Below are 57671 nucleotides of genomic sequence, written 5' to 3'. Positions count from 1 at the left end.
CGAGGTCGGGGCGACCCTGCTCGGGATTGAACTCGCCGAAGTCCTGCTGGCCCGCGGGGCCGCCGACATCGCGGACCTGGCCGCATCCTGAAGCGCGGACTCCGGTTACTTATGGGACGTCGTAGAGCCCAAAACCCCGGTGCCCAAAGCGTGGGTGCCCAAAACCCCGGTGCCCTAGAGGCGATGGACATATTGGCCCCCGGCGGACCGGACGGGCAGCAGGGGATAAGGGTGCCGGAGGGCGCCCGGGTCCTCGTCGCCCGCAGCCCCGACCGGGCCGGTGAGCTGGTCACCGCCCTGCGCAGCGCCGGTGCCGAGCCCCTGCTGCTGCCACTGATCGACTTCGAACTCGCCAGCGACCAGCACTCCCTCGATGTGGCCTTCGATGCGCTGGGCGCCGGGGCCTACAACTGGCTGGTGGTCAGCAGCGTCACCACGGTCCAGGCCCTCGAGGCCAAAGCCGCCGAGCGGGGAACGACGCTCAGCCACTGGCTCCCGGGCAGCCTTCTCGTTGCCACGATCGGGCCAGCGACCCGCCATTTCCTCGAATCCCGGGGAGTCGACGTCGACCTGGCGCCGACCGGGCAGCAGTCCGGAGCGGGGCTGACCGAAATCTGGCCCGAGCACCAGGGCAGTGTGCTCCTGCCGCAGGCGGACATCGCGGATCCCCGGCTGCGCCGCGGACTGGAAGCCCGGGGCGCCTCCGTCCAGGCCGTCACCGCCTACCGCACTGTGGACTACCCGGCCAACCCGGGCCGGAGCCTTGCCGCGTGCCAGCCCGCTACGACGGGTCCCGGATCATCACGGGACCACGGAGCCGCCGTGCTCACCCCGGCGCAGGCGAAAGCCGAGATCGGCGCCGGCCGGCTCGACGCCGTCGTCGCCGCTTCCCCCAGCGCTGCCCGGCGCATCCACGAGGACCTTGCCCCGCTGGGCGGCTGCCGTTTCGTCGCGATCGGACGGTCGACCGCCGCCGAGGCGGATTCACTCGGCCTCGCCGTCGCCGCGGTCGCCGATAAACCCACCGCCTCCGGCCTGGTCGACGCCGTTATCCGTTCCCTGGCCAGCCGGCCGTCCCCACCTCATCAGCCAATTGCAGAGCCCACAGTAAAGGACACCTTATGAGCTTCCCGACCCACCGCCCACGCCGGCTACGCACCACCCCGGCCATGCGGCGGCTGACGGCCGAACACCGTCTTTCGGCCTCGGAGCTCATCCTGCCCGCCTTCATCCGTGAAGGCCTGACCGAGCCGAACCCGATTGCGTCGATGCCCGGGGTGCAGCAGCACACCACCGACACCCTGAAGCGCGCCGCAGCGGACGCCGTCAAGCTCGGCGTCGGCGGCATGATGCTCTTCGGCATCCCCGCCGTCCGCGACGCCACCGGCACCGCGTCGCTCGACCCCGACGGCGTCCTGAACAAAGCGATCCGCGACGTCCGAGCCGAGGTCGGCGACGAGCTGGTCATCATGAGCGACGTCTGCCTGGACGAATTCACCGACCACGGGCACTGCGGCGTCCTCGACGCCAACGGATACGTCGACAACGACGCCACCCTGGAGATCTACGGCCGGATGGCCGTGGCCCAGGCCGACGCCGGCGCCCACGTGCTGGGCCCGTCCGGCATGATGGACGGACAGATCGCCGTGATCCGCCAGGCCCTCGAGGCAGCAGGCCACACCAACACGGCAGTCGTCGCCTACGCCGCGAAATACGCCTCCGCGTTCTACGGACCGTTCCGTGAGGCCGTCGACTCACAGCTCACCGGCGACCGCCGCACCTACCAGATGGACGCCGCAAACCGCCGCGAAGCGATCCTCGAAGTGGAACTGGACCTCGAGGAAGGCGCAGACATGGTGATGGTCAAGCCCGCCATGAGCTACCTCGACATCCTCGCCGACGTCGCCGCCATGAGCCCGGTCCCGGTCGCGGCATACCAGATTTCCGGCGAGTACTCGATGATCGAGGCCGCCGCCGCGAACGGCTGGATCGACCGCCGGGCCGCGATCACCGAATCCGTGCTGGGCATCAAACGGGCCGGGGCCAACATGGTGCTGACCTACTGGGCGAGCGAACTCGCCGGCTGGCTGAAGGAGTCCTGATGAACACGTCGACTGACCCGCTGCCGGGGACGAACCCCACGGACCCCGTAGGCCCGGGACGCATCCTGCTGGGCCTGAACACCTTCGGCGACGTCGGAGTCTTCCCCGACGGGCACCCGGTCCCGCACGCCCAGGTGCTGCGCCAACTCCTGGAACAGGCCGAACTCGCGGACGAAGTGGGGCTCCATGCCTTCGGCGTGGGGGAGCACCACCGCCGCGACTTTGCCGTCTCCGCCCCCGAGGTGTTCCTCGCCGCGGCGGCCGCCCGGACCCGGCGCATCCGGCTCGGCTCCGCCGTTACGGTGCTGAGCTCCGATGACCCCCTCCGCGTCTTCCAGCGCTTCTCCACCGTGGACGCCCTTTCCAACGGCCGGGCCGAGGTCATGCTGGGCCGCGGCTCCTTCGTCGAGTCCTTTCCGCTCTTCGGCCTCGACCTGGCCGACTACGAGGTCCTGTTTGAGGAAAAGCTCGAGCTCTTCGACAAGGCCCGCGCCCAGGAGCCGATCCGCTGGGAGGGCCGCACCCGGCCGGCCATCAACGGGCTCAGCGTCTACCCGCCGCTGGAACACCACCTGCTTCCCACCTGGATCGGCGTCGGCGGGACCCCGGAGTCGGTGCTGCGCTGCGCCGAATACGGCTACCCGATCATCTTTGCCATCATCGGCGGACAGCCCCGGTCCTTCGCCCCGCTGGCGAACCTCTACCGCGAGGCGATGGCCAAATACGGCCACCCGATGCAGCAGGTTGCCACGCATTCACCCGGCCACGTTGCCGAAACCGACGACGAGGCGCGGGAGGAGTTCTTCCCGCGCTGGCTCGGCCAACGCAACCTGATCGGCGCCGAGCGCGGCTGGGGGCCGGGCAACCGCGCCGAGTTCGACGCGATGTGCGCCCCCGAGGGCGCCCTGTACGTCGGTTCGCCGGACACGGTCGCTGCGAAGATCGCCCTGCTGAAAAAGAACCTGGCCGTGGACCGCTTCGACCTCAAGTACAGCAACGGCACGCTGCCGCACAAGGCGATGATGCGCTCGATCGAACTGTTCGGCACCGAGGTGGCGCCCCGGGTGGCCACCCTGCTGGCCGCGGCTGCGCCACTCCATTGAAAGCGACTGAAAGAATAACAACCATGACTTCCAGCCACCCCCGCAACGAGGAACTCTTCGAACGCGCCCGCCAGCTGATGCCGGGCGGCGTCAACTCCCCGGTCCGCGCGTTCGGCTCCGTCGGCGGGACCCCACGTTTTATGGTCTCCGCGAAAGGACCCTACCTGACCGATGCCGACGGCGACGAGTACGTGGACCTGGTCTGTTCCTGGGGGCCGGCCCTGCTGGGGCATGCCCACCCGGCGGTCCTCGCGGCCGTCCATGCCGCCGTCGACCGCGGGCTGTCCTTCGGCGCCTCGACGCCGGACGAGGCCAACCTCGCGGCGATCGTCCAGGAACGGGTCTCCGCCGCCGAACGTGTCCGGATGGTCTCCACCGGCACCGAAGCGACCATGACCGCCGTCCGGCTGGCCCGTGGCTTCACCGGCCGTGACCTGATCATCAAGTTCGCCGGCTGCTACCACGGCCACCTCGACGGGCTGCTCGCCGCGGCCGGCTCCGGCGTGGCCACACTGGCCCTGCCGGGCTCCGCCGGCGTCACCGCCGCCACCGCCGCCGAGACCCTGGTGCTGCCCTACAACGACCTCGCCGCCGTCGAAGCCGCCTTCGCCAAGCACGGCGGGAACATTGCGGCCGTGATCACCGAGGCCGCGCCGGCCAACATGGGCGTCGTCACCCCGGCTGACGGCTTCAACGCCGGCCTGTCCCGGATCACACGGGAAAACGGTGCCCTGCTGATCCTCGACGAGGTCCTCACCGGTTTCCGGACCGGGTACTCCGGCTACTGGGGACTCACCGGCGGGGCGGCCGACGCTGCCCAGCCGTGGACCCCGGACCTGCTGACCTTCGGCAAGGTCATCGGCGGCGGGATGCCGGCGGCGGCACTCGCCGGCCGGGCCGAGGTCATGGACTACCTTGCACCGCTGGGACCGGTCTACCAGGCCGGCACGCTGTCCGGGAACCCGGTGGCGATGGCCGCCGGCGTCGCCACCCTGACCCATGCCACCCCCGAGGTCTACTCCTTCGTGGATGCCCGCTCGCTGGAGCTCTCCGCGGCACTGTCATCGGCACTGGAGACGGCGGGCGTGGACCACTCGATCCAGCGCGCCGGGAACCTGTTCTCGGTAGCGTTCGGCACGTCCGCCCGGGGCGTGCACAACTACGACGACGCCCAGGGCCAGGAAGTGTTCCGCTACGCACCGTTCTTCCACTCGATGCTGGATTCAGGCGTCTACCTGCCGCCCTCGGTCTTCGAGGCCTGGTTCCTGTCCGCCGCGCACGACGACGCCGCCATGAACCGGATCTTCGATGCCCTGCCGGCTGCTGCCAAAGCCGCGGCCGCCGCGAAGGCCTAGCGCCGTCGTCGAACGCGGCAACGGTTAAACAACTCAGGGCACCCGCCGTGGCGGGTGCCCTGAGTTGTTTAGCTGTTTTGCATTCCGGGACTAGAACGCCACGGTCACGTCGCCGTTCGGCCATTCCTTCTCGATGAAGGCCTTGACCTCGGGGGAGTGCAGGAGTTCGTCGAGCTTCTTGATGCGCACGTCATCCTTGGAGTCCTCGCGCCAGGCCAGGAAGTTCGCGTAGGGGTTGTTCTCCACGGATTCCACCGCCAGGGCGTCCTTGGTGCTCAGACCGGCCTTGAGGATGAAGTTGCCGTTGATCAGGGCCAGGTCAACCGACGGGTCCTTGAGGTCATTGATCAGCAGTTCCGGCTGGTTCTCGGAGAACTTCAGCTTCTTCGGGTTCTGCTCATCGGTCAGGGTCAGGACCGACGTGTCATCCTTGATGTCCTTGACCAGACCTGCGACCTGGAGCACCTTGAGGGCGCGGACCTGGTTGGAGGGGTCATTGGTGATGGCGACCTTGGCGCCGTCCTGCAGCTCGCCGATGTCCTTGACCTTCTCGGAGAACGCGGCGTACGGCTCAATGTGGACGCCCTCGCCGTGCCCGAACTTGTAGCCCTTGGTCTTCACCTGGTCCTCGTACCACGGCAGGTGCTGGTAGTAGTTGGCGTCCAGTGAACCGTCGCTCAGCGCGGTGTTGGGCGTCTGGTAATCCTCAATTTCCTTGATGTCCAGCTTCAGGCCTGCCTTCGGGGCAAGGTCCTGGTTGATGAACTCGAGGATCTTTGCCTGCGGCACGGGGCTGGCGCCGACCGTGAGCGTGGCGGGCTTCGCCGGGTCGAGGGCCGTGCTCTGGGCGCTGGGGGTGGACGAACCACCGCAAGCCGTCAGCGCCAGGGCGGTGACGATGCCGGTGGCCAAGAGGGTGAGTGACTTACGCATTGGATGCGTTCCTTTCGAAATAGCTGGATTCACGGCGTTGGCCGTGATCCGCGCAGATGCAGAGGGCGGCTACCCGCTGCAGGTGGGATGGTAGGGGGTTACCCGCAGTCCGGCCGGGGTCAGGCCGTACTGCCCGGGTCAGGGGCCGCTGGAACCGGGGCTGTCAGCGGTGGTCGAGGCTGCGGGAGATCCGTTCGCCGACCAGCTGGATGACCTGGACCAGGACGATGATCAGCACGATGGTGACGAGCATGACCGTGACGTCGAAGCGCTGGAAGCCGTAGTTGTAGGCGAGCTTGCCGAGGCCGCCGCCGCCGACAAGCCCGGCCATGGCGGAATAGCCCACGAGGGTGACCACCGTGGTGGTGGCAGCCGCGACGAGGGCGGGAAGGGATTCGCGCAGCATCACCTTGTTGATGACCTGCATGTTCGTGGACCCCATCACCTGGGCGGCGTCGATCTTGCCGTGGTGCACATCGCGCAGGCAGTTTTCCACCAGCCGGGCGAAAAACGGGATGGTGCCGATCGAGAGGGACACCGACGCGGCGACCGGGCCGAGGCTGGTGCCGGTCAGGGCGCGTGCCACCGGGATGAGGGCGACCATCAGGATGGCGAACGGGATGGACCGGGTGATGTTGACGATCACATCGCTGAGGATCCGGTTGATCACCGGCATGGGACGCAGGCCGCCCGGTGCCGAGACGTGCAGGAAAACGCCCAGCGGCAGGCCGATCAGCACCGTGAAGAAGGACGAGATGCCGACCATCTGCAGTGTTTCGATGATGGCTTCTGGCAGGGCCTTGACCAGGACGGGATTGCTGAAGATGTCGTTCATGAGTTACCTCCCTGGTCCCCGGCGGGGGGGACAGAGGTTGGGAGCGCAGACGGGGCAAGGTCGGGCTCCGGTGCTGCGGCGGCGGCCGAGGGGGCGGAACGCTTCGCGGCGATGCCGCGCTCGTGCAGGTAGGCAAGGACGGCGTCGAGGTCGGCGGTTTCCGCCAGCTGGACGCGCAGGTGGCCGAACTGCTGGCCGCCGAGGGTTTCGACGCTGCCGGCCAGGACGTTGATGTCGATGTCGAAATGCCGGGCGACGCCGGTGAGGACGGGTTCCTTGGCGCTGTCGCCGGAGAAGAGGATCTCCAGCACCGGCCCGCGCTGCAGGGCACCGGGCAGGGGCTCGGATGCCGGCAGCGGCAGCAGCGCCCGGGCCAGCTGGCTGTCCAGGTCGCCGGCCACATCCTGTAGGGCCCCGTGCTCGACGATGCGGCCGCGGGAGAGCAGGGACACGGAATCGCAGACACGCTTCACGACGTTCATCTCGTGCGTGATGATCAGCACGGTGAGCTGGAGGCGCCGGGTGAGGTCCTGGATCAGGTCCAGGATTTCATCCGTGGTGGCCGGGTCCAGGGCCGAGGTGGGCTCGTCGCACAGAAGGACGTCGGGGTCCGACGCCAGGGCCCGGGCAATGCCAACGCGCTGGCGCTGGCCGCCGGAAAGCTGCGAGGGGTAGGCGTTCTCGAACCCCTCGAGTCCCACGAGCTTCAGGAGTTCGGCAACCCGGGCCCGGATTTGGTCCTTCGGGGTTTTCACGAGTTCCAGCGGGTGGGCCACGTTTCCGGCTGCCGTCCGGGAGTCCATCAGATTCGCGTGCTGGAAGACCATGCCGACCCGCCGGCGTGCGGCACGGATCTCCGAGTCCTTGACCGAGCTGAGCTCGGTGCCGCCGATGCTGACGGATCCGGACGTGGGACGGTCCAGCAGGGTGAGGCAGCGCACCAGCGTTGACTTGCCGGCGCCCGAATGGCCGATGATGCCGTGGATCGAGCCTTTCGGCACGGAGAGCGTCACGCCGTCGAGGGCCACCACTTCCTTTTTGCCCTGCTGGTAGACCTTGCGCAGGTCGGTAACTGTGATCATTGATCCCTTGGCGGTTGGGTGTGCGGGCGGCATAACACACGTCCCGTTCTGAACTAAATTATGTCAGCGCCATCAATTGGCGGCCAGTCGCGCACGATGTTCGTAACATAGCCAGCTGTGGCGTGGAAAATTCGTGAAATGCGACTGCGGTCCGGGAGCGACGCGGGGAGGCAGCCCCCGGCGGAATCCCCGCCGGTCACAGCCGGCGGGCGCGGGCAGGCCGGGAGTGTGATTTCCCTCCCAAAGAGGCCGCAGGGGGGCTCTCCTGCGGTAACTCCCTTCCTGCCGTATGGGGTAGGAGGCAGCGGGCTGCGGCTGCCGTTGGCTAGAAGTCGCCGCGGCTGGCGTCCTCGGGCGGCAGCACCGGCCAGTCGCCCTCAATCACGGCGGCGGGTTTCGTCTTGCGCAGGTAGCTCTGGAAGTCGGAGGCCTGGGCCGTGGCCCATTCGATCTGCAGCTGGTGCAGGTGGCTGGCCGGCATCCGAAGCTTCGGAAACTTCCCCGCCATCGCGTCGAGCATACGGAGGGTGGCGAGGGCATCGGCGGCCGAGGTGTGGGCGTGGTCCAGGTCCACGCCGTATTCCTCGCACAGGGCGGTCAGGGTGCGCTTGCCCTTACGGTACCGGTCCACCTGCTTGTTCATAATGTACGGATCCAGCACCGGGAACCGGCTCAGCTGCGGCACGCCGTACCGGGCAGACTCTGCGGCGAGCACGGTGAAGTCATAGCTGGCGTTGAAGGCAATGACCGGCACACCGGTATCGAAGAGCTCCTGCAGCACCGCCGCGACCTCCCGCGTGACATCGGCGGCAGGCCGGCCCTCGCTGCGGGCCCGCTCAGTCGTGACGCCATGGATGTCACTGGCCTCCGTCGGAATCTCGACTCCCGGATCGGCCAGCCATTCGTGTTCCTTGATGATCCCGCCGTCGGCGTCGACCACGGTGATGGACGCCGTGACGATCCGCGCGGCACGGGAGTTCCGTCCGGTGGTTTCCAGGTCGAAGGCTGCGCGGGGGAGGGTGTTCCAAGTGCTCATGCGTCAACGCTACCTGCTGGCACCGACGGTAATGCGCCACCACTCCGGGGCCCCGGCACGCGGCGCAGGAACTGCCCGGCAGCGGCCGGGCGGCGCTGACGGCGGCCCGTGACAGCACCCCGGACGCTAGGCTGGTGACATGCGGATGGAGTATGTGGAGGCGGTGCTGGACCTGGTGGCACTGATCCCCGCAGGTGCCGCGGTGGCCTACGGTGACGTCGCCGAACTTCTCGGTTCCGGTGGTGCCCGGCAGGTCGGCAGCGTCATGAGCCACCACGGCAGTGCAGTGCCCTGGTGGCGGGTGCTGAAGGCCAGCGGGGACGCGCCCCCGGGGCACGAACGTGATGCCCTCGCCAGGTACATCCTGGAAGGAACCCCGCTGCTGGGTAACTATGCGCAATACCTCCGCGGCGGCGAGGGACGATGGCGAGTGGACCTGATGGCCGCACGCTGGGCACCGAGCGACGGCGAATTCGATCGGATTGACGCCGTGGCTGAGCGGCTGGAACGCACCCTGCGCAAACTGTCGGCCCCCGATGATGAAATGACCGTGTGAGCATTCCCAGCAAGAACCCAACGTCCGTCCCGCCCACATCAGCACTTCCCACAGCACCGCCCGCATCACCACGGCCCGCCGCGACCCGACCCGTTTCAGGCGGGCCCGGAAAGGGCAGGCAGCGTCCCGCCGGCCCACGCACTGCCGGATCCGGCCTCCGCCTGTTGCCGCCCCGCAAGCTGCACAGCGCGGTCCCCGTGCTGTCGGCGGACCAGTTCGCCGCCGTCGACGTGCCGCACGGCTCCGGCCCGGTGCTGATTCCCGGAGCGCCGGGCACCGGCAAATCGACCGTGCTCGTCGAGGCCGCCGTCCGGCGTGCGCAGCGGGACGGCCTGGATCCGGAACGGATGCTCATCCTCGCCCCCGGACGCCTCGCCGCCGATTCACTCCGGGACCGCTTCACCGCACGGCTGGACCGCAGCCTGAGTACGACGCCGGCCCGCACCTGGGCCTCGTACGCGTTCGACCTGATCCGGCGCGCCAAGGCGGAAGGGATCCTGCCGCTGCCCCGCCCGCCGAAACTGCTGTCCGGCCCGGAGCAGGACCTGATCATTAAGGAACTGCTCGAAGGCCACGCGCAGCCCGGACTGGAGCTGCCCTGGCCCGCGGACCTCGGTGCGGCGCTGCAGACCCGCGGCTTCCGGCAGGAAGTCCGACAGCTCTTCGACCGGATCATCGAATCCGGGCGAACCGCCGAGGACCTGGTGGTCCTCGCCCGGCGCTGCCACCGGCCGGACTGGGTCGCCGCCGCCGCACTCTACGCGGAGTACCGCGACGTGCTGGACCTGCGCATGCCGGAGTCCTTCGACCCGGCCGGCATCATCACGGCCGCCCGCCAGATCTTCCAGGACGAGCCCGACTTCCTGGCCGCCGAACGGGACAGGCTCCAGCTGGTCCTGGTGGACGACATGCAGGAAGCCAACCCCGCGGTGTTCGAACTGCTCGCGGATATCGCCGCCGGCAAGGATGCCCTCATCACGTTCTCGCCGGACACCGTGGTCCAGGGCTTCCGCGGCGCCCGTCCGGACCTCGTGGCCGAGCTTCCGCGGCTGCTGGCTCGCGCCGGGACAGTCCTGGAGCGCCCGCTCCGGACCGCCCACCGCCATACTCCGGCAGTCGCGGACGCCTGGCTCTCCGTCGCCGGCCGGATCTCACAGCGCGCCGGCGGGCAGTCCGCGCGCCGGCTCGAACAGCCCCAGGTTCCCGCGCCGCCGCACGGTGCCCCTGCCGACGGCAGGGTGGAGGCGCACCTGCTGCCGTCCCCGGTCCACGAACTGCGCTACGTCGCCCAGCGGATCCTGGAAGCCCAGCTCAAGGACGGCCGTGAACTCGGTGACATCGCCGTGATCGTGCGCAACGGCGGCCAGCTCAGCCAGCTGCAGCGCTACCTCGCAGGCCAGGGCATCCCGGTCCGGATCCCGGTGGCCGAATCCGCCGTCCGCGACGAGGTCGCCGTCCGGCCGTTGCTGGACGCCTACGCCGTGGTCCTGGACCCCGCAGTGCTGAGCCCCGAGGCGGCCGTGGGTCTGCTGAGCTCACGGATCGGCGGAGCCACCGCGATCGAGCTGCGGCGCCTGCGCCAGTCCCTGCGCCGGGAGGAGCTGCTCGGCGGCAGCGGCCGCACGAGCGACGTGCTCCTCGTCGAGGCCCTGCTGGAACCCGGCGCGCTCGCGACCCTCGGCATCGAGGGGCACTCCGCCCGCCGGATTGCGCGGATGATCCAGGCCGGCCGGGACGCCGCCCAGGCTCCCGGCGGCAACGCCGAAACCGTGCTGTGGGCGCTCTGGAACTCCACCGGCCTCGCCGCGCGCTGGACCGAGGCGGCGCTGGCCGGCGGAGCAGCCGGGGCCCGGGCGGACCGCGACCTCGATGCCATGATGGCCCTGTTCCACACCGCCGAGCGCTATGTGGACCAGCTGCCCGGCTCCGGACCCGAGCAGTTCCTTGAGTACCTGCTCAGCCAGGAACTTCCAATGGACACCCTCGCCGCGCGGGCCCAGCTGGAGGACGCCGTGGAACTGATGACCCCGGCCAGCGCCGCCGGCCGGGAGTGGCCGGTAGTCATCGTGCCCGGCCTGCAGGAGGGCGTGTGGCCCAACACCAGGCTCCGCGGCGAACTGCTCGGCAGCACACTGTTCGCGGACGCCGTCGAGCACGGGGTGGACTACGCGCTGCAACTTGATCCCCTGAGCCGGCTGCGCGAAATCCGCTACGACGAGCTGCGCAGCTTCTCCACCGCGGTGTCGCGGGCCCAGCAGGTGCTGATCTGCACGGCCGTTTCCTCGGCGGACGAACAGCCTTCCTCGTTCCTGGATTACGTGGCGCCGCTGGGCCCGGACCAGGACCGGCGCGGTTTCACCCCGGTGGAGCGTCCGCTCACGCTGCGGGCACTCGTGGCCGAGCTGCGCCAGTACGCCCAGCTCGACGCCGGGACCCCCGAAGCGCTGCATGCCAGCACCGTTCTCGGTGCCCTGGCAGCCGCCGAGCCGTCCGTGCCCGGGGCGCACCCCGCGACCTGGTGGGGCCTCGCCCCGCTGTCCACCGAGGTGCCTGTCGTTCCGCCGGGCGGCACCGTCTACGTCTCGCCCTCGAAGGTGGAGACGGTGCAGAAATCCCCGCTGGACTGGTTTGTCCAGGCCGCCGGCGGGGAGGCGGCCACGGACTTTGCCCGCAGCCTGGGCACGCTCGTCCATGCCATCGCGCAGGACCTTCCGGATGCCTCCGGCAGCGAATACCTGGCCGAGCTTGTCCGCCGCTGGCCGGCGCTGGGGATGAAGGACAACTGGGAGGGCAAGCTGGACTTCCAGCGCGCCGAAACCATGGTCCGCAAGCTCGCCCAGTACGTGCTGGTGATGCGCAGCGAGGGCCGGTCCCTGGTCGGCGTCGAGCAGGACTTCGAAGTGAAACTCGCTGACGTGCCCGCCCCGGCCGGCACCGACACCACCACCGAGCCCTGGCCGGCCCGCCCGGCCGTGCTGCGCGGCCAGGTCGACCGGCTGGAGATCGACGCCGAGGGCCGGCTCGTCGTCGTGGACCTCAAGACCGGCAAACGGCAGCCGGGCAAAGCCGACCTGGCGAGGCATCCCCAGCTGGGGGCATACCAGGCCGCAGTGCTTGCCGGCGGCTTCGCCGGATCCGGCGACGGCCCGCCCCCGCTGCCGGGCGGGGCCGTCCTCGCCCAGCTCGGTACGGGCACCAAGAGCCCGGGCATCCAGGCCCAGGCGCCGCTGGAGCCGGCCGACAACTGGGCCCTCGACATGGTCGGGGATGCCGCCCGGGTGATGTCCGGGAACACCTTCGAGGCCCGCCACGATCCGTCCAAGGGCGGCCACGGCGGCCATGGCTGCCGCCTTCCCGAAGTCTGCCCGCTGTGCCTGCGGGGAAAGCAGGTCACCGAATGAGCACCGACACGACGATTCCCGCTGCCGTTCCCCGGGCCCTTCCCGCAGCGCGGTTCAGCCCGGAGGAACTCTCCGCGATGCTCGGGGAGAAAAACAGCCCCACCGCAGAACAGTCGCACATCATTTCCTCCCCCCTCTCGCCCCGACTTGTGATTGCCGGTGCCGGCTCGGGCAAGACCGCCACGATGGCCGACCGCGTGGTGTGGCTCGTGGCCAACGGCTGGGTGCGGCCGGAGGAAGTGCTCGGGGTGACCTTCACCCGGAAGGCCGCCGGGGAGCTCGCCACCCGGATCCGCGCCAAGCTGGCCGCCCTGCAGCGCATCGCCGGGGCCGACACCCGGAACCAGGTGTTCCCGGCCGGGCTCCTCAGCACCGACGCGCTCGAACCCAAGGTCTCCACCTACCACTCCTATGCCAGCGGCATCGTCTCCGACTACGGTCTCCGGCTCGGCGTGGAACGCGACGTGGTGCTGCTCGGCGGCGCCCAGTCCTTCCAGCTCGCGAGCGAGGTGGTGGAGGCGTTCGACGGCGACTACGAACACTTCCGCTCGGCCAAGTCCACCCTGGTCAAGGCGGTCATCCAACTCGCCGGTGAATGCGCCGAACATCTCCAGGACCCTGCCGGGGTGCGCAGCTGGCTGCTGGGGCGGGTGGCCGAGTTCGAGGCGCTGCCCTACCTCGCCACTGCCAAAAAGAACCCCAGCCAGGCCGTGGGCGAACTCAGCGGGCTGCTTCGCACCCGGGCCAGCGTCGCGGAGATGGTCGGACGCTACACGGACGCCAAACGGGCCCGCGGGGCCCTCGACTTCGGCGACCTCGTGGCCCTCGCCGCCCGGGTCGCCAACGAGGTCCCGGTCGCCGCGGCAACCGAACGCCAGCGCTACAAGGTGGTGCTGCTGGACGAATTCCAGGACACCTCCCACGCCCAGCTCGTCCTCTTCTCCAGGCTGTTCGGCGACGGGCACGCGGTCACCGCGGTCGGGGACCCAAACCAGTCCATCTACGGCTTCCGCGGCGCCTCCGCCGGCCAGCTCTTCCACTTCGTTCGCGAATTCCCGGTCCGGCTTGGGGTCGACGGCGCCGCTGCAGCCACTAACCACACAGCCGGCGCTGACAACACTGAAGCCTCTGCCGGCACTGCTGACACGGACACCACCGAGCGCTTCGCCGTCGCCCCGACGTCGTACCTCACCACCGCGTGGCGCAACGGCCGGAACATCCTCGCGGCGGCCAACGTCATCTCAGCACCCCTCAGCAGAGCCGCAGCCACCACCGGCCCCGCCGGCGAGCGGGACACCGCCGGGAGCGTTGAGGTTCCCCCGCTGCAGCCCAGCCCGGCCGCGGTCCAGGGCCGCGTGGTGATGGGCCGCTTTGGCACCGATGAAGACGAGGCCTCGGCGATCGCGGGCGACGTGTTGAAATTCCGGGTGACCGACTTCGACGGGTCGGCAGCGGAGCCCGAACCTCCGGCCATGGCGGTGCTGTGTCGCCGGCGCGCCCAGATGGAAGTCATCCGCCGTGAATTCGAGGTGCGCGGGATCCCCTACGAGATCGTCGGACTCGGCGGTCTCCTGGACACCCCCGAGATCGTGGACCTCGTCGCAACCCTCCGCGTGCTGGCCGATCCGGGCCGCTCGGATTCACTGATGCGCCTGCTGGCCGGGGCGCGCTGGCGGATCGGGCCCGCGGACCTGATGGCACTGCGGGACTGGTCCAGCTTCCTTGCCCGGCGCCGCGGCCGCCCCGGCGCCCTGGACGACGACGCCGACGACGGCGCGGATCCCGCGGTGATCGAGGGCGACCTCACCGACGCCGCCAGCCTGGTCGAGGCTCTCGACTGGCTGCCGCGCGAAGGCTGGACCTCCGCGCACGGCCGCCAGCTGAGCCCGGAGGGACTGGACCGGCTTCACCGGCTCGCCGCCGAACTCCGTCAGCTGCGCGGCTACATGGGTGACGACCTCACCACCTTGCTCGGCGAAGTGGAGCGGGCCATGCTTCTCGACATCGAGGTCGCCGCACGGCCAGGCACCAGCATTCACCAGGCCCGCCGGAACCTGGACGCATTCCAGGACGCCGCCGCGGGGTTCCTGCACACCTCCCAGCGGGTGGACGTCCTGGCCTTCCTGGCCTGGCTGGAAGCCGCGGCCGCCGAGGAAAACGGCCTTGATGCCGCCGCGCCGGACGTGAACCACGAAGCCGTGCAGCTCCTCACCGTGCACGCCTCCAAGGGCCTGGAATGGGATGTGGTATTCGTTCCCGGACTCAACGCGGGCGCCTTCCCCAGCAGCCGGGATTCACGCTGGAGCAGCGGCAGCGCCGCGCTTCCCTGGCCGCTGCGCGGGGACCGCGCGGACCTGCCGCAATGGGATCTCGACCAGCCGGACCAAAAAGGCTGGCTCGACGCCGAGAAGGAATTCAAGACCGCCGTCCAGGTCCACGGCGAGGCCGAGGAACGCCGGCTCGCCTATGTGGCCTACACCCGGGCCAAACACGTGCTCTGGGTTTCCAGCGCCGCCTGGGTGGGATCGCGCGCCGGTCTGGCTGACATGTCGCCTTTCCTGGCCGAACTCGAGGCGCTTGTTGCCGGCGGCGCCGCCAGTATCCACCCATTGTCCGTCGGGGAGGAAGCACTGCCGGAGGAGAGCCCACTGACCTCGGACCTGGAGGTCGCCGGATGGCCGTACGACCCGCTCGAGGGGCCAATCGATCCGCGCACCGGACACCGGCTCCGGCTGGTTCCGGGCCGGCGGGCGGCCATGCAGTCCGCCGCGGCACGGGTGCTGCAGTCTTTGGGCTCGGAGGTGCTGCTGGAGGTGGCCGCGACGGATTCCGCCGCCGGGATGGACGCCGCTGCTGTCGCCGCCGCTGGCGGCGGCGCGCCCCAACCGGCCCCGCGCCGGCCCTTGCGCGGCCCGGCCGGAGGGTGGGCCCACGAGGCCGCGACCTTGCTGGAACGCCGCTCCCGCCGGACCGCGGTCCACGACGTGCACCTGCCGGGCCACATCTCCGCGTCGACCCTGGTGGATCTGGAGGATGACGCCGGCTCGGTCGTCGCCCGGCTGCGGCGCCCGGTCCCGCGGGAACCGGGGATGTCCGCCCGCAAGGGCACCGCATTCCACGCGTGGGTGGAGGAGTACTTCGGCGCGGCCGGCATGCTGGACCTCGGCGAGGCGGCGGGCTCCGATGACCACATCGACGCAGCCTACGGTCTGGACACCATGGTGGAAACGTTCCGCCGGTCCGAGTGGGCCAACCGCGCCCCTGCCCACGTTGAGGTACCGGTGGAAACCCGGATCGGCGACGTAGTGGTCCGCGGCCGGATCGATGCCGTCTTCCGCGATGCCGACGGCGGCTGGGACCTGGTTGACTGGAAGACCGGCCGCCGCCCGTCCGCCGCGCAACTGAAGACCAAGGCTGTCCAGCTGGCCGTCTACCGGCTGGCCTGGGCCCGGCTCAAGGGCGTCCCGGTGGATCGGGTCCGGGCGGCGTTCTACTACGTGGCCGACGATGCCGTGGTCCGACCGCACGACCTGGGCTCAGCGGAACGGCTCGAGCAGATTGTCGCCGCGGCCCTCGCGAACGGCTAGCGCGGTTGCGCCTCGACCACCGTGAGGGCGGTCGTTGAGGTGTCTTCCGCCGGCGGGTCAGCCGGGGAACCGGCGTTGGTACCAGCGCCTGTGGCGGGGCCCGCAGCGGCTGCCGTGTCGGCCTGGATCACGGTGATCGACTGGGTTGCGGTGTCGTCGCCGGGAGCATCCTCGGTGGCCGGTTCGTCGTCAGGGATCGCCGTCACCGAAACACCGGACACCTTGTTGCCGCCGGTCCTGGTGCGCCCGGCGTCCACCACACCGTCGTCACTCCCTGCCCGGTCGGCGTCACCCCGAACCGCTTCGAGCGGGATCGGCGCTACCTGTACTGCCGGGATTACGGGGCCGGCGGCAACGCCGGGGTTCCCGGTGACCGGATCGACCGACGGGCCGGACGCAGGACTGGCCGCGGGGCCGGCAACCGGGGCCGGCTGAGGGAGCGGCTCCACGCTGATCGGCTGCCCCCCGTGTTCGGCAACATCCTCGGCAAGGGCGGTGAGCATGGACTCGGCCTCGTCGATCATGTCCTGGTTAGCGGCCGCGAGACCCTTGACGAGGTACTGCGCCAGGGCGAATTCGGCGGACAGCGCGGCACGCCTCAGCAGATGGGCGTCGGGCACATCGCGCCGTGACGCGGTGTAGTGCGCCAGGACGGCGTCCACGAAGTCCTGGTCGTTGGACGCGACCAGCCAGGCCATGTCGTCCGCCGGGTCGCCGATGCGCAGGTCGGTCCAACCGGTCACGGCCGTCACCCGGTCGCCGTCGACCAGCAGGTTGTCCTCGTGCAGGTCCCCGTGGACCACACACGGGTTGAAGCGCCACAGCGAGACGTCCTCGAGGGCGTGTTCCCAGCGGCGGAGCAGCAACGGCGGAATCTTGCCAGTGGTCGCGGCCTGGTCCAGTTCGTTGAGGCGGCGCTGGCGGAACTCATTGGGGGTGTAGCTCGGCAGGTCCGCATTGCTGACCAGTGAGTGGGGCAGGTCATGGATGGCGGCGAGGGCCGCACCGATCTCGCGGGCCACGCCGGGGGATGCCGCGCCAAGTTCCTCGACGGACCTGGTCGAGCCGGCCAGGTGGGAGTACACAAACGTGCTCAGTGCGCCCTGCCGGACGGTGCCGGCCACCGTGGGCATCAGGAAGGGAAGTTCGGCCCGGATGCCCGGGACGAAGGCGCGCAGCACCAGGAATTCGGTTTCCAGCCGGGCGCTGGCCTCGGGGTGGCGCGGCGAGCGGACACGCCAGCGCTTGCCTTCGGAGTCCAGGAGGAGTGCCGAATCGAAGTCTGCCGGATCGTCGGGCGCAGAGCTGACGGCTGTCGGGGTCAGTCCGGGGACTGCCGCGGTTGCCACAGCTGCCAGTTCGATTGGTTTTCTTCTCACCGTTCCACGGTAGGTTGAGCGGCGCCCAAGACAGCGATGCACCACGGCGAGTCTGAAATATCAGCAATAATTTCCGCCCGGATGCCGATCCCGGAGCTGCCCGCGGAGCGCCACGCCGGCCGCCCGCCGGACACGTGCGGATGCCCACATATGCCGGCGGAAAATGTCAATTGTCGGCGGGAGTCAGTACGGTGGGTACATGAGTCTTGCGGAGTCGACGGCACCCAAAAGCCCAGCCCAAAAAAATCAAGCGCAGGAAAGTCACGCCCAGGAAAGCCCAGCCCGGGAAATCCCGGACCGGACCCAGTCGAACCAGGGCGCGCCGATCCCTTCGCCCGGCAGCCCGGCGGCCAACCTGCTGACGGATACCGTTCTTCCGGTACGGCCGGCGCTGATTGACCGCGGATCCGCGGCACGGCTGAAGCCCGGAATGCTCGCCGGGCTCCTGGAGTCCGGCACTGCCCGGGCGATGGTGCTGTCCGGCCGGCAGGCACTCATTAATGGCACCGGCCTGGTCCTGCTGGATGCGGCCGAACTCGGGCGGCACCTGAAGGACACCCCCTACGCCCCGGACCAGCTGATCTACCTGGGCTCGGCCCTGCCCGGCTCGGACCTGGAGGCCGGCACCCCCTTGGTCCTCTTCCTCCTGCCACAGCAGTTCGAAGTCCGGGCCGAGGAGTTCGAAGCCCACATCGCCGGCATCCCCGAGGGTGCGCAGTGGGCGGGGTTCCGCGACGTCGCGGCCACGCTGAGCCCCACCGACACCGCCGTCTTCATCGAGGCCAGCGCCATCGCCAACTGGCACGCCACCCACACCCATTGCCCGCGCTGCGGGACCGCCACCGAGCCGGAAGCGGGAGGCTGGGTCCGCCGCTGCCCCTCGGACGGATCAGAGCACTACCCGCGCACCGATCCTGCCATCATTGTCACGGTCGTGGGCCCGGACGGCCGGCTGCTGCTCGGCGGCGGCGGCCCGCTCGACGCCCGGAACTATTCAACCCTCGCGGGCTTCGTCGAACCGGGGGAGTCCCTGGAGCAGGCCGTGGTCCGGGAAATCGGCGAGGAGGTCGGTGTGCGCGTTACCGCCTGCCAGTACCTCGGGTCCCAGTCCTGGCCCTTTCCCGCCTCGCTGATGCTCGGTTTCACGGCCACAACCGCGGACACCGACGCCACGCCCGACGGCGTCGAGGTCACCCGGGCGCGCTGGTTCAGCCGGAGTGAGCTGCAGGAAGCGGTGCTCAGCGGCGAGATCGTCATCTCCAGCAGGCTATCCATCGCCCGGGCCCTGATCGAGCACTGGTACGGCGGCCGCATCGAGGACCGCGTAGACAGCGCATGAGACCTCAGTGACATCACGCAGCGGCAGCGACACCACCCAGCTGCACCCGCGGTTCCACCACCGCGGAGCATCCACCGGACACCCTCAAACGACTGAGCAGCACTCGTGAACACAGATCTCTTCCAGCCCAGCGCTTTCCCGCCCGCCCAGTCCAATGACGGCCTCCCGGAGGCCGAACCCCCGGCGCCGGACAACCGCTCCCTCGAGGAGCGAATCCTCGGCGGTCTCGACGCCGAACAGCGCGAAGTTGCCAGCACCCTGCAGGGGCCGATCTGCGTGCTTGCCGGCGCCGGTACCGGCAAGACCCGAGCCATCACCCACCGCATCGCCTATGGGGTGCACTCCGGCGTGTACAACCCGCAACGGCTGCTGGCCGTCACCTTCACGTCGCGGGCTGCGGCCGAAATGCGCAGCCGCCTGCGCGACCTCGGCGTTGGCAACGTCCAGGCCCGCACCTTCCACGCCGCCGCGCTGCGCCAGCTCCAGTACTTCTGGCCGATGGCCGTCGGGGGAGTCCTGCCCAACCTGCTGGACCACAAGGCCCAGATGATCGCCGAGGCGGCCCGGCGGCTGCGGCTCAGTACTGACCGCGCCTCGATCCGCGACCTGGCCTCCGAAATCGAATGGGCCAAGGTGTCCATGCTGACCCCGGCCAACTACCTCGAAAAGGCCCAGAACCGCGGCACCCCGGGCGGTTTCGACCTGACCGCTGTCGCCCGCGTCTTCCAGTCCTACGAGGACGTCAAGACCGACCGGAACGTGATCGACTTCGAGGACGTGCTGCTGATCACCGTCGGCATCCTTCAGGAGGACCCGAAGGTCGCCGCCACCGTCCGCGAGCAGTACCGCCACTTCGTCGTCGACGAGTACCAGGACGTTTCGCCGCTGCAGCAGCGGCTGCTGGAACTCTGGCTCGGCGGCCGCGATGAGCTCTGCGTCGTCGGTGACGCCAGCCAGACCATCTACTCGTTCACCGGCGCCTCGCCGAAGCACCTGCTCGGCTTCAAGGCCCAGTACCCCGACGCGACCGTGGTGAAGCTGATCCGCGACTACCGCTCCACCCCGCAGGTGGTGAGGCTCGCGAACGAGCTGCTGGCCGGCCGGCGCAGCGGGGGTCCCGTCGCTGACGCCGCCTGGGCTAAGCCGCTGCAACTTGTGGCGCAGCGTCCCGCCGGACCGGCGCCGCAGTTCACCGAATGCTCCGACGACGAGGCCGAAGCCGCCACCGTGGCAGTCAAGGTGCGCGGGCTCCTCGACGCCGGCACTCCGGCCAGCCAGATCGCCGTGCTGTTCCGCACCAACGGCCAGTCCGAGGCCTACGAACAGGCCCTGGCCTCGGCGGGGATCGGCTACCAGCTGCGCGGCGGGGAACGGTTCTTTGCCCGCAAGGAAGTCCGCGACGCCATCCTGCAGCTGCGGGCCGCCACCCGGGCCGTCGCCGAGGACGCCAGCCCCCAGCCGCTGGGGCAGGTGGTCCGCGACATCGTCGCCTCGCTGGGCTACACGGAAGCCGCACCGCACAGCGGCGGCGCGCTCCGGGAACGCTGGGAATCCCTCGCGGCGCTCGTCGCGCTTGCCGACGAACTCGCGATCAGCCGCGGCAGCCACTTCACCCTCTCGGACTTCGTCAACGAACTCCAGGAACGTTCTCTGGCCCAGCACGCTCCGACCGTCCAGGGCGTCACCCTCGCCTCGCTGCACGCCGCCAAGGGCCTGGAATGGGACGCCGTCTTCCTGGTCGGGCTCAGCGAGGGGCTAATGCCGATCTCGTTCGCCGACAGCCCCGAGTCCGTGGACGAGGAACGCCGGCTGCTGTACGTCGGAATCACCCGGGCCCGGGAGCACCTGTTCCTGTCCTGGTCCACGGCACGGACGCCGGGCGGGCGCGCCAACAGGAAGCCCTCACGCTTCCTGGACGGGCTGCGCCCCGACTCGGTGGCGAGCTCCTCGGTCCGCGGCAAAGGGGCGGCGCCGCGCCGTAAGGCTGCCGGGCCGGCCACCTGCCGGGTCTGCGGCACCATGCTCTCCTCCGGCGCCGAACGCAAGGTGGGCCGCTGCAACCAGTGCCCGCCCAGCTACGAGGAGCAGACCTTCGACGCGCTGCGGCAGTGGCGCAAGGACATAGCGCTGGAAGCCGACGTTCCCGCGTTTGTGGTCTTCACCGACGCCACCTTGACCGCCATCGCCGAAGCCCGGCCCGAATCCCTCGAACAGCTCGCCACCCTTCCCGGGGTGGGACCATCCAAACTGGAGAAGTACGGCGAAGCGGTGCTGGCAGTGCTGGTCGAAAGCACCACCCTCTGATGGCCGGCAATCCGGCATCACCGGCAGGAACCCCGCTGACCACTGCCGACGGCGCACCGGTGGAAGTGCGGCGCTCTGCCCGCCGCCGCCGGACCGTTGCCGCCTTCTGGGAAAACGGCACCGCCGTCGTCGCCATCCCTGCCTCCTTCAGCCGGGCCCAGGAACACGAGTGGGTGCACCGGATGCTCGAGAAGCTGCGGCGGCAGGGGGAAGGGGGCAGCCGGGGCGCCGGACGGCGCCGTCCGCGCAGCGACACCGCCCTGGCCGCCCACGCCAGCGAGCTTTCCGCAAAGTACTTCGGCGGCCGGGCGGTACCGTCCTCGGTCCGCTGGGTGGGGAACCAGAACTCCCGTTGGGGGTCCGCAACGCCGTCGGACGGGTCCATCCGGCTGTCGGACAAGCTTCAGCCCATGCCGCAGTGGGTGATCGACTATGTACTGCTCCACGAACTCGCGCACCTCCTCGTGGCCGGGCACAACGCCGCGTTCTGGCGGCTCCTCGAGGCCTACCCGGACACCGCCCGGGCCAAGGCCTTCCTTGAGGGCGTTTCCTTCGCGACCTCCCGCGGCATCACGCCGGACGGCGACGGCGATGACGTGGTCGGCGTCGACGGTGCGGACCCCGACTGAGCCGGTATCCCGGACTAAGACCCCCCCGCTGATGCCGGATCCGCGCACGGCTCCGAACAGCTACTCACGGCTCCAACCGGCATCCATGGCCGCCGGGACGGCGGCACGGAAAAGCCCCGGACGGATCCGATCATCCGGCCGGGGCTTTCCCATGATTCGCCTAAGTCGCTAGGACCTTGGGCTGTCGCCTTCTCCGGGAGTGCCCTGGTCAGTCCCGGCCCCGTCAGTGCCGTCCCCGTCCGTTCCCGCTTCGGCAGTCCCGGCGTCGCCAGAAATGGCATCGCCTTCCCCGCCGGGTTCCCCGGTGTCTTCCGCTGCCTGCGTCCCTTCCGGCTCGTCGAATCCGCCGCTCAGCAGCTTCTGCAGGGCGTCGTCAACCTCGGTGTCGCTGGCCTCGGCCAGCTTGCGGCGCTGGCTGAAACCCTTCGGGTCTTCCAGATCTTCGGCTGTGGGCAGCAGGTCAGGGTGCTGCCAGATCGCGTCACGGCCTTCGGTGCCGCGTTCGTCCTTGAGTGAGGCCCACAGTGCGGCGGCTTCCCGGAGCAGGCGCGGACGCAGCTCCAGTCCCACGAGGGAGGAGAAGGCGTGTTCTGCCGGTCCTCCGGTGGCGCGGCGGCGCCGTACCGTCTCACGAAGTGCCGCCGCCGAGGGCAGCATCTTTTCGGTGGCGGCCCAGCTCAGTTCATCGACCCAGCCTTCCACCAGCGCGAGGGCAGTCTCAAGCTTCTCCAGCGCCTGTTCCTGGGCAGGGGTGCGCTGGGGCATGAAGACACCCTGGGAAAGGGCCTCCTGGATGCCCTCCGGGTTGCCCGGATCCAGCTCGCGGGCGAGTTCCTCGATCTTCGAGGTGTCAATGTGGATGCCGCGGGCGTACGCTTCGATCGCGCCGAGGAGATGGCCGCGGAGCCAGGGAACCTGGACAAACAGCCGGGCGTGGGCGGCCTCCCGGACGGCCAGGAACAAACGGATATCGTTCTCCGGGAGACTGAGGCCTTCGCCGAACTTCGCCACGTTGGAGGGCAACAGCGCCATTTCAAGGTCGGCGAGGGGGACGCCGATGTCCGTCGAGCTGACCACCTCGGCCGACAGCGCACCGATGGCCTGGCCCAGCTGCATGCCGAAGATCGCGCCGCCCATGTTCTGAAGCATGGAGGACGCGCCGCCCATCATGGCCTTCATTTCCTCCGGCATCTGTTCGGTCATGGCGGTGGACAGCGCATTGGCGATGCTGTTGGCGACCGGCTCGGTCAATCGTTTCCAGGTGCCGAGCGTTTCCTCAACCCACTCGGCCCGGGACCAGGCCCGGCCGATCAGCCCGGTGGCCGGCAGGCCCGTGACCTGGTCAAGCCACAGTTCGGCGAGCCGCAGGGCCTCGTCGACCTCGCGCGACTGCTGCGCCGTGACGGACGGGTCGGAGCCGCTTGCCGCCACGCGCCGGGCGTTTTCATGCGCCAGCTGCCAGTTGACCGGGCCCTCCGAGGTGGCACTCATCATGGCCTGGACCTGGGAGAACATCTGGGCAAGGAGATTCGGATCGTCCGGAAGCCCTGCGGCCTTAGCCAGCTCCGCAGGGTCGATGTTCCCCATGCCCTTGCCGCCCATCAGGTTCTTCAGCATTTCTGCCAGCGGATCCTGGGGTTCCTCGTCGCCATTGGACGGATTAAGTGGGTTGGACGTCATGATCCCGCCGATCGTCGGTGTGGGTGCTTCTCACGTTCACGGTACCGCGCGGCCAGCGGGCTGTCTGCTGAAACCCCGCCACGTTCGCTGTCGGCAAAGAGCCCAGCCGGCAGCCGAGCGCGTAGTGTTGGAAACTGGAATATTTGCAGGCGGCAGCCGCGGCGGAGGCTGCGGACGCGGTGCGCTGATCAGGGGGTCCGCAGGGTCCCCGGCGCCGGCACGGAGAGGTCCTTCATTGACGATTACGCAGGGCGGGCAGCCCGCCAGCGAGCCGGCCGCCGGCCAGCTCCGGGGCCGCCGGGCGCTCCTCGCCGGACCGCGTTCCGGGGGGAAACGGGACAACCGGTCATCAGGGATGGTCGTGTCGGGGCTGCTGGCACTCGCGCTCGGGTTCACCGCCCTGAGCCTGCCGGTCCCGTACGTCGTGGAATCACCCGGTCCCACCTTCAACACGCTGGGCACTGACAACGGCAAACCGGTCATCAGCGTCACCGGCCATGAAACGTTCCCCGCGAAGGGCAGCCTGGACCTCACCACCGTCTACGTTGACGGCGGCCCGAACGGGCCGGTCACGGTCATGGAGGCGTTCTCAGCCTGGCTCGACGGGGCCAAAGCCGTCTACCCCGAGGAACTGATCTTCCCCACCGGGGTGACAAAGGAGCAGTCCCAGCAGGAGAGCGCGGTCGCGATGACGACCTCACAGGAGAACGCCGTGGCCGCTGCCCTCAAGGACCTGGGTATCCCGTTCGAGCAGAAGTTGCAGATCGCCGGTGTTCCGGAAGGCTCGGCGTCCACCGGAAAGCTCCAGGAAAACGACGTGCTCCTGACGGTCAACGGCAAGCCGGCGACCGCGCTGGGCGTCGTCCAGGACGAACTGGCGGCCGGCAAGGGCGCCCCGGTGGAGGTCGTTGCCGACCGCGACGGCGGCAACGTGGCCACGAGCATCACGCCGGCCAAGACCGAAACCGGGCGGTTCATTCTCGGGGTACTGCTGCAGTACCAGTTCAAGTTCCCCTTCGACGTCAAGATCTCCCTGGACCAGGTGGGCGGCCCGAGCGCAGGAATGATGTTTGCCCTGGGCATCATGGACACCGTCACCGCCGGCGACCTCACGGGCGGTGAGCACGTCGCCGGAACCGGGACCATCACCCCGGACGGCGCCGTGGGCCCGATCGGCGGCATCAGCCAAAAGATGCACGGCGCCCGGGCCGGCGGCGCCACGCTGTTCCTCGCCCCGGCCGCCAACTGCGACGACGTCGTCGGGCATATTCCGGACGGATTGCAGGTGGTTCGGGTCGAGAAGCTGGCCGATGCACGGCAGGCCGTGGAACTGGCCGCGTCAGGGGCCGACACATCGGGCCTTCCGGCTTGCTCCAGCCACTAGACTGGCCGCGGAACTAAGATCCGCCGCCACTCGTGGCACCTATGACGGCTTCGCCGCCCAGCTGGGGTGAGGCCGAGAGTCGCTTCACGGCAGCAACTTCGAGTTCCGGCCAGGAAGCGCCGCACTGACAACTAAAAACCAGTTACTGTCGACCAGCTATGAGGTACCGAGTTTGTCCCGTCCAGCCAGCCCAGTCCCGCCCGGAAGACCCCAGCAACGACGAGGCGCACTGACGCCGACGTTGATTGTTGTCGCCTTGATCGTGGTCGGCTTCATCTTCTTCGCAAATGTCTGGACGGACGTCCTCTGGTACCAGCAGCTGGGCTTCTTCGAAGTCTTCCTGACCGAGAACCTGGCACGGATCGCCATCTTCCTGATCGGCTTTGCGCTGATGTTTACGGCCGTCTTCTTCGCCATCAGGATCGCCTACCACGCCCGCCCGGTCTACGCGCCGGACTCGGACATCCGGGACAACCTTAACCGCTACCAGGTCCAGCTGGAACCGGTCCGCCGCGTCGTCATGATCGGCCTGCCCATCCTCTTCGGGCTGTTCGCCGGAAGCGCCGCGGCCAGCCAGTGGCAGAAGGTACTCCTGTTCCTCAACCAGGAATCCTTCGGCCAGCAAGATCCGCAGTTCAATCTGGACATCAGCTTCTACCTGATGACCCTGCCGTTCCTGGGCTTCGTTACCGGATTCCTGATCAGCGTCGTCATCGTCGCCGGCATCGCGGGCATCCTGACCCATTACCTGTACGGCAGCATCCGGATCATGGAGCGCGGCATCTTCACCAGCCGCGCAGCGCAGATTCATCTCGCCGTGTCCGGTGCCGCTTTCCTGTTGCTGCTGGCCGTCAACTTCTGGCTGGACCGCTACTCCTCCGTGCAGAACAGCGGCGGCCGCTGGGCCGGTGCGCTGTACACGGACGTCAACGCCGTCATCCCCACCAAATCCATCCTGGCCGTGGCTGCGGCCCTTGTCGCGGTGCTGTTCATTGTCGCTGCCGTGATCGGCAAGTGGCGGCTGCCTGTCATCGGGACCGCCATGCTGGTCATCACCTCGATCCTGGCGGGCGGCGTCTACCCCTGGGTGATCCAGCAGTTCCAGGTCCGTCCTTCCGAGCAGACACTGGAGAAGAAGTACATCGAGCGAAACATCGCCATGACCCGCTCGGCGTACGGTCTGGATAAAATCCAGGAGACCCGGTACAACGCCACAACGAACGCCACCACCGGCGCCCTGGCTCCCGATGCGCAGACCACCGCCAACATCCGGCTGCTGGATCCGAACCTGATCTCGGACGCGTTTTCCCAGCTCGAGCAGTACCGGCCGTACTACCAGTTCCCCAGCGCTTTGAACGTGGACCGCTACGAGATTGACGGCAAGATCCAGGACACTGTCATCGCCGTCCGCGAGCTCAACCCGGACGGGCTGAGCGCCAACCAACAGTCCTGGCTGAACCGCCACGTCGTCTACACCCACGGCTACGGCGTCGTCGCCGCTAAGGGCAACAAGTTCACCGTCGACGGCAAACCCGATTTCCTGCAGTCCGGAATCCCGTCCACCGGCGTGCTCGGCAATGATTCGACTTACCAGCCACGGGTCTACTTCGGCGAGAACTCGCCGGACTACTCGATCGTCGGAGCCCCTGAGGGCGCGGTCAACCGTGAGCAGGACCGGCCCGCCGCCAAGGAAGGCGACGGCGAAACGCAGTACACCTTCACCGGCGACGGCGGCCCGAACGTGGGCAGCTTCTTCAACAAGGTCCTCTACGCCATCAAGTTCCAGTCCTCGGACCTGCTGCTCTCTGACGGTGTAAACCCCGAATCCCAGGTCCTCTACGACCGCAATCCCCGGGAACGCGTCGAAAAGGTTGCCCCGTACCTTACCGTGGACGGCAACGCGTACCCCGCCGTCGTCGACGGTCGGGTGAAGTGGATCGTGGACGGCTACACCACCAGCCAGTACTACCCCTACTCCCAGCAGGAGCAGCTCTCCGAGGCCACGGCAGACTCGCAGACCACCGCAGGGCGGACGGCCACCCTGCCGAACACCTCCGTCAACTACATCCGGAACTCGGTCAAAGCCACCGTGGATGCCTACGACGGGAAGGTGACGCTCTACGCGTGGGACGACCAGGACCCGATACTGAAGGCCTGGCAGAACATCTTCCCGTCTTCGCTGAAGCCGTTCTCGGAGATGTCCGGGGCGGTCATGAGCCACGTGCGCTACCCGGAAGACCTGTTCAAGGTCCAGCGGGAACTCCTGGGCCGGTACCACGTCACCCAGGCGGACAACTTCTACACCAACAATGACGCCTGGAGCGTCCCGAACGACCCGACCGTCCAGGACGACGTCAAGCAGCCGCCGTACTACATGTCGCTGAAGATGCCCGACCAGGACAAGCCGGCCTTCCAGCTGACGTCTTCCTTTATTCCGCAGGTAGTCAACGGAAACGCCCGCAACGTGCTGTACGGCTTCCTGGCCGCGGACTCCGATGCGGGAAACGAGAAGGGCGTGAAGGCCGAGAGCTACGGCCAGCTCAGACTCCTGCAGATCCCGCCGGAAGCCAACGTCCCCGGCCCCGGCCAGGCGCAGAACAAGTTCAACTCTGACCCCACTGTGTCGCAGGCGCTGAACCTGCTGCGCCAGGGTGCTTCGGCGGTCCTCAACGGCAACCTGCTGACGCTTCCGGTCGGTGGGGGCATGGTCTACGTGCAGCCCGTCTACCTCCGGTCCACCGGTGAGACGTCCTACCCCACACTGCAGCGGGTCCTCGTGGCGTTCGGCGATAAGATCGGATTCGCACCGACCCTGGACGAGGCCCTGAACCAGCTGTTCGGTGGTGAGTCGGGAGCCAGTGCCGGCGACTCCGCCAACAACGGCCAGACGCCGGCAACACCGGGCACGCCGGCCGCTCCGGGCGGCACCGACGCGAAGGCAGAGCTGAAGGCGGCCCTGGAGGAAGCCAACGCTGCTATCAAGGCCGGCCAGGAGGCCCTCGCGAAGGGCGACTTCGCCGCGTACGGCGAGCAGCAGAAGAAGCTCTCCGCGGCCCTGCAGCGTGCGATCGATGCGGAAGCCAGGATCGCCGCGACACCGGCATCGTCGGACACCCCGACGCCCGGGGCCACGACGCCGGCGCCGGGGGCCACCACCCCGGCGGCAACCCCGGCGCCCACGCCGAGCAGTTGACGCCCGGCCTGTCCCTGCGGGTCTAACAGATGCACGGCCGAAGGCCGGGTACGCCGCTCACTGGAGCGCGTGCCCGGCCTTTCCCGTGGATCCCGCAGCCGGCTGTGTGCGCGCCCGGCGGCGCCGGGAGACCCACATCACGCCCCCTCGATTTGGCCCCAAGTTCACCGGCAGGTAGAGTTGATCTTGCGACGCGGGGTGGAGCAGTTCGGTAGCTCGCTGGGCTCATAACCCAGAGGTCACAGGTTCAAATCCTGTCCCCGCAACTGAAGAGAAGGTCCGGAACACTGGAAGCAGTGGTCCGGACCTTCTGCTTTAAGCCGGTGACTTCATCCGGCGGAAGAACTCGGGCCGGCGATGCGTGTTGGGACCGCGGTCGGGACGACGGTGGTTCGGACGGTCCCGAAAGTAGGGTAGTGTTGATCAAGCGACGCGGGGTGGAGCAGTTCGGTAGCTCGCTGGGCTCATAACCCAGAGGTCACAGGTTCAAATCCTGTCCCCGCAACTGAAGAAGAAAAGAAAGGCCCGGATTTGATGATCCGGGCCTTTCTTTTGCTTTGGATCAGGGCGGGTCTTAAGCCCAGATGTACTCTTCGGCGATCGCTCCGTCGCGCCACTTCGCGACCGTGACCATGCGGCTGCCATCCTCAAACTCGCCGATGACGCAGGTCCAGTCACCGGATCCGAACGCGATCGGGTGGGGCGTGATCGGGGGCGGAGTGCCTCCGACAGAATCGACGTAGGCCTTCATCGAGGCAATGTGCTCCTCGACCCCGCGCGTCGGTTCCTGTCCCTTCCAGTCCACAAGAACGTCATCAGTGTGATGATGGGCAAAGACACCGTCCCAGTCGGCCTTGTTCCAACCGTCGAAGTCGAGATCATCCATCCCCTTGAGGTTGCGGTCAACATGCTCGTCCTGCATGGCTTCCTCCTTCTCGAAAGCGCGTCGATAATGGTGTCTGACCGCGCTGCCGTGCCAACCTTGAGCCTGACCAGATCAGCGTAGGGGAGCGGTCAATGACGAACAATAGCCCAGGGCTTCCACGGCCGGGGTCCGCAACCCGGCCCTATCGGTTCGTTCCACGAACGCAAGCGGCCGCTGTGTCACTCAGGCCGGCCGACGACCACCTGAGCGGGACTGTGGACGATATAGCCGTTCAACCAGGAAAACAGTGCGCGGACCTTCTGCTGGAATCCGGACAGGAGGGCGAGGTGCACCAGGAGCCAGGACACGAAAGCCAGCGGCCCCTGCAGCTGGATGCGCTTGCGCCCGATCTCCGCAACCGCGGCGCCCCGGCCGATCATCGCCATGTAGCCCTTGTCGACGTATTCGAAGGGCCGCCGGTTACCGCCGGTGAGGTCGGCGTAGATGTTGTGGGCCGCCCACTTGCCGGCCTGCTGCGCGACGGAGCCCAGTTGCGGCAGTTTGGCCCCCGTCGAATCGGTCATGTTGGCCGCGTCGCCGAGGACGTAGATGCCCCCGTGATCCGGTGCGGTCAGGTCCGGACGGACATCGATGCGCCCTCCCCGGCCCTGGGTCAGGCCGGAACCGGCAATCATCTCTCCGGCTTTCAGTCCTCCGGCCCACACCACGACCCGGCTGGGAATGGCGGTCCCGTCGGCAAGGGTCACGCCGTCAGCGCGGACCTCCGTAACACCGGATCCCAGGTGCAGCCGGACCCCGATCTTGGTCAGGCGTTTCCTGGTGTATTCCTGCGACTTTGCCGAAAACGCATTCAGGACGACCGGGACCATGTCCACCAAGTGGACGCGGCACCGCGCCGCGAGCTCCGGCGAAAAGAACTTGGGCACCACGAACTTGACGTTTTCCGCCATGGCGCCGGCGGTCTCCACTCCTGTCGGGCCGCCGCCGATGACGACCACGTCCACGGAGCCGCCGGACTCCCGATCGGCCTGGTCCAGCAGCTGGGTCAGCCGGGCACCCAGCCGCGTGGCGTCGGTGACCGAATACAGCGGGAAAGCATGTTCCTCCGCGCCCGGCGTATTGAAGAAGTTCGGCACGGCGCCTGCCGCCAGGACGAGGATCTGCGCCGTGAACGTTTCGCCCTCGACCGTCGTGACGGTGCGGCTGGCCGCATCGACGGAGGCCACCTCCGCAGTGAGCACTCTCACCTTCTTGAGGCGGCGGAAAACGGACCGAAGGGGCCTGGCAATGGCCGATACCCCGATCTGCGACGTCGCGACCTGGTAAAGGAGCGGCTGGAACTGGTGGTAGTTGTTGGAATCGATGAGCAGCACCTGGACGCCCTTGCGGCCGAGTTCCTTGGCAGCCGTCATGCCGGCGAACCCGGCCCCGACCACGATGACCTGATATTTGTCCTCCATCCGAGCAACCTACCCCACCTGAAGTTGGTGCAACAGGGGTGGGGCGGCACCGGACACCGGCCTAGCCGTCCTTGAGCCGCTGGTAGGTCTCCAGCGCCCGTGCGCGGGACTCCGGCAGCCCGACGATCGGGTCCGGGTAGCCGGCGGACGGGCCGCCAGCTTTCCACGGTTCGTGGATCGCTTTGTCGTCCAGCCCGGCGAGCTCCGGGAGGTATTCACGGAGATAGCGGGCGCCGGCGTCGAACTTTTTGCTCTGGGTGACGGGGTTGAAGATCCGGAAATACGGCGAGGCGTCGGCGCCGGATCCTGCCACCCACTGCCAGTTCGCCGGGTTGCTCGCGGCGTCGGCGTCCACCAGGGTGTCCCAGAACCAGGCCTCGCCGAGCCTCCAGTCGGCCAGCAGGTTTTTTACCAGGAAACTCGCGGCAGCCATCCGGACGCGGTTGTGCATCCAGCCGGTCTGCCACAGCTGGCGCATTCCGGCATCGACGAGCGGATAGCCGGTGCGGCCCTGCTGCCAGGCCTCGAGTTCGGCGTCGGAGGGTGTCTGCCAGGCGAAGCGGTCGAACTCTGGCCGGTAGTTCCGCGTGGCCAGTTCCGGGTTTTCGTAAAGCAGCTGCCAGCAGAACTCCCGCCAGCCGAGTTCGGAACGGAAGATCCCGACGTCGGCCGGGGCGTTGTGCGGAAAGCGTTCGCGCAACGCGTGCCAGACCCGGAACGGGCTGATTTCGCCGAACCGCAGGTGTGCGGAGAGCCGGCTGGTCCCCTCGGTGCCCGGGATGTCCCGGCCGGTGCCGTAGTCCGCTGCGGGGCCGTCGAGGAAGTCCTCAAGGCGCTGGTGGGCCCCGGTTTCGCCGGGTTGCCAGGCGGCGGCGAGGCCGGCGCTCCAGTCCGGTTTGCCGGGGAGTAGCTCCCAGCTGTCGAGGGTGTCCCCGGCCGGGAGCGTGCCCGCCGCGTCCAAGGCGGGGGCCGGGAGGCGCTCCGGGGCGTCCAGCGGGTGCCGGGGCTCGTTACCGTCGAGGCAGGCCCGCCAGAAAGGCGTGAAGACCTTGTACGGGCCGCCCGCCCCGGTCCGCACCGTCCACGGCTCGAACATCAGGTTCGCCTGGAAGCTGGTGGCGGTGAGACCGCGTTCCGCGGCCCAGTCCTTGATGCCGGCGTCCACGCCGCGTTCGGGTCCGCCGTAGCGGCGGTTCCACAGCAGCGCCGAGGCCCCGGTTTCGAGGGCGAGGTCGCGGATAATGTCCGCGGCCGGGCCGCGGCGCAGCAGCAAACGTGATCCCGAGGCCGCCAGCCCGGCGGCAAGGTCCGTCAGTGAGTGGTGCAGCCACCACTTCACGGCGCCGCCGAGGGGCCGCACACCCGGGGAGACCTCGTCCAGGACATAGACGACGGTGAGCGGCTGACCCAGCGAAGCCGCTTCGCTCAAGGCCGGGTTGTCGTCCAGCCGGAGATCATCGCGGAGCCAGACGAGGGTCGAAGACAGGGTTCCGGAAGGCATGGATCCACGGTACACGCGGAGCCGGGACAACGAAGGCCGGGCCCGCTGACCGTCCGTGGACGGTCCGGGCCCGGCCTCGTCGGCCCGGCGTCAGGATTCCGGCGGAACACGCCGGGGAGAGGCTACAGCTTGTCGAAGTCTGCTTCCTCGACGGTGCTGCCGGAGGTGCGGCGTTCACCGGCACCGATGGCGGCGGGGGAAACGCCGGACTTCAGCGCGGCGAGCCGGGCCTCGATCTCGGTCTGCTCGCCGAGGTCCTCCAGCGAGTTGAACTGTGCGTCCAGGCTGGAGGCGGCGAGCTCCTGCTGGCCGCGAACCTTGGCCTCTTCGCGGCGGATCTTCTCTTCGAAGCGGCCCACCTCGGACGTGGGATCCATGAAGTCGATGCTCTTCATGGCGTCGTGCACCTGGGTCTGGGCCGCGGCGGTCTTGGAACGGGCCACCAGTTCGTTGCGCTTGCTGGTGAGCTCGTTGAGCTTGCCCTTCATCTGGCCCAGGCCGTGCTTGAGCTTGTCCACGACCTCGGCCTGGGAGGCGATGCTCGGCTCGGCGGACTTTGCCTCGTTTTCCGCGGACATCTGGCGCTGCAACGCCACCTTGGCGAGGTTGTCGAACTTTTCGGCGTCGCCGACGTCGCCCTTGGCCCGGTATTCGTCAGCCTTGCGGGAGGCAGCGAGGGCCTTGTTGCCCCAGTCCTGAGCGTTTTTGATGTCCTCGTTGTAATCGTCCTGGAGCATCCGCAGGTTGCCGATGGTCTGCGCCACGGCCGACTCGGCTTCGGCGATGTTGTTGGTGTAGTCCCGGACCATCTGGTCCAGCATCTTCTGCGGGTCCTCCGCCTGGTCCAGCAGGGAATTGATGTTGGCCTTCGCCAGTTGCGCCATGCGGCCGAAAATGGACTGCTTCATGGTGTTACCTTTCGTCCTGCTCAGTGGTTCCCACTGAATTTCGGTGAACAGTGAAATGTACCGCTTCTATCCGCCGGCCGGAACGTTCCCGCCGGCGCCTAGTCTGTGTGCCCGGTGTGGTGGCCAGGGCCTGTCTAGAAGTCGCCGCCGCCGCCGAAGTCGCCGCCCCAGCCGCCGCCGGAATCGCCGCCGCCGCCCCAACCGCCGCCGCCCCAGCCGCCGCCGGAATCGCCGCCGCCGCCACCCAGACCGCCCCCGCCGCCGTGCAGGATGGAGTTAATCAGGATGCCGCCCAGGATGGCGCCGCCAAGGCCGCCGCCTCCTCCGCCGCCGCCGAACATTCCGCCCCGGCCGTAGCCCTGGTTGGCGTAGCCGCCGAAGTGGTCGACGTCGGACTGCGCCAGCTGAGCGGCCTGCGCCGCCAGCCCGTGCGCCTGCTGGGCGTACTGCAGGGCAGTGACCGGATCAGTGCGGGAGATGGACAGCGCATAGTCCAGGTTCCGCTGGGCCTCAGCCAGGCGGGTTCGGGCTTCGGTGCCCACGCCGCCGCGGCGGGCCGTGATGTAGTCCGAGGTGGCGCTGATCTGCGCCTGCGCGGACATGATGCTTTGCTGCAGCGACGACTGCGCGCGGCGGATCTGTTCCTGCTGGTCGCGGATGCCGGACAGGGCCGCGTCAAGAGACTGGTGCGCGGTCTCGACCCGCTCCAAGGTGGCGATCGGATCGATCTTGCCGCCCTGGATTTCGGCCTTGACCCGGGCCAGCGCGGCTTCCACCGCGGCGACCGGCCCGGCAAGCTCGGGGTGGGCCCCCGACTGGATCAGCGCCCTGGCCTGGGCCAGATCCTGCGAGGTGTCAACGACGGCGGACTCAAGGCCGGTGCGCGCCTCATCCAGGTTCCCGGCGACCTTTGTGATGGCACCGATCAGCACGTTCGTCTGGTGCAGGCTCTCTTCCGCCGCCCGGACGGCGACGGCCGCGAGGCCGCGTTCGCCGGCGGTGAGCTTGTCCTGGGCGGTGACGGAGGCGTTCTGCACGAACGCCAGCCGTTCCTTGGCCTGGCTGATGTTGTCGGACACCTGCACCAGCGCGCTCTCGGCGTATTTGCTGCGCAGCTCGGTGAGCGAATCCTCGGCACTGGCGATCCTGGCTTCCGCCTCACCCGCGCCGGCGCTGACCGCGGCCAGGGCCTGCGGGGCATTCTTCTCCAGCTCCCGCAGTGAATCGAAGTCGGCCTTCTGCTCCTGCAGGGAGGCCAGCGCGGCCTCGGAACGGCGGATGATCTCCGTCAGCCAGGCCCGCTGCTGCTCTTCGGTATCGGGGATGTGGTCATCGAGTTGCTGCTGCAGTTTGAAGGACTCGGACATATGGCCCTTGGCGTCCTGCAGTGCCTTCGTGAAGTTTCCGACGGCGGCGTCGCCGTATTGTGCCTGCGCGAAGCCAAGCTCCTGCTCGCTCGATTTGATGGCGTCATCCGCCTCGATCAGGAGTGAGCCGCTCTTCCGGCGCAATTCCTCGACGGTGAGCCCGGCCAGCGGATCCAGCTCGGCACCCTGCGGTCCACCGGCGCCGGCTTCCACTGCAGCTTTCTTCCGGCGGTTGCGGAGGTAGAGGTAAGTGCCCGCGCCGCCCGCCGCGACGACACCCACGCCCACAAGCACGGCATTCCCGGCGCCGCCCTGGGACGGCACGGTGCCCTTGCCGCCGCCGGCGGCATCGCCGATGGCCGCGGCGCTGTCGATGGCCGCCTGGGCGTAGTCGCCGTTGCGGAGGTTCGGGTCAACCGCGCTGCTCACAATGGTGTCGCGCTGGGCGTTGGTGATCTTGCTGTTGGATGGCTTGCTCAACTGGTACTGGCGGGTATCCGTGGCCACCGACAGCAGCATGGCGTTGGAGCCCAGGTTTGCCTTGTCCGCCACTGCAGTGGCCCAGGCGACCCGATCCGTCGGGTTCTCGAACCTCTTCACGTAGACGACGTGGAGCGTCATCGCGTGATCAGTACCGAGCTTCTTGATGGCCTGTTCGACGTCGCCCTTCCGGTCGCCCAATACGCCGGCGGAGTCAACGATTTTCGTGACGGGGTCGAGTGTCACCGGACTCTCGGCGAGGGCCGGAGCGGCGGGAAAGGCCAGCAGTCCGGCGACGCCAAGAACGGCGAGGAGACGTTTATAGGTAGACCGCATGTGCAACCCTTCGGCACTTCTGCGACCAGTTCGGGCCGAACCGGTCGTCACAGAATGCAGCAGCGCCCCCACGCAGATGTAAAGCCGCAGGTCGCTGTGGCAATTCAATTTGATTCTATGGTGCACCCAATTGGCCGTCTACCGAGGGGAATATGCCACCAGCGAAAAGCGCATACGCTTGGCATTAACGCCGCAGCAGCTCCGGCAACAGGGCCGTCGGGCGTTCAGCAACCTCCCAGCAAACGTCCGCTCTAGTATCAGTGAGATCGTCCATAGTTAATACAAACGAGGATGAAAGGAAGTCTTATGACTGAGAACCCAGCGCAGGGTCCGTCACCAGAGAACAGGGAGCCGGCCACGCCGAACGAGGGCACGTCAGAGCGCCCCCAGGCGGCCCCGGCGCCGGACTCAGCGCACGAGAATCCGACCCTCCGGCTGGACCGGGAAGCGGACCAGGCCCCGCAGCCGGTCTACCCGCAGCACCAGCCGTCCTACGGCCGTCCCCAGGCGCCGCAGACGCAGCAGTTCGGTGCCCCGCAGGAGCACGTTCAGCAGGGCCACACTTCCGGCCAGCCGAACCCGCAAGGGAGCCGCGAGTTCGGCCAGGCCCCCTACGGCCAGCAGCAGCACAGCGGCTTCGGCGGCAACCAGCCCGCTTCGCCGTACGCTTCCAATCCTGCCCACGCCCCAAAACGCAAGGCTGCCTTCGGCGTCCCGACCCTGGTGGCCAGCATCCTCGCCGCCGGACTGGTGGGCGGCGGCGTGGTCGCCGGGACCACCCAGCTATTGGGGGAGCGGGCGGTCCCACCCACGGGTTCCTCGAGCATCAGCCAGGCCGGCCCGGTCATCGTAAACAACAAGGATGACGTGAATGCCATCACCGCGGCCGCCGTGAAAGCCACTCCCAGCGTGGTGACCATCAAGGCCACGAACGGCAGCGAGGGCGGCACCGGCTCCGGCATCATCCTGGACGGTGAGGGCCACGTCCTGACCAACACCCACGTCGTCACCCTCGACGGCACAGCGGCGAACGCCGCGATCGAGGTCCGGCTCAGCGACGGCAAGGTCTACAGCGCCAAGATCGTCGGCACGGATCCGCTGTCGGACCTCGCGATCGTGCAGATCCAGAATGCTTCCGGGCTTGTCCCGGCAGTCCTGGGCGACTCCAGCAAGCTGAACGTCGGCGACACCGCCGTCGCGATCGGTTCGCCGCTGGGCCTCACAGGAACCGTGACTGACGGCATCGTGTCGACCCTCAACCGCACCATCAGCGTGGCCTCATCGGCAGCTCCCAAGGATAATGCGGACAACTCGCAGGGCGGCGACCAGGGCTTCCAGTTCGCACCGCCGGACGGCGGCCCGGGCCAGGCCACCGCCAACCAGGGCAGCATCTCGATCAACGTGATCCAGACCGACGCCGCCATCAACCCCGGCAACTCCGGCGGTGCACTGGTCAACACGAAGGGCGAGATCATCGGCGTGAATGTCGCGATCGCCTCGGCGGGCGGCGACACCTCGGCCAGCGGGAACATCGGCGTTGGCTTCAGCATCCCGATCAACCACGCAAAGCGGATCGCCCAGGAGATCATCAGCACCGGAAAGGCCACACACGGTCAGTTCGGCGTGAGTGTGAAGCAGAAGACCGCAAGCTCCTCGGCGTCCGGTTTCTCCGTCGGTGCCGAGGTCGCCACGGTTGAGCCCGGCTCCGCTGCCGACAAGGCCGGCGTCAGGGTCGGCGACGTCGTGACGAGGTTCCAGGATCTCACGATCAGCGATCCGAACCAGCTCACCGCCGCCGTGCGGGAGCAGCCCGCAGGGGCATCGGTCAAAGTCACCGTCCTCCGCGGAGGCAAGGAAGAGCAGCTCGACGTGACCCTCGGCGCAGCCGCCGAGCAGTAGGGCAGCGCACAGCGTTCCCACCCGAAGGCCGGGCAGCACCGTCAGGTGCCACCCGGCCTTCGCCGTGCGCCGCGCCAGGCGTTGCGCCGCGCCAGGCGTTGCGCCAGCCAGGCACTGCGCCTGCAGCGCACAGTGCAGTCCTGACACAACCCTTAACCCGGGCCGCGGTGGCGCTCCCCGATATGGTTAGCTAGGAACAAACCCGGCACTCCGGGTGTTCCGTGGCCACGACCCACCCGGCTGGCTGTCCACCCGCATGGAAGGCTGCTGTCAATACAGTGGAAGAGACTTTGAAGATCATCGTGCTGGTCAAGCACGTCCCAGACGCGCAGTTCGACCGACACCTCACCGGCGAGGGCCACACCACGGACCGCTCCGAGAGCATTTTGTCCGAACTGGACGAGTACGCCCTTGAGGCCGCACTCCAGCTGATCGAGGCCCGCGGCGGCGAAGCGGCCGGCAACAAGGTCATCGCGCTGAGCATGGGACCCGCCGGTGCTGTCAACGCGGTGAAGAAGTCCCTGCAGATTGGCGCCAGCGAGGGCGTCCACGTCAGCGACGACGCGCTGGCCGGTTCCGACGCCGCCGCCACCTCGCTGGCGCTCGCCGCCGCCATCCGCCACCTCGGCGCGGACACCCCTGCCGACCTCATCCTCACCGGCATGGCCTCCACCGACGGCGAGACCTCGCTGGTCCCGGCGCAGCTCGCGGAACGACTGGGCCTGCCGCAGCTCACCTTCGCGTCCGCCCTCGAACTCGACGGCGGCCGGCTCACGGCCCGCCGCGACGGCGATGCCCACTCCGACACCGTCGAGGCGACCCTGCCCGCCCTCGTCTCGGTCACCGACCAGATCAACGACCCCCGGTACCCGAATTTCAAGGGCATCATGGCGGCCAAAAAGAAGACCATCACGACGCTGAGCCTTGCCGACATCGGCGTCGACCCGGCGAAGGTCGGACGGTCCGGCTCCTGGACCGTCGTCGAATCCGCCGAACTGCGCCCGGCGCGCACCGCCGGCACCATCATCACCGACGAGGGCGACGCCGGCATCAAGCTGGTTGAGTTCCTGGCCAACCAGAAGCTGCTCTAAGGGGATTCTCGAACATGGCAAAAGTACTGGTATTCATCGACAACCCCGGCCAGACGCTGAAGAAGCCCAGTCTGGAGCTGCTCACCATTGCCCGGTCCCTGGGCGAGCCCGCGGTCGCCTTCAACGGCGAGCTGCACGACGACGTCGCGGCAACCCTGGCCGCCTACGGGGCGCAAACGCTCTACCGGCCCTCGGCGGCGGACCTGGACGAGTACCTCGTCGGCCCCAAGGCCACCTACCTGGCCGCCGCGGTGCAGACCGCCGGTGCCACCGTGGTCCTGACCGAGAACTCGGCGGAGGCCAAGGAAATCGCTGCGAGACTCGGCATCAAGCTCGGAGCCGGCGTCATCACCGACGTCGTCGCGGTGGACCAGGACGGAACCGCGCACAAGTCCGTGCTGGCCGGTTCCTATATGACGACGGCGAAGGCCACGACTCCGGTCGCGGTCCTGACTGTCAAGGCCAACAGCATCACGCCGGAACCGGCCGTCACCGGCACCGCCCCGGCCTCGGTCACCGTGGAGGTGCCGGAGACCGCCACCGCGGCCGCGGCCAAAATCACCGCCCGCAACGAGAAGGCAGCCAGCGGCCGCCCGGACCTTGCCGAGGCCCGGATTGTTGTGGCCGGCGGCCGTGGCGTCGACGGGAACTTCGGACCGGTGGAAGACCTCGCCGATGCCCTCGGTGCGGCCATCGGCGCTTCCCGTGCCGCAACGGACGCGGGCTGGATCGGCCACGACGCGCAGATCGGCCAGACCGGCAAAACCGTTTCGCCCCAGCTGTACATTTCGGCAGGCATCTCCGGGGCCATCCAGCAGAAAGCCGGGATGCAGACCGCCAAGGTGATCGTCGCCGTGAACAAGGATGCGGAGTCGCCGATTTTCGAGATCGCCGACTTCGGCATCGTCGGAGACCTTTTCCAGGTCCTGCCGCAGGCCACCGCGGAAATCAAGAAGCGGCGGGGCTGACGCTTTGAACACCGCCGCCGCGCAGGCGCGCAGCCCCTTCGATCCGGACCACCACCGGATCGAAAGGGTGCTTTGTTTCGCCGCGCACCCGGACGACATCGACTTCGGCGCCGCCGGCGCGATCGCGGCGTGGAGCTCCGCGGGCGTGCAGGTCAGCTACTGCATCATGACTGACGGTGACGCCGGCGGCTTCGACCCGGGGCAGCGGGACGAGATCGTCCGCCTGCGGAACGAGGAACAACGCCGGGCCGCCGGCCTGGTCGGGGTGACCGACATTCACTACCTGCACGAACGCGACGGCTACCTCGAGCCCACGCACGGCGTGATCCGCGACGTGGTGCGCCTGATCCGGCAGCTCCGGCCCGACGTCGTGCTCTCGATGCACCCGGAACGGAACTGGAACCGGATCCAGAAGAGCCATCCCGACCATTTGGCCGTGGGGGAGGCGGTGACGCGGGCGGTCTATCCGGCGCTGGAGAACCCGTTTGCATACCCGGAGCTGGCCGCGGCGGGGCTGGCGGCGTACAGGCTGCCATGGCTGTGGCTCTATGCCGGGCCGGAAGAACGCGACAACCATTTCGTGGACGTGACGGACCAGATCGAGGGCAAACTGGCCGCAATCCACGTCCACGTCAGCCAACACCCCGACATCGAGGCCATGGACCGCACCGTCCGCGGATTGATGCTCCGGACTGCCGAGCGCGGCGGACTCCCTGCAGGCCGCAGCGCCGAGGCCTTCCACGTCGTCTCAGTGAACGGTCCGGAGACCATAGCCGGCTTCTAGTCTTGCCCCCGGCCGTCCCCTTCCCATAAACTGACCTCAGTTTAAATCATATTTATTGAGGAAGGCGGACTTTAATGGCGAAGACTGCACAGCACCCCGTTCTCGTCGTGATGGGCGTCTCCGGATCAGGAAAGTCCACCGTGGCCGGCCTGCTGGCCGACCGGCTGGGCTGGGATTTTGCCGAAGGCGATGATCTGCACCCCGCATCCAATGTGGCGAAGATGCACGCCGGCCAGCCGCTGACCGACGAGGACCGCTGGCCCTGGCTGGACAGCATCGCGGGCTGGATCCGTGCGCACACCGAATCCGGCACGCCGGGCGTCATCACGTGCTCGGCGCTGAAGAAGCGATATCGGGATGTCCTTCGCGGCGAGGGCGTGGTGTTCGTATTCCTCGACGGCAGCAGGGACCGGATCTCGGACCGGCTGGCATTGCGGCACGGGCATTTTATGCCCCCGGCCCTGCTCGAGTCCCAGTTCGAGGCCCTCGAAGCCCCCGCGGTGGACGAAAACGCCATCACCTTGAGTGCCAGTTCGGCGCCGTCGGACGAAGCGCAGGAAATCATCGACCGGCTCCAGCTCGACCCCGGCAACGCCGGCCGGCCGTAGCCAGCCAGTTTCTTGGTCCGTAGTTCCGGGACAAGCCTCCTTAAACACGAGCCGCGCCGGCACTGAACCCTTGGAGGATGCAGTGCCCGCGCGGCTGTGTCCGGTCGCGGACCAGGCGCTAGGCGCCCAGCGGCGCCTCGGCGACGGTCGGCGTGGTCGGAGCAGGTGATCCACCGGTCGGTTCCACCGTGATGCCCAGGGCTGCTGCAATATGGACGCCCTTGACGACGGCCGGCTTGGACAGTGCTTCCGCGTCCATCAAACCCTGGGACACCGGGGCCGAGCCGTCCTTGGGGATCAGCCACATCTGATAGACCTTGCCCGGCGGCGGAGCCGGGACGTCGTTCATCTTGACGACGATCGCGTCCTTTGAGGTCGACAGGGACACGGTGGCCGTGCCGCCGCCGGTGACGTTAACCGTCGCCTGCCGCACGTCGCCGGCCTGCAGCACCTGGTTCAGCGGGTCGTTCTGGTTTGCCACGTAGGCGCCGACGCCGACGCCGCCCAGGGCGATAACGGCGGCAGCGGCGACTCCAACCAGCCAGTTACGCATTCCCTGCGGCCGGCGTCGTTCGTCGCGGCGCTTGCGGGCGGCGCCGAGCTCGTCGCTGACGGGGAGACCGGAGGCCTCCCGGACCGGCCGGGCCACGACCGGAGGAACCGCCGGCGGCTCCTGTCCCGGCTGCGCCCCGAAGTTCTGCGCGGGCAGGGAGGCCATGATCCGGTCGAGCAGGCCTGCCGGGGGTTCCTCTTCAACGGTGAAGCTGGTGGCGAGGGTTTCCCTGGCCTGGCGGACCCGGTCGTTGAAGTCGGCGAGTTCTGCCGGCGGGGCGGCGGCGAGGTGGGCCTCGATGGCGGCACGTTCGGCGTCGTCCACGGCGTCCAGGGCGTACACCTCGGCGAGGTCAGCCGCACGGCCCGACGCAAGATCGGTGGCGATATCGGCTGCAAAGCCGCCGGGGACGCGGCCATGGTGCTGTGCGTTCATGTCGGTCATCTCAACTCACCCCCAGACAGGTCTTCAGTCGGATCAGTCCGTCGCGGATGCGGGACTTGATGGTGGGCACTGCAGTATTGAGCTTCTCTGCGACTTCCCGGTAGGTGAGGCCGCCGTAGTAGGCGAGCCGCACGGACTCCTTTTGGGTATCTGTCAGCGTGTCCAGGCACCGGACGACAGCCTCGGCCTCGAGCCGGCTGCCCACTTCGTCAGAAACGGAATCATGATCGATGTCCTGGCTACTGGCGCCGTATTTTGCTTCCCGGTCTGTGGATGACTGCGCCGAACGGACCTTATCCACGGCCCTGCGGTGCGAGATCGTCATCAGCCAGGCGAGCGGGCTGCCGGCGTCGGGGTTGAACTTGGAGGCGTTCTGCCAGACCTGGAGGAAGACCTCCTGGGTGGTGTCCTCACTGAGTTCGACGTCGATCAGCACGCGTCGCGCCATGCCGAAGACGCGCCGTGACGTGAGTTCGTAGAACTCTGCGAAGGCAGCCTGGTCGCCGCGGGCGATCTGTTCCAGCAGTGCGCCCAGCCGGCGGTTTACGTCGGCCGGAGTACCCGGGGGAGCAGCGGCCTCGGGGTTCGGGGCGTTGGGAGTTTCCATCACTTTCAAGCATAAGGTGCCCGCCATCAATCGCGGGTCAGGAAGGCCATCCCCTGAGGAGTCGCCGCCCGCAACCCGCCGGGCGGGACGAAAGTCCACCTGCACTGTTGTCACCCGACGCTCCTCGCTCCCTTCCGCGCTCCCGGCGCCCGCTGGTTCGACGGGGCTTCACCAGTGATTCGGGACAGCAGGGATCACGGATGGGCGATGCGGCGGGAAAAATTGCGCCGGCTACAGCTTGGCGCCGGCGAATCCGTTCTGGCGCCAGGCCTCGTAGACCGCAATCGAAGCCGCATTGGCAAGGTTCAGCGAGCGGAGCGAGGGCAGCATTGGCAGCCGGACGCGCGACGTGACGTGCGCGTCATGTTTGACTTCCTCCGGCAGGCCTACGGATTCGCGGCCAAACAGCAGCACGTCCCCGGGCTGGTAACTGATGTCAGTGTAGGAGGCCTCGCCGTCGGAGGTGAAAGCAAAAACCCGTTCCGGAGCGAGGGCAGCCCAGGCCGCTTCGAGATCCTCGTGCACGGTCACGACCGCAAGGTCGTGGTAATCGAGCCCGGCCCGGCGCAGCTTGGCGTCGGAGAAATCAAAGCCGAGGGGCTTGACCAGGTGCAGCTCAGCGCCCGTGATGGCAGCCAGCCGGATGGCGTTGCCGGTATTGCCGGGAATTTCTGGGGTGTGGAAGAGGATGCGGAACACTGTTCCATCCTAACGACGGCGTTAGTGCATTCCGCGCAGCAGCCGGGCCAGCACGGGAACGATCACGGTGTTGGGCGCCGGACCGGAACCCAGGAACTGCTTGAGGCCGCGTGCCAGGCCAGCGGCGTTGACCACCTGAACGGTCTCGTGCGGGCCGGCATGGCGGTGCCGGTCGATCACCGGTTCATGCAGGTTGCCGTTGGTGCTGTGCACCACAGTCCAACCGGTGACGTTGAGTTCCGGGAAGATGTCCTGCATCCGGCGCACCACGTGTGCCAGCTGGGGCGGGGCGATTGACCGGCCGCCGTGGGTTAGGGCGCTGCCGTTCCAGGCATAGGCGCCGGGGGGCAGCAGCATGGAGCCGATGATCGCCATCCGGTAGCCGGAGAGGACCACATGGTCGATATGGCTGTTGTCGGCCGGGGACTGCAGTCCGTTGATGAGCCGGGCGGCCGGGATGGCGGGAAGGATTTGCCGGCTGATGAGTTGCACGGTCCGCATTTCCCGCTGGATCCTGGCTTCCGCGCCGAAGATCCCGCGCTTGCGGGGCAGACCGTGAACCTGCTGCCGGGCCAGGTCCTCAGGGATCAGCGGCACTTCGCCGGTCAGCGCGTACTGCTCGAAGGACGGAACGAAGACCGGGGCGTCGGCCGCGGTATTGCGGGGTGTATTGGGTCGACGGACGTTGGCGGAGGCATGGCTTCCGGCCGCCGGGGCGTCAAAGTGGGCCCCCTCGTCCGCGGGCGGACCGCCGAAGCTGCCCCGGCCGCTGCCATAGGAACGGTCGTAGTCCGCCCGGCTCTTGGCATCGATCAGCGTTTCGTAGGCGAGCGTGACGCGGCGGAAGGCAGCCGGGTCCCCGCCGTGGTCGGGGTGCGCCGTGCGGGCGGCCTTGCGGTAGGCCACCTTGATCTCCCTGTCCGTTGCCGTCACAGGGATCCGGAGGACCTGGTAATGCGAGCTGTTGCCCTGCGTCAAGCAAGAATCCTTTGCGTCGTTGGTGCCAGCCCGGCCTGGCCGTCCGGCCCGGCCAGTTTAACCGGCTAGGGGATCAACGAGCGCACCGGCACGGATCGTTCCCACGGGATGGCATAATTCGGCGCATGATCATCGCCGTGGCCGTCAATCCGCTGGCGTCCTTTGGCCGGGGGCAACACGCGGGGAACGAGGCTGCTGACCTGTTCCGGGCGGCCGGTGCCGAGGTCCTCCTGCTGTGCGAGGAGAGCTACGGGGCCCTGGCGCGGGCTGTGGACAAGGCGCTAGCGTCCGGAGTGGACGCCCTCGTCGTCGTCGGCGGCGACGGAATGGTCCACCTCGGCGTTAATGCGCTCGCCGGATCGGGGCTGCCGGTTGGTGCCGTCCCGCTGGGAATTGTCCCCACCGGGACTGGAAATGACATGGCGCGTGCGCTCGGCGTGCCGGCACATGACGTCCCCGGGGCCTGCGCGGTGGCGCTCGCGGCACTGTCCACCGGAGGAAAACTGATCGACGCCGGACGGGTCTCATCCGGCGGGATGTCCTGCTGGTTCGCCGGTGTGCTGTCCGCAGGGTTCGACGCGGCCGTCAACGAACGGGCCAACGCCTGGCGGTGGCCCCACGGCAAGGCCCGGTACCCTCTGGCCATGCTCCGTGAGCTGGCCTCGTTCCGGCCGATCAACTACACCGTGACGGCCGACGGCGAGAGCTGGCGGCAGGGTGCGATGCTGATCTCCGTCGCCAACGGCCAATCGATCGGCGGCGGCATGAAGGTCACCCCGGACGCTGTCCTCGACGACGGCTACCTGGACCTGTTCATCGTCGACCCGCTCTCCCGGGTGGGCCTGCTGAGAGTGTTTCCCAAGGTCTTTTCCGGAGGCCACCTCGGGCATCCGGCCGTGCACATCCGGCGGGTCCGCAAGGTCGAGCTGACGGCGGACAAGGTCGTGGCTTATGCCGACGGGGAGCGGATCGGTCCGCTGCCCCTGACAATCGAGGTGGTTCCCGGGGCAGTCCGCGTCCTGGCCTAGCTACAGGGCTGGAAGCGGACGGCCGGATCCGCCCGGTTCGTGTTGCTTAGTACAACAGTCGCGTTTATGGGGTGTGGCCGTGGGTCTTGTAATGACAATATCGGGCGCGGTGTTGGTGTTTTCGTCGCCAGGTTGAGTGTTCCAGGACGTGTTTCGGCTCGTGCTGCGGTGCCAGACGAGCCGGACGAGCAGCCCCCTGATTTCAGGCAGCGAGAGCCGGATCAGTTCCCCGTCTCCAACAACAGTGCCCTTTTTTGGAGCGGAACCTGCCTGTGGTCGCCGCCGGGCATAGGAACGGTATCAATGTTAATGCCGAACCGGCGGTGATCGGAACCGAGGAATTAGCCCTGGCTTCGAGACCCGCTGTCAGTCTGCATTCCGCCAGAAACGGGACGGAATTCCCACGTATAAGAGCCGTCAGCTTTGAGGCTCATCCGGAGGTGACCCCACGTGTCGCTAAACCTCCGCTGCACATAAGAGGGGTTGCTGGTGAACTCCCGGAGGCCGATTCCACCAGTGGACACCTGAAATTGTTGCATCCCGTCCGCGACGCACTGGTCCTTGTTGTTAATCGGGCAGGTCCGCTCATAATTGTGCTGTGAACCGGACAGCAACACACGAACGCGGTTCGCCCAGAACACGTCAATCCACGGCCTCGCCTTAGAGAAGCGGGTATGGCTCGAAGTGTTGCTGGTGAAATACGGATCATGGGAGATAACCGCCAGATGCTTTCCAGCGGCCTTCGCCGCTTTCAGGTTGGCATCCATTTCCGAGGTCATCGCCTGCGCCCGCGAAGAGTTATAACGCCATGTGGCCGACGGCGCTACAAGAATATGCCAGTTGCCCTTGTCGAACGAATACCATTCCAGGGCGTCCTGGAACCGTCCCAGATCGGAGCTCGTCGCGCTCTTCTCCGTGGACACGCACTGCCCATCCATGTACCGGTCAACGTCACTCCGGCCGGGTTCAACATCATGATTCGGGCCAGCGGTCCAGTACGTCTTGGCCTTAGCTGGACCCCACAACTGGTCGTAAGCCTCGAGCGCGGAACAGGTGCCCTTGTCATACTGGAAATCGCCCAACGCCAGGAAGTTGTCCAGCGAACCGTCGTTGAGACCGTCGATGATGCTAGCCGCGTTCTTACCGCTGTGCGACGAGGCCGATGTATTACCCTCAGGGTTCATATCTCCGGTGGCGGCGAACTCAAACGACTCACCGGATGGCGGTGGTGGGGGAGGGGGAGTAGTACCGGCTGCCGTAGTAGGCGTCGGCATGGCTGATGCTGATGTGGCGGCCGGCGCCGCCGTCGTTACTGCCGGTTGAGTTGAAGGGGCCGAGCAGCCGGCCAGGAGAATTGCCGCCACCCCAAGGGCGAGCAAGTGTTTACGCATACGTCAGATGATAAGGGCATCGCGCGGCGATGCCTATGTGACCGCTCCCAGAGACGTTGTGCGCGCAGCTCGTTTGCTGGCGCGCAGGGAAGCGATGAGTTCATCCGCGCGCCATTGCTCGCCCGGCCAGGCGGTGGAGGGCGATGATGTTTTGGTTCATGGGAACGGCCAGCACGTAGTGCAAACCTCTGGCTTCCAGCCGGCGGCGGAGCAGCGGCGCTCTTCCAGTTTCTGGACCCGAGTATCCTGCCGGCGTACCTCAAAACGGACACCCTGCGCTGGGGCGCCGACCCTGAGCAGCCCGGCCCGCGCGTCGAGGTGCTGGTGCTTGAGGCCGGGGCACCTGCCGGCGCACGGACAACAGCCGTCTCTCGCGGATGTTCAGCAGGGCAGGCTCCTCCGTCTACATGTCGGTGTCCTGCCCGGATGCGCCGCCCTCGCGGCGGCGCGGGCCGACGTCGCGGCCCGGCTCACCGTCGTTCCACCATCGGACTGACTGCGCCAACTGACTCCGCGAACCGACGGCGGCCTTGTCGGGCTCAGCGCCCGTGCGCCAGCGAGAGCCGGTTCAGAGCCAGCGCCCCGACCAGCAGACCGAAATCGCGCAGGGCCACGTCGAAAAAGCCGCCCAGGACGATGAGGTTGACGATGATGCCGAGCAGCCAGACCGCCACGAGCAGCGAGCCGAACCGCGGCTTCAGCGCCACCGCCAGTCCGGCGACGATCTCCACGACGCCGACGACGTACATGATGGTCTGTCCCGGCAGCGGCACAACGTCCGTGACCACGGGGGCCAGGTACATCGTCCAGTCGGTCAGCAGGTTGGTGAACTTGTCGAGGCCGAACACCACGGGTGCGACGGTGAAGACGGTCCGCAGCAGGAGGAACGCCTGCCGCTGGTAGGCCGGGGCGCGGGTCCCGGCTGGGGTAACGAGGGCTGCAGAGGAATTCATGAGTTACTCCTTCTAAAAGTGGATAACTTCATTTTAGAATGGCCGGAGTAGTTAAGCAACGGATCTTGTTTTTAGAGTTAGGCTGATTTTATGACGCGAACCCCTTGGAACCGCAGGATCGCTGCCGTCGCCTCACTGGGGGATGAAACCCGCCGCGGGTTGTTCGCCTTTGTCTCATCCTCCGGGCGCGCGGTCAGCCGCGACGACGCCGCCGGGGCGATCGGCCTGCCCCGGAGCACCGCGTCCTTCCAGCTGGACCGGCTCGTGCAGGACGGCCTCCTGGCCGTGGAATTCCGGAAACTCGGTGACAGGGTAGGGCCGGGTTCCGGCCGCCCGGCCAAGCTGTACGTGGCCGCCGTCCGGGAGGTCACCGCATCGGTGCCTGAACGGAACTACGACCTCGCCGCCGAGTTGCTGGTCGCCGCCATCGAGGTGTCAACGGCCGACGGCGGGTCCGCCCGCGACGCGCTTGAACGGACCGCCTTTGCCCGGGGACAATCGGCGGCGCGGTCCGCGGGCGAGGCGGCGGACCCGGCCGATGCCCGGGAAGCAGCCGCCGGCGACAGATTCGCGGACTTCCTCACGGCGGAGGGCTACCGTCCGGAGCGTGACGCCGAGGGTGGTCTGGTGCTGCTCAATTGCCCGTTCCACCGGATCGCCGCGGGCCACACGGAAGTTGTCTGCGCCATGAACGGTGCCTTTCTGGCCGGGGCCGCGGCAGGCTGCGGTATTGATCCGGACCGGGTCCAGGCGCTCGCGATCGAGGACCTCCGCACGCAGGGGGCCGCGCTGCCGGCGCAGTGCTGCGCCCGGATCAGACCGGGCCAGCAGCCCGCAGCCCGGACGCCTTGATCCTAAGCGCCCGGGCTTGAGGCTGCTGCCGCCACCGGACGGTTGGCCCGCCGTTTCATCCCGGTCAGCAGCACGCCCGCGATCACCAGGACGCCACCGAGGATCTGGGCGGTGGTGAGCGGCGTCCCCAGGACCACCGTGATGATCGCCGTGAACACTGCAATCAGGTTCAGGTAGTTCCCGGCGGTTCCCGGTGGGGTGGTCTTGAGGGCCAGGTTCCAGAACAGGTACGCGCCGAGGGAGGGGAAGACCACGATGTACGCCAGCGACCAGCCCTCGGCCTGCGTCTCCGGCAGCCGCACATTCAGGGCGAGCGCGAACGGCGTCAGTGTCACCGACGCTATCACCACCTGCATGGCGGTGGCCGCGATGGCAGGAACATCCAGTTTGCGGGCAATGATCGTGTAACAGCCCCAGACAACGATCGCGCCGATCATGATGAGTTCACCGGTGTTAATCGAAAGGCTGAAAATACGCTGCAGTTCGCCCCGGGTCAGGACCAGCAACACCCCGACCAGGCCAAAGCAGATGCCGAGCCAGCCCAGGCGTGTGGTCTTCTCACCGAGCAGGACGATGGCCATCACAACGATCAGGGCAGGGTTGGCCGCAGTGATCAGGGATGCGTTGACGGCGGAGGTGTGGCCGAGCGCGGCGTACAGCAGGAGGGTGTAGGCGCTCATGCCCAGCGCGCTCAGCAGCAGGAGCGCCGGCCAGCGGCGGAGCACGGCCCGCCAGTCCGGCTTTTCAACGAAGTGGGCCAGCAGCAGCAGCGGCACGGCCGCGAAGGTCCAGCGCCAGTAGGTCAGGTCCAGCGGGGACATCGAAGCGACAGCGGCCCGGCCGACGACGAAATTGCCGGACCAGAAGAGGGTGGCCAGGACCAGGTACAAGGGCGCTTTCACCGCTCGAATCTACACCAGTGCCGCTCCGGGCCCGCAGGTAGAATTGTCCCGTGCCCGTATACCTTGACCATGCCGCCACCACCACCCTTGCCCCCGAGGCGCTGGCTGCGCTGACCCGCGAGCTGGCCCGCACCGGCAATCCCTCGTCGCTGCACGGATCGGGGCGCAGCGCCCGGCGCGCCGTCGAGGACGGCCGCGAGGCGCTGGCCGCCGCCGCCGGGGCACACCCCTCCGAAGTCATCTTCACCTCGGGCGGGACCGAGGCGGACAACCTCGCGGTCAAGGGCCTGTACTGGGCCCGGCGGGCGGAGAACCCGGCCCGCACGCGCATCCTGTGTTCCGCCGTCGAGCACCACGCCGTGCTGGACACCGTCGAATGGCTGGCGCGGCACGAGGGCGCCGAGGTCAGCTGGCTGCCGGTGGGAGCCGATGGTGTGCTGGACCTGGCGGTGCTGGAGGCGGAGCTCGCCCGGGACCCGGCGTCGATCGCCCTCGTCACGGTGATGTGGGCGAATAACGAAGTCGGCACCATCCAGCCCATTGCGGAGATCGTCGAACTGGCCCACCGGGCGGGCGTTCCCGTCCATTCCGACGCCGTCCAGGCGTTCGGCTCGCTGCCCGTGGATTTCCGCGCCAGCGGGCTCGATGCCATGTCCATCTCCGGGCACAAGATCGGCGGCCCCGTCGGCGTCGGGGCCCTGCTGCTGGGCCGCGCCGTGAAACTGACCCCGGTCCAGCACGGCGGCGGGCAGGAACGGGACGTCCGCTCCGGGACCCTTGACACCGCCTCCATTGCCGCGTTTGCCGCCGCGGCCGAAGCCGTCGCGGCCAAACTTCCGGAGGAGGCAGCGCGGATCACGGCCCTCCGGGACCGGCTGATCGACGGCGTGCTGGCCGCGGTGCCGGACGCCGTGCTGCGCGGGGCTCCCGGCGCCGGCCGGCTGCCGGGCAACGCGCACTTCACCTTCCCTGGCTGCGAAGGAGATTCGCTGCTTTTCCTGCTGGATCTGGCCGGGGTGGAATCCTCCACCGGTTCAGCCTGCACGGCGGGAGTTCCCAGGCCCTCCCATGTGCTGCTGGCGATGGGGCTGGACGAGGACACGGCCCGGGGCGCCCAGCGGTTCAGCCTGGGGCATGCCTCCACCGAAGCGGACGTCGATGCACTCCTGGCTGCCCTGCCCGGCGCGTACAGCCGGGCGCGCCAGGCCGGGATGGCCGGCCACGAGTCCAGCATCCAGACCGCCGGAACTCTCGCCCGCCACTCCGCCGCCGGCACAAGCTAGGCACGGGCCAGGCGGCGGGCGCGTGCCATGCCGCAGGAACGGTCCAGGGCAACAGCTACGCGGCCGGCACGAGCTGATCCAGCGGGATGGCCGGATCGGCGAGCGCCCGAGGATCGACAGCGGATTTCGCTGAAATGAGTTGCTTGATGTTCTTCTGGGGCTTGCCGGCGCGCGGCCAGTTCACGCTCATTCCCGCGACCACCCGCCCATCGCGCTGCCAAAAGGCGAGGAATTCCCTTCCCTCGAGGGAGCCGCGGAGCGTGGGCGGCCCGTCGACGAGCGTCGGGAATCCGGAGTACTCCATGCTGACATCAAACTGGTCGGTGTAGAAGTAGGGAATCGTGTCCAGCGCGGCGTCCAGGCCAAGCATCGCGCGGCCCGCGACCTTGCCGCCGTTGAGGGCGTTGGACCAGTGCTCGCTGCGGTGGTGCTCCCCGGTGAACGGATGGAGCGCATTCGCGACGTCCCCGGCCGCGTAGATTCCGGGCGCGGAGGTCCGCAGCGAGGCGTCGGTGAGGATGCCGTTCCGCAGGGCAAGACCCGCTGCTTCCGCCAGCGACACCTCGGGGACCACACCCACGGCGATGATCACCAGATCCGCGGGAAGAACCTCACCGGAATCCGTTTCCACACCGCTGACCCGGCCCGACTGCCCCAGGATCCCGGCGGCCGAGGCGGGAAGCCGGAACCGGACGCCGTTCGACTCGTGCAGCGAACGGAAGAAGCCGCCCAGTTCGGGCCCGACCGCAGCGGCCAGCGGCACCTTCTCCAGCCCCAGCAGGGTGACGGAGTTCCCATACGCACTCGCCGCCGCGGCCAGTTCCATCCCGATCCAGCCCGAGCCGATCATCACGACGTTCCGGCCGCCCTCGGCCAGGCCAACGCGAAGCCGCCGGCAGTCGTCCACCGTGCGGAAGGTGCCGACGCCTTCCAGGTCGCTTCCCGGCAGCGGAAGGCGCCGAGGACGTGCGCCGGTGGCCAGCAACAGCGAGGCGTACTCCAGCGTCTGGCCGTCCCCGACGGCCACGGTCCGGGCAGCCGGATCAATCCCCGCGACGGAGGTTCCGAGCCGCAGGTCGACGTCGTTCTCCGCGTACCAGTCCGCCGGAGCCACGGGCAGTGCTTCGTCCTCGGCCTTGCCCAGCAGGTATTCCTTGGACAGCGGCGGGCGCAGGTACGGATGGTGCTGCTCCGCTGCCAGCAGGATCACCGGCCCGCCATGCCCCTGCGCACGGACGGACTTTGCGGCGGTCGCGCCGGCGAGCCCGCCGCCCACGATGACAATGTTTCCGGTGGCCATGATGTACTCGATTCCTGCGGCCGCCGGCGCTCCGGTGCCGCATGTCACGGGATGAATCTAAAACCATTGCATTTGACTTTAGAAGCCCGCGGATGGTGCGGTCAAGGTCTTTTGGGGAGGAATCGGCGTGGCGATAGGATGGTGCGGCAGGCATTGCGCTATTACTGCGGCCAGCGGCCGCCAGTGCCGGCACCACCCCCGAACCCCAACGAAAGTCAGTATGCGAGTTCTTGCAGCCATGAGCGGCGGCGTCGATTCCGCCGTTGCCGCAGCCCGCGCCGTCGAGGCGGGGCACGACGTCGTCGGGGTCCACCTCGCGCTGTCCCGGATGCCCGGGACCCTGCGCACCGGCAGTCGCGGCTGCTGCACCATCGAGGACTCCCGAGACGCCTGGCGGGCCTGTGACGTGCTCGGAATTCCGTACTACGTGTGGGACTTCTCGGAGCGCTTCAAGGAGGATGTGGTCCAGGACTTCATCGACGAATACGCCGCGGGACGCACGCCCAACCCCTGCATGCGCTGCAACGAGCGGATCAAGTTCGCCGCGCTGCTGGAAAAGGCGATCGCCCTCGGATTCGACGCAGTCTGCACCGGCCACTACGCCAAGGTGATCAACGACGCCGACGGCAACCCGGAACTGCACCGCGCCGCGGACTGGGCCAAGGACCAGAGCTACGTTCTCGGCGTGCTCACCCACGAACAGCTGAAGCACTCGATGTTCCCGCTCGCCGACACCCCGTCCAAGGCCGAGGTCCGCGCCGAGGCCGAACGCCGCGGGCTCTCCGTTGCCAACAAGCCGGACAGCCATGACATCTGCTTTATCCCGGACGGCGACACGGCCGGCTGGCTGGCCGAGAAGATCGAGATGACCACGGGGGACATCGTCGACGAGTCCGGCTCAAAGGTCGGCGAGCACCCCGGCGCCAATGCGTTCACGGTGGGCCAGCGCCGCGGCCTGAAGCTTGGCACGCCGGCCGCCGACGGCAAGCCGCGCTTTGTGCTGGAGATCCGGCCGAAGGAGAACAAGGTGGTGGTGGGCCCGGAGGAGCTGCTGGCCATCGATGAAATCCGCGGCATCAAGGTGTCCTGGGCCGGTCTGCCGATTGCCGAGGTGCAGACCGGCAAGGAATTCGACTGCTACGCCCAGGTCCGCGCCCACGGCGACCCCGTGCCCGCCACGGCGCGGATGGAGCGCGCCGGCACGGAAGGCCCTGGCGCTGCACACAACAGCGACGGCGGCAGTACTGGCGCCGGCGGGCACGGCAACCTCGTGGTGACCCTGACGGAGCCGCTGCGCGGCGTCGCCCCGGGGCAGACCGTGGTGCTGTACCAGGGCAGCCGGGTGCTGGGCCAGGCCACCATAGACACAGCGCGTTCACTGCAGCGGGCCGCACTCTAGGCGTCCCGATTTCCGGGGCCATTCCGGCCGCCGGGACAAAGCCGCGCACCGCTGGTGCGCGGCTTTTTCGATGCCGCCGGGACAAAGCCGCGGACCGGTGCTGCGGTGGTTTTTTGTGTTGGCGTCGAGGCTCGGGCCACTGACGCTGGCTTCGCTGGCGCCCGGCAGCCTGCCGGATTCCGGCGGGTTGCCTGAAGATAATGATGAGTTCAGGCCGTTCGTGTAAATTTTGTGTCTCATCTCACATGATGTAACGATTCACCTTGGTGGCCGTCTGATTGAATCGAGGCATCAGGACAGCGTGTCGCCCGTCGGGTCACATCAGGAATGACGGGCTGCGCACGGGGACTCATCGAACAGAAAGTTCACAGATGGCAATGAACAAAAAGGCCCTTCAGAGCGCCATCGCGCTCGTCGGGGTATCCGCCTTTGCGCTGACCGCGTGCACCGGCCCGTCCGGTGGCGGTGGCGGGTCAACGGCCGCGGCCACGGGCCCGATCGCTTACGGCACTACGGACAAGGTCACGGCCCTGGATCCCGCGGGCGCGTACGACAACGGTTCCTTCATGGTGATGAACCAGATCTACTCCTTCCTGCTCAACTCGAAGCCGGGCAGCGCCGATCCCGTGCCGGACCTGGCCGAGTCCAGCTCCTTCACGACGCCCACCGAATACACGGTCAAGCTCAAGTCCGGACTTAAGTGGGCCAACGGCCACACCCTGGACTCCAAGGACGTCAAGTTCTCCTTTGACCGGCAGACGAAGATCAACGATCCCGCCGGGCCGGCTAGCCTGCTGGCCAACGTGGACAGCGTCGCCGCCCCGGATGCAAACACGGTCGTGTTCAAGCTGAAGCTGGCCAATGACCAGACCTTCGCCCAGATCCTAAGCAGCCCTGCCGCGCCGATCGTGGACGACGAAGTCTTCCCGGCCGACAAGCTGCTCGACGACGACTCGATCGCCAAGGCGAAGGCCTTCTATGGCCAGTACACGATCGAAACGTACAAGAAGAACGAGCTGATCAGCTTCAAAGCGTGGCCCGACTACAAGGGCGTGCTGGGCAAGCCGGCCAACGATGGTGCCACGATCAAGTACTACGCGGATCCCACCAACATGAAGCTGGATATCCAGCAGGGCAACATTGACGTGGCCAACCGCAGCTTGAGCGCCACCGACATCGATGACCTGAAGAAGGACTCCAAGGTCAAGGTGAACGTCGGCCCGGGCGGCGAAATCCGCTACATCACGTTCAACTTTGACACCATGCCGTTCGGCGCGAAGGCCCCGGACGCGGCTCCGGCCAAGGCTCTGGCAGTCCGCCAGGCCATCGCCAACCTCGTGGACCGCCAGGCGATCGCGGACCAGGTCTACAAGGGCACTTACCTGCCCCTGTACTCCAACGTCCCCAGCGGCTTCCTCGGCGCCAACGAATCGTTCAAGGACGCTTACGGCGACGGCGGCAAGCCCAGCCTGGACAAGGCCAAGAAGGTCATGGCCGATGCCGGCATCACCGCCCCGGTGTCCCTGAACTTGCAGTACAACCCGGACCACTACGGCAAGTCCTCGGGCGACGAATACGCCATGGTCAAGGACCAGCTGGAGAAGTCTGGCCTGTTCAAGGTCAACCTGCAGTCCACGGAATGGGTCACCTACAGCAAGGCAAGCCGTGCCGATGAGTACCCGCTGTTCCAGTTTGGCTGGTTCCCGGACTTCAGCGACGCCGACAACTACCTGACCCCGTTCTTCCCGGACGGCGGCTTCCTGAAGAACCACTACAACAACCCCACGGTCACGGACCTGATCAACAAGCAGCTCACCACCGTGGACAAGAGCGCACGCGAATCCGCGATCAAGGATGCCCAGAATGCCCTGGCCAAGGATATCTCCACGCTTCCGCTGCTCCAGGGCGCACAGGTTGCAATTTCCGGCAGCAGTGTCAAGGGTGTCGACACAACCCTCGATGCTTCCTTTAAGTTCCGTTTGGGAACTGTCTCCAAGTAAGGCTGCATTCCTGCGGTTCTGACCAGCCTGGGAGGCGGGGCGTTCTCATCGCGCCCCGCCTTCCCTGGTCATTTGCAGCACGTAGCAGTTCACGGGGCCGGCCCATGGCCGCGAAAGCAGAATTCTAGGTAGTAATGACAACACTGATAGAGGCGCCGCCAAGCGACGCCGACGGACTCCTTCCGTCCAAGAAAAAATCCTCGGGTGGGGGTTTGGGGACCTACCTCCTGATCCGGTTCTTCCTGATCATTCCGACCGTTATCATTCTCGTGACTATGGTCTTCTTCCTTATGCGGGTCATTGGCGACCCCATCACGGCCGCCCAGGGCGGCCGGCTCCCGCCCGAGGTGCTGGCACAGCGCATCCACGAGGCCGGCTACGACCGGCCGATCCTCGTGCAGTACTTTGAATACGTTGGCCAGTTGGCGACCGGGAACTTCGGCACCACCATCACCGACCGGCGACCCGTCGTCCAAATGGTCATGACCTTTGGTGTGGCAACGCTGGAACTGGCCATCAATGCCCTCATCGTGGCGCTGTTGGTCGGCATCCCGCTCGGGCTCATCTCCGCCTACAAGCGCGACAAGGCACCCGACGCCGTCCTGCGGTTCTTTGCTATTCTCTGCTACGCCACGCCGGTGTTCTTCGCGGGTCTGCTGATGAAGCTGACGTTCTCGGTCTGGCTCGGCTGGCTTCCCGTCGCAGGCCGGGCCTCCACCAGGACCGAACTGGCCATGGGAAGCCTGGCCGCACCGACCGGGATCTACTGGCTCGATGCGCTGCGCAGCGGGAACATGGCAGCATTCAGCGACGTCGTGGCCCATTCGATCCTGCCCGCACTAACCCTGGGGCTGCTGACGGCCGGGGTGTTTCTCCGGCTGGTCCGGACCAACGTCATCGGCACCCTGGGCAAGGACTATGTCGAGGCCGGAAGGTCCCGAGGCGTCAGCAATTTCCGGCTTGTGACCAAGCACGCCTATAAGCCTGCCCTGATTCCGATCATCACCGTCATGGGACTCCAGATTGCCCTCCTACTGGGCGGAGCCGTCCTCACGGAGTCCACGTTTGAGTGGAAGGGCCTCGGCTACCAGTTGGTGCAATACCTGAACGCCCGCGACTTCGTCGCCGTCCAGGGCATTGTTGTGCTGCTGGCGGTCATTGTTGCCGTCACGAACTTCATCGTGGACGTAGCCGCAGCTCTGATCGACCCGCGAGTGAGGTACTAGCCATGAATGCAACCACAGTAAGCGGACGCAAGCAGCCCCTCATCTACCGGCTGCCGGTGATCTCGCATTTCCGGACGAGCGTCGGGCTGCAGCGCGGCATGCTCGTCACCGGCCTCGTGCTGACCGTTATCTTCCTGCTGACGGCAGTGTTGGCGCCGGTGATCGCTCCGTACGGCTTCGCTCAAATCAGCGATGCGTCCGGCACATTCCCGGCCCAAGAGCCCCCCAGCGCAGCCCATATCTGGGGCACCACCGTGAGTGGGTACGACGTCTTTTCCCGCGTGATTTGGGGTGCCCAGGCGGCCGCGTTGGTCATCATCGTCGCCGTGGCCATGTCGATATTCCTCGGTGTAGCCCTGGGTCTCGTCAGTGGCTACTTCGGCGGCTGGCTTGACCGGGTGCTGGTGGTGATCGCCGATGCGATCTACGCTTTCCCGTCGCTTCTCCTGGCCATCGTGGTGTCAATCGTCATCAGCCACGGCCAGTCCAGTTTCTGGGGAGGAATTGTTTCCTGCTCCATCGCCATCTCGGTGGTGTTCGTCCCGCAATACTTCCGGGTGATCCGTGCCGAGACCATCCGGCTGAAGGCCGAGCCCTATGTCGAATCAGCCAAGGTGGTGGGCGCTTCAAGCGTCCGCATCATGGGCCGACACATCTTCAAGAACGCAACCCGCACGCTGCCGCTGATTTTCACGCTGAACGCCTCCGAGGCGATCCTGACCCTGGCGGCCCTGGGGTTCCTGGGGTTCGGCATCGAACCGTCCTCCGCCGCGGAGTGGGGCTTCGACCTCAGCAAGGCCATCAACGACGCATCATCCGGCATCTGGTGGACGGGTATCTTCCCCGGTACGGCCATCGTCCTGACCGTGCTTGGGCTGACCCTCGTTGGTGAGAGCATCAACGACCTCAACGATCCACGGCTCAGGGGCCGCAGGAAGTCCGGCGGCAAGACGCCCGCCGGAGGCCCGGACTCCACCGCCGGCGCGCAGGCCGCCCTTGAAGCAGAATCGAGAGTGCTATGACCACGAACATCGACCGGCCCGGCCCCGTTCTGGACATCGAGAACCTCAAGGTCACGTTCGCGACCGATGCCGGCGATGTCTACGCCGTCAAGGACGTCAGCCTCGAAGTCAATCCCGGCGAGGTTGTCGCCATCGTTGGCGAATCCGGATCCGGCAAGACCGTGACGGCCAAGACCATCCTGGGCCTGCTGCCGGAAACGGCAACCAGCCAGGGCGCGGTCCTGATCAACGGCAACAACGTCATCAGCGTCAGCGCGGCCAAACTGCGGCAGATCCGCGGCCGCGACGTCGCCATGGTCTTCCAGGAACCGTCCACGGCACTCAACCCCGTCTACACCGTCGGCTGGCAGATCGCCGAGGGCATTCGGGCGCATGCGGACACCGGCAGCGGCAAGAAGATCTCGGCCAAGGAAGCCAAGGCGCGGGCCATCGAAGCCCTCCGGAAAGTGGGTATCCCGGACCCGGATACCCGGGTCAACTACTACCCGCACCAGTTCTCGGGCGGCCAGAAACAGCGCGTCGTCATTGCCGCCGCGCTGGCCCTGAACCCGGGTCTGATCGTGGCCGACGAGCCGACCACCGCCCTGGACGTCACTGTCCAGGCGGAAATCCTGGAGCTGCTGCGCGACCTGCGGGACAAATTCGGTACCTCCATCGTGCTGATCACGCACAACATGGGCGTTGTCGCCGACCTCGCCGACCGAGTGGTGGTCATGTACCAGGGCGACGTCGTGGAGGAAGCTCCCGCACGGGTCCTGTTCGCCCAGCCCCGGGAGGAGTACACGAAGAAACTTCTCGCCGCCGTCCCGCACCTGGGCCGCAACTCCGCGTCCGAAGGTATGACGGAG

General features: G+C 67.8%; 45 protein-coding genes and 2 tRNA genes (2 of these 47 cut by a window edge). 28 read left to right on the top strand and 19 right to left on the bottom strand.

Annotation, left to right across the window (positions count from 1 at the left end; translation table 11 throughout):
• The 5 genes from hemC to hemL all read left to right on the top strand — a co-directional run.
• Positions 1-91 carry the end of a hydroxymethylbilane synthase gene (gene hemC / locus AC50X9_RS08340; RefSeq protein ID WP_494892322.1) on the top strand. It extends 908 nt beyond the left edge of the window, so the window shows 91 of its 999 coding nt (coding positions 909-999); the start codon falls outside the window, past its left edge; its stop codon occupies positions 89-91.
• Positions 92-183: 92 nt separating this feature from the next.
• Positions 184-1125 carry a uroporphyrinogen-III synthase gene (locus tag AC50X9_RS08335; RefSeq protein ID WP_494892320.1) on the top strand — a complete coding sequence of 314 codons (942 nt, stop codon included), beginning with the start codon at positions 184-186 and terminating at the stop codon, positions 1123-1125.
• Positions 1122-2102: a porphobilinogen synthase gene (hemB, locus tag AC50X9_RS08330; protein WP_494892318.1), complete on the top strand. Its 981-nt coding sequence runs from the start codon at positions 1122-1124 to the stop codon at positions 2100-2102. The genes AC50X9_RS08335 and hemB overlap by 4 nt, the downstream gene beginning before the upstream one ends.
• The gene (locus AC50X9_RS08325; RefSeq protein ID WP_494892316.1) at positions 2102-3205 is read left to right on the top strand and encodes an LLM class flavin-dependent oxidoreductase; all 1104 of its coding nucleotides are present in this window, start codon (positions 2102-2104) and stop codon (positions 3203-3205) included. The genes hemB and AC50X9_RS08325 overlap by 1 nt, the downstream gene beginning before the upstream one ends.
• A gap of 23 nt (positions 3206-3228) precedes the next feature.
• Positions 3229-4560 carry a glutamate-1-semialdehyde 2,1-aminomutase gene (hemL, locus tag AC50X9_RS08320; protein WP_494892314.1) on the top strand — a complete coding sequence of 444 codons (1332 nt, stop codon included), beginning with the start codon at positions 3229-3231 and terminating at the stop codon, positions 4558-4560.
• A 90-nt stretch (positions 4561-4650) separates the two neighbouring features.
• Here hemL and AC50X9_RS08315 read toward each other — a convergent pair whose 3' ends face one another.
• The 4 genes from AC50X9_RS08315 to AC50X9_RS08300 form a co-directional block, all read right to left on the bottom strand.
• The gene (locus AC50X9_RS08315) at positions 4651-5493 is read right to left on the bottom strand and encodes a MetQ/NlpA family ABC transporter substrate-binding protein (RefSeq protein ID WP_494892312.1); all 843 of its coding nucleotides are present in this window, start codon (positions 5491-5493) and stop codon (positions 4651-4653) included.
• Positions 5494-5656: 163 nt separating this feature from the next.
• Positions 5657-6328, bottom strand: coding sequence for a methionine ABC transporter permease (locus AC50X9_RS08310; RefSeq protein WP_494892310.1), 672 nt, complete (start codon positions 6326-6328; stop codon positions 5657-5659).
• Positions 6325-7410, bottom strand: coding sequence for a methionine ABC transporter ATP-binding protein (locus AC50X9_RS08305; RefSeq protein ID WP_494892308.1), 1086 nt, complete (start codon positions 7408-7410; stop codon positions 6325-6327). The genes AC50X9_RS08310 and AC50X9_RS08305 overlap by 4 nt, the downstream gene beginning before the upstream one ends.
• 325 nt (positions 7411-7735) lie before the next feature.
• Complete coding sequence (locus AC50X9_RS08300) at positions 7736-8446, bottom strand: 3'-5' exonuclease (protein WP_494892305.1); 711 nt, start codon at positions 8444-8446, stop codon at positions 7736-7738.
• 139 nt (positions 8447-8585) lie between these two features.
• Here AC50X9_RS08300 and AC50X9_RS08295 point away from each other — a divergent pair, with 139 nt between their 5' ends.
• The 3 genes from AC50X9_RS08295 (at position 8586) to AC50X9_RS08285 (ending at position 15990) form a co-directional block, all read left to right on the top strand.
• A complete protein-coding gene (locus AC50X9_RS08295; protein ID WP_494892299.1) occupies positions 8586-9002 on the top strand; it encodes an MGMT family protein in 417 nt (138 codons plus the stop codon).
• A gap of 164 nt (positions 9003-9166) precedes the next feature.
• On the top strand, positions 9167-12403 hold the full coding sequence (locus AC50X9_RS08290) for an ATP-dependent helicase (RefSeq protein ID WP_494892297.1): 3237 nt from the start codon (positions 9167-9169) through the stop codon (positions 12401-12403).
• Positions 12400-15990, top strand: coding sequence for an ATP-dependent helicase (locus AC50X9_RS08285; RefSeq protein ID WP_494892295.1), 3591 nt, complete (start codon positions 12400-12402; stop codon positions 15988-15990). Before AC50X9_RS08290 ends, AC50X9_RS08285 begins: the two co-directional genes overlap by 4 nt.
• Here the strand turns inward: AC50X9_RS08285 and AC50X9_RS08280 are convergent.
• A complete protein-coding gene (locus tag AC50X9_RS08280; protein WP_494892293.1) occupies positions 15987-17369 on the bottom strand; it encodes a macrolide 2'-phosphotransferase in 1383 nt (460 codons plus the stop codon). The two genes, AC50X9_RS08285 and AC50X9_RS08280, sit on opposite strands and share 4 nt — an antisense overlap.
• A 199-nt stretch (positions 17370-17568) precedes the next feature.
• Here AC50X9_RS08280 and nudC point away from each other — a divergent pair, with 199 nt between their 5' ends.
• From nudC to AC50X9_RS08265, 3 genes are all read left to right on the top strand, one after another.
• Positions 17569-18708 carry an NAD(+) diphosphatase gene (gene nudC / locus AC50X9_RS08275; protein WP_494892291.1) on the top strand — a complete coding sequence of 380 codons (1140 nt, stop codon included), beginning with the start codon at positions 17569-17571 and terminating at the stop codon, positions 18706-18708.
• A 213-nt stretch (positions 18709-18921) separates the two neighbouring features.
• Complete coding sequence (locus AC50X9_RS08270; protein ID WP_494892486.1) at positions 18922-21012, top strand: ATP-dependent DNA helicase UvrD2; 2091 nt, start codon at positions 18922-18924, stop codon at positions 21010-21012.
• Complete coding sequence (locus tag AC50X9_RS08265; protein ID WP_494892289.1) at positions 21012-21641, top strand: M48 metallopeptidase family protein; 630 nt, start codon at positions 21012-21014, stop codon at positions 21639-21641. The genes AC50X9_RS08270 and AC50X9_RS08265 overlap by 1 nt, the downstream gene beginning before the upstream one ends.
• Positions 21642-21809: 168 nt before the next feature.
• Here AC50X9_RS08265 and AC50X9_RS08260 read toward each other — a convergent pair whose 3' ends face one another.
• Complete coding sequence (locus tag AC50X9_RS08260; RefSeq protein ID WP_494892287.1) at positions 21810-23321, bottom strand: zinc-dependent metalloprotease; 1512 nt, start codon at positions 23319-23321, stop codon at positions 21810-21812.
• Between the two features lie 235 nt (positions 23322-23556).
• Here AC50X9_RS08260 and AC50X9_RS08255 point away from each other — a divergent pair, with 235 nt between their 5' ends.
• From AC50X9_RS08255 to AC50X9_RS08240, 4 genes are all read left to right on the top strand, one after another.
• Positions 23557-24705 carry a YlbL family protein gene (locus tag AC50X9_RS08255; RefSeq protein ID WP_494892285.1) on the top strand — a complete coding sequence of 383 codons (1149 nt, stop codon included), beginning with the start codon at positions 23557-23559 and terminating at the stop codon, positions 24703-24705.
• Positions 24706-24877: 172 nt separating this feature from the next.
• Positions 24878-27898, top strand: coding sequence for a UPF0182 family membrane protein (locus AC50X9_RS08250; RefSeq protein ID WP_494892283.1), 3021 nt, complete (start codon positions 24878-24880; stop codon positions 27896-27898).
• A gap of 192 nt (positions 27899-28090) precedes the next feature.
• A tRNA-Met gene (locus AC50X9_RS08245) sits at positions 28091-28164 on the top strand.
• Positions 28165-28329: 165 nt separating this feature from the next.
• Positions 28330-28403, top strand: a tRNA-Met gene (locus AC50X9_RS08240).
• Positions 28404-28472: 69 nt separating this feature from the next.
• Here the strand turns inward: AC50X9_RS08240 and AC50X9_RS08235 are convergent.
• The 5 genes from AC50X9_RS08235 to AC50X9_RS08215 form a co-directional block, all read right to left on the bottom strand.
• The gene (locus AC50X9_RS08235; protein ID WP_494892281.1) at positions 28473-28820 is read right to left on the bottom strand and encodes a hypothetical protein; all 348 of its coding nucleotides are present in this window, start codon (positions 28818-28820) and stop codon (positions 28473-28475) included.
• A gap of 182 nt (positions 28821-29002) precedes the next feature.
• Positions 29003-30244, bottom strand: a complete 1242-nt coding sequence (locus tag AC50X9_RS08230; protein ID WP_494892279.1) for an NAD(P)/FAD-dependent oxidoreductase — start codon at positions 30242-30244, stop codon at positions 29003-29005.
• Positions 30245-30305: 61 nt separating this feature from the next.
• Positions 30306-31745, bottom strand: a complete 1440-nt coding sequence (locus AC50X9_RS08225) for a cryptochrome/photolyase family protein (RefSeq protein ID WP_494892277.1) — start codon at positions 31743-31745, stop codon at positions 30306-30308.
• Positions 31746-31867: 122 nt separating this feature from the next.
• The gene (locus AC50X9_RS08220; protein WP_494892272.1) at positions 31868-32653 is read right to left on the bottom strand and encodes a PspA/IM30 family protein; all 786 of its coding nucleotides are present in this window, start codon (positions 32651-32653) and stop codon (positions 31868-31870) included.
• A 134-nt stretch (positions 32654-32787) separates the two neighbouring features.
• On the bottom strand, positions 32788-34836 hold the full coding sequence (locus AC50X9_RS08215; RefSeq protein WP_494892266.1) for a TPM domain-containing protein: 2049 nt from the start codon (positions 34834-34836) through the stop codon (positions 32788-32790).
• A 306-nt stretch (positions 34837-35142) separates the two neighbouring features.
• Between AC50X9_RS08215 and AC50X9_RS08210 the strand changes: the two genes are divergently transcribed.
• The 5 genes from AC50X9_RS08210 (at position 35143) to AC50X9_RS08190 (ending at position 40186) form a co-directional block, all read left to right on the top strand.
• Positions 35143-36735 carry a S1C family serine protease gene (locus AC50X9_RS08210; RefSeq protein ID WP_494892264.1) on the top strand — a complete coding sequence of 531 codons (1593 nt, stop codon included), beginning with the start codon at positions 35143-35145 and terminating at the stop codon, positions 36733-36735.
• Positions 36736-37025: 290 nt separating this feature from the next.
• Positions 37026-37826 carry an electron transfer flavoprotein subunit beta/FixA family protein gene (locus AC50X9_RS08205; protein WP_494892484.1) on the top strand — a complete coding sequence of 267 codons (801 nt, stop codon included), beginning with the start codon at positions 37026-37028 and terminating at the stop codon, positions 37824-37826.
• A 14-nt stretch (positions 37827-37840) separates the two neighbouring features.
• On the top strand, positions 37841-38794 hold the full coding sequence (locus AC50X9_RS08200) for an electron transfer flavoprotein subunit alpha/FixB family protein (RefSeq protein WP_494892262.1): 954 nt from the start codon (positions 37841-37843) through the stop codon (positions 38792-38794).
• A gap of 4 nt (positions 38795-38798) precedes the next feature.
• Complete coding sequence (locus tag AC50X9_RS08195) at positions 38799-39578, top strand: PIG-L deacetylase family protein (RefSeq protein WP_494892260.1); 780 nt, start codon at positions 38799-38801, stop codon at positions 39576-39578.
• Between the two features lie 74 nt (positions 39579-39652).
• A complete protein-coding gene (locus AC50X9_RS08190) occupies positions 39653-40186 on the top strand; it encodes a gluconokinase (protein ID WP_494892258.1) in 534 nt (177 codons plus the stop codon).
• Positions 40187-40304: 118 nt separating this feature from the next.
• Here the strand turns inward: AC50X9_RS08190 and AC50X9_RS08185 are convergent, their stop codons facing one another.
• The 4 genes from AC50X9_RS08185 to AC50X9_RS08170 form a co-directional block, all read right to left on the bottom strand.
• A complete protein-coding gene (locus AC50X9_RS08185; RefSeq protein WP_494892256.1) occupies positions 40305-41174 on the bottom strand; it encodes an anti-sigma factor in 870 nt (289 codons plus the stop codon).
• A 10-nt stretch (positions 41175-41184) separates the two neighbouring features.
• Positions 41185-41790: an ECF RNA polymerase sigma factor SigK gene (sigK, locus tag AC50X9_RS08180; RefSeq protein WP_494892254.1), complete on the bottom strand. Its 606-nt coding sequence runs from the start codon at positions 41788-41790 to the stop codon at positions 41185-41187.
• A gap of 231 nt (positions 41791-42021) precedes the next feature.
• Positions 42022-42489: a tRNA (cytidine(34)-2'-O)-methyltransferase gene (locus AC50X9_RS08175; RefSeq protein ID WP_494892252.1), complete on the bottom strand. Its 468-nt coding sequence runs from the start codon at positions 42487-42489 to the stop codon at positions 42022-42024.
• A 21-nt stretch (positions 42490-42510) separates the two neighbouring features.
• Complete coding sequence (locus AC50X9_RS08170; protein ID WP_494892250.1) at positions 42511-43467, bottom strand: J domain-containing protein; 957 nt, start codon at positions 43465-43467, stop codon at positions 42511-42513.
• Between the two features lie 125 nt (positions 43468-43592).
• Here AC50X9_RS08170 and AC50X9_RS08165 point away from each other — a divergent pair, with 125 nt between their 5' ends.
• Positions 43593-44495, top strand: a complete 903-nt coding sequence (locus AC50X9_RS08165) for a diacylglycerol/lipid kinase family protein (protein ID WP_494892248.1) — start codon at positions 43593-43595, stop codon at positions 44493-44495.
• Positions 44496-44836: 341 nt separating this feature from the next.
• On the opposite strand, the gene AC50X9_RS08160 is transcribed toward AC50X9_RS08165, so the two are convergent.
• Positions 44837-45886 (bottom strand): metallophosphoesterase family protein, encoded by a 1050-nt coding sequence (locus AC50X9_RS08160; protein ID WP_494892246.1) that lies wholly within the window; start codon positions 45884-45886, stop codon positions 44837-44839.
• 539 nt (positions 45887-46425) lie between these two features.
• Positions 46426-46839 carry a DoxX family membrane protein gene (locus AC50X9_RS08155; RefSeq protein WP_494892244.1) on the bottom strand — a complete coding sequence of 138 codons (414 nt, stop codon included), beginning with the start codon at positions 46837-46839 and terminating at the stop codon, positions 46426-46428.
• A gap of 90 nt (positions 46840-46929) precedes the next feature.
• On the opposite strand from AC50X9_RS08155, the gene AC50X9_RS08150 reads away from it, so the two are divergent.
• On the top strand, positions 46930-47691 hold the full coding sequence (locus tag AC50X9_RS08150; RefSeq protein ID WP_494892242.1) for a helix-turn-helix transcriptional regulator: 762 nt from the start codon (positions 46930-46932) through the stop codon (positions 47689-47691).
• 2 nt (positions 47692-47693) lie between these two features.
• Here the strand turns inward: AC50X9_RS08150 and AC50X9_RS08145 are convergent, their stop codons facing one another.
• Entirely contained in the window at positions 47694-48593 is a 900-nt protein-coding gene (locus tag AC50X9_RS08145) for a DMT family transporter (protein ID WP_494892240.1), read from the bottom strand.
• A 50-nt stretch (positions 48594-48643) separates the two neighbouring features.
• Here AC50X9_RS08145 and AC50X9_RS08140 point away from each other — a divergent pair, with 50 nt between their 5' ends.
• Positions 48644-49876 carry a cysteine desulfurase family protein gene (locus AC50X9_RS08140; RefSeq protein ID WP_494892238.1) on the top strand — a complete coding sequence of 411 codons (1233 nt, stop codon included), beginning with the start codon at positions 48644-48646 and terminating at the stop codon, positions 49874-49876.
• Between the two features lie 55 nt (positions 49877-49931).
• Here the strand turns inward: AC50X9_RS08140 and AC50X9_RS08135 are convergent, their stop codons facing one another.
• Positions 49932-51176, bottom strand: a complete 1245-nt coding sequence (locus AC50X9_RS08135) for an NAD(P)/FAD-dependent oxidoreductase (protein ID WP_494892482.1) — start codon at positions 51174-51176, stop codon at positions 49932-49934.
• Between the two features lie 220 nt (positions 51177-51396).
• On the opposite strand from AC50X9_RS08135, the gene mnmA reads away from it, so the two are divergent.
• The 5 genes from mnmA to AC50X9_RS08110 all read left to right on the top strand — a co-directional run.
• A complete protein-coding gene (gene mnmA / locus AC50X9_RS08130) occupies positions 51397-52575 on the top strand; it encodes a tRNA 2-thiouridine(34) synthase MnmA (protein WP_494892236.1) in 1179 nt (392 codons plus the stop codon).
• Positions 52576-52946: 371 nt separating this feature from the next.
• Positions 52947-54575: an ABC transporter substrate-binding protein gene (locus AC50X9_RS08125; protein ID WP_494892234.1), complete on the top strand. Its 1629-nt coding sequence runs from the start codon at positions 52947-52949 to the stop codon at positions 54573-54575.
• Positions 54576-54709: 134 nt separating this feature from the next.
• On the top strand, positions 54710-55801 hold the full coding sequence (locus AC50X9_RS08120; RefSeq protein WP_494892232.1) for an ABC transporter permease: 1092 nt from the start codon (positions 54710-54712) through the stop codon (positions 55799-55801).
• A gap of 2 nt (positions 55802-55803) precedes the next feature.
• On the top strand, positions 55804-56823 hold the full coding sequence (locus tag AC50X9_RS08115; RefSeq protein WP_494892230.1) for an ABC transporter permease: 1020 nt from the start codon (positions 55804-55806) through the stop codon (positions 56821-56823).
• A protein-coding gene (locus AC50X9_RS08110) for an ABC transporter ATP-binding protein (protein WP_494892228.1) crosses the window boundary here: on the top strand, positions 56820-57671 show its 5' portion. It continues 840 nt past the right edge of the window; 852 of the gene's 1692 nt are visible here — the first part of the coding sequence; the start codon lies at positions 56820-56822; its stop codon lies off the right edge, out of view. Before AC50X9_RS08115 ends, AC50X9_RS08110 begins: the two co-directional genes overlap by 4 nt.

The organism is Pseudarthrobacter sp. HLT1-3 (assembly GCF_059383535.1).
Note: the sequence above shows the minus strand (reverse complement) of the source record. Positions and strands in the feature narration are given on the sequence as shown.

Bases quoted from the DNA above. Each gene is read 5' to 3' on its own strand.
- AC50X9_RS08335 (WP_494892320.1), top strand. From the start codon at position 184: ATGGACATATTGGCCCCCGGCGGACCGGACGGGCAGCAGGGGATAAGG.
- hemB (WP_494892318.1), top strand. From the start codon at position 1,122: ATGAGCTTCCCGACCCACCGCCCACGCCGGCTACGCACCACCCCGGCC.
- AC50X9_RS08325 (WP_494892316.1), top strand. From the start codon at position 2,102: ATGAACACGTCGACTGACCCGCTGCCGGGGACGAACCCCACGGACCCC.
- hemL (WP_494892314.1), top strand. From the start codon at position 3,229: ATGACTTCCAGCCACCCCCGCAACGAGGAACTCTTCGAACGCGCCCGC.
- AC50X9_RS08315 (WP_494892312.1), bottom strand. From the start codon at position 5,493: ATGCGTAAGTCACTCACCCTCTTGGCCACCGGCATCGTCACCGCCCTG.
- AC50X9_RS08310 (WP_494892310.1), bottom strand. From the start codon at position 6,328: ATGAACGACATCTTCAGCAATCCCGTCCTGGTCAAGGCCCTGCCAGAA.
- AC50X9_RS08305 (WP_494892308.1), bottom strand. From the start codon at position 7,410: ATGATCACAGTTACCGACCTGCGCAAGGTCTACCAGCAGGGCAAAAAG.
- AC50X9_RS08300 (WP_494892305.1), bottom strand. From the start codon at position 8,446: ATGAGCACTTGGAACACCCTCCCCCGCGCAGCCTTCGACCTGGAAACC.
- AC50X9_RS08295 (WP_494892299.1), top strand. From the start codon at position 8,586: ATGCGGATGGAGTATGTGGAGGCGGTGCTGGACCTGGTGGCACTGATC.
- AC50X9_RS08285 (WP_494892295.1), top strand. From the start codon at position 12,400: ATGAGCACCGACACGACGATTCCCGCTGCCGTTCCCCGGGCCCTTCCC.
- nudC (WP_494892291.1), top strand. From the start codon at position 17,569: ATGAGTCTTGCGGAGTCGACGGCACCCAAAAGCCCAGCCCAAAAAAAT.
- AC50X9_RS08265 (WP_494892289.1), top strand. From the start codon at position 21,012: ATGGCCGGCAATCCGGCATCACCGGCAGGAACCCCGCTGACCACTGCC.
- AC50X9_RS08260 (WP_494892287.1), bottom strand. From the start codon at position 23,321: ATGACGTCCAACCCACTTAATCCGTCCAATGGCGACGAGGAACCCCAG.
- AC50X9_RS08235 (WP_494892281.1), bottom strand. From the start codon at position 28,820: ATGCAGGACGAGCATGTTGACCGCAACCTCAAGGGGATGGATGATCTC.
- AC50X9_RS08230 (WP_494892279.1), bottom strand. From the start codon at position 30,244: ATGGAGGACAAATATCAGGTCATCGTGGTCGGGGCCGGGTTCGCCGGC.
- AC50X9_RS08225 (WP_494892277.1), bottom strand. From the start codon at position 31,745: ATGCCTTCCGGAACCCTGTCTTCGACCCTCGTCTGGCTCCGCGATGAT.
- AC50X9_RS08220 (WP_494892272.1), bottom strand. From the start codon at position 32,653: ATGAAGCAGTCCATTTTCGGCCGCATGGCGCAACTGGCGAAGGCCAAC.
- AC50X9_RS08215 (WP_494892266.1), bottom strand. From the start codon at position 34,836: ATGCGGTCTACCTATAAACGTCTCCTCGCCGTTCTTGGCGTCGCCGGA.
- AC50X9_RS08210 (WP_494892264.1), top strand. From the start codon at position 35,143: ATGACTGAGAACCCAGCGCAGGGTCCGTCACCAGAGAACAGGGAGCCG.
- AC50X9_RS08200 (WP_494892262.1), top strand. From the start codon at position 37,841: ATGGCAAAAGTACTGGTATTCATCGACAACCCCGGCCAGACGCTGAAG.
- AC50X9_RS08190 (WP_494892258.1), top strand. From the start codon at position 39,653: ATGGCGAAGACTGCACAGCACCCCGTTCTCGTCGTGATGGGCGTCTCC.
- AC50X9_RS08185 (WP_494892256.1), bottom strand. From the start codon at position 41,174: ATGAACGCACAGCACCATGGCCGCGTCCCCGGCGGCTTTGCAGCCGAT.
- sigK (WP_494892254.1), bottom strand. From the start codon at position 41,790: ATGGAAACTCCCAACGCCCCGAACCCCGAGGCCGCTGCTCCCCCGGGT.
- AC50X9_RS08165 (WP_494892248.1), top strand. From the start codon at position 43,593: ATGATCATCGCCGTGGCCGTCAATCCGCTGGCGTCCTTTGGCCGGGGG.
- AC50X9_RS08160 (WP_494892246.1), bottom strand. From the start codon at position 45,886: ATGCGTAAACACTTGCTCGCCCTTGGGGTGGCGGCAATTCTCCTGGCC.
- AC50X9_RS08155 (WP_494892244.1), bottom strand. From the start codon at position 46,839: ATGAATTCCTCTGCAGCCCTCGTTACCCCAGCCGGGACCCGCGCCCCG.
- AC50X9_RS08150 (WP_494892242.1), top strand. From the start codon at position 46,930: ATGACGCGAACCCCTTGGAACCGCAGGATCGCTGCCGTCGCCTCACTG.
- AC50X9_RS08135 (WP_494892482.1), bottom strand. From the start codon at position 51,176: ATGGCCACCGGAAACATTGTCATCGTGGGCGGCGGGCTCGCCGGCGCG.
- mnmA (WP_494892236.1), top strand. From the start codon at position 51,397: ATGCGAGTTCTTGCAGCCATGAGCGGCGGCGTCGATTCCGCCGTTGCC.
- AC50X9_RS08125 (WP_494892234.1), top strand. From the start codon at position 52,947: ATGGCAATGAACAAAAAGGCCCTTCAGAGCGCCATCGCGCTCGTCGGG.
- AC50X9_RS08120 (WP_494892232.1), top strand. From the start codon at position 54,710: ATGACAACACTGATAGAGGCGCCGCCAAGCGACGCCGACGGACTCCTT.
- AC50X9_RS08115 (WP_494892230.1), top strand. From the start codon at position 55,804: ATGAATGCAACCACAGTAAGCGGACGCAAGCAGCCCCTCATCTACCGG.